At 34.0% G+C, this 57671-nt stretch carries 55 protein-coding genes, 1 tRNA gene and 1 pseudogene (1 of these 57 running past the window's edge); 20 read left to right on the top strand and 37 right to left on the bottom strand.

The features are described 5' to 3' along the window. The 9 genes from A9G37_RS10525 to A9G37_RS10485 all read right to left on the bottom strand — a co-directional run. A protein-coding gene (locus tag A9G37_RS10525) for a ChaB family protein (protein ID WP_065575472.1) crosses the window boundary here: on the bottom strand, positions 1–114 show its 5' portion. Its footprint begins 114 nt before the window's first position; 114 of the gene's 228 nt are visible here — the first part of the coding sequence; it begins with the start codon at positions 112–114; its stop codon lies beyond the left edge, outside the window. Positions 115–850: 736 nt separating this feature from the next. After that, positions 851–1756 carry a GTPase Era gene (gene era, locus A9G37_RS10520; protein WP_034909964.1) on the bottom strand — a complete coding sequence of 302 codons (906 nt, stop codon included), beginning with the start codon at positions 1754–1756 and terminating at the stop codon, positions 851–853. Next, entirely contained in the window at positions 1753–2430 is a 678-nt protein-coding gene (rnc, locus tag A9G37_RS10515) for a ribonuclease III (RefSeq protein WP_442902857.1), read from the bottom strand. The genes era and rnc overlap by 4 nt, the downstream gene beginning before the upstream one ends. Before the next feature lie 8 nt (positions 2431–2438). Further along, a complete protein-coding gene (gene lepB, locus A9G37_RS10510; protein ID WP_034909970.1) occupies positions 2439–3440 on the bottom strand; it encodes a signal peptidase I in 1002 nt (333 codons plus the stop codon). A gap of 48 nt (positions 3441–3488) precedes the next feature. After that, positions 3489–5285 carry a translation elongation factor 4 gene (lepA, locus tag A9G37_RS10505; RefSeq protein WP_034909972.1) on the bottom strand — a complete coding sequence of 599 codons (1797 nt, stop codon included), beginning with the start codon at positions 5283–5285 and terminating at the stop codon, positions 3489–3491. Positions 5286–5440: 155 nt separating this feature from the next. Next, positions 5441–6424 (bottom strand): MucB/RseB C-terminal domain-containing protein, encoded by a 984-nt coding sequence (locus A9G37_RS10500; RefSeq protein WP_080702282.1) that lies wholly within the window; start codon positions 6422–6424, stop codon positions 5441–5443. Positions 6425–6430: 6 nt separating this feature from the next. Continuing rightward, entirely contained in the window at positions 6431–7009 is a 579-nt protein-coding gene (locus A9G37_RS10495; RefSeq protein ID WP_034909977.1) for an RseA family anti-sigma factor, read from the bottom strand. Between the two features lie 49 nt (positions 7010–7058). Then, positions 7059–7631 (bottom strand): RNA polymerase sigma factor RpoE, encoded by a 573-nt coding sequence (rpoE, locus tag A9G37_RS10490; protein WP_034909980.1) that lies wholly within the window; start codon positions 7629–7631, stop codon positions 7059–7061. 219 nt (positions 7632–7850) lie between these two features. Beyond that, the gene (locus tag A9G37_RS10485; RefSeq protein WP_141671184.1) at positions 7851–10355 is read right to left on the bottom strand and encodes a class I adenylate cyclase; all 2505 of its coding nucleotides are present in this window, start codon (positions 10353–10355) and stop codon (positions 7851–7853) included. 92 nt (positions 10356–10447) lie between these two features. Here A9G37_RS10485 and A9G37_RS10480 point away from each other — a divergent pair, with 92 nt between their 5' ends. The 12 genes from A9G37_RS10480 to A9G37_RS10420 all read left to right on the top strand — a co-directional run bounded on the left by A9G37_RS10480 (position 10448) and on the right by A9G37_RS10420 (position 20181). Beyond that, positions 10448–11014, top strand: a complete 567-nt coding sequence (locus A9G37_RS10480) for an NUDIX hydrolase (RefSeq protein WP_065575471.1) — start codon at positions 10448–10450, stop codon at positions 11012–11014. A 401-nt stretch (positions 11015–11415) separates the two neighbouring features. After that, entirely contained in the window at positions 11416–12216 is an 801-nt protein-coding gene (locus A9G37_RS10475; protein ID WP_034909984.1) for a YdgH/BhsA/McbA-like domain containing protein, read from the top strand. Between the two features lie 353 nt (positions 12217–12569). After that, positions 12570–12944: a hypothetical protein gene (locus A9G37_RS10465; RefSeq protein ID WP_034909987.1), complete on the top strand. Its 375-nt coding sequence runs from the start codon at positions 12570–12572 to the stop codon at positions 12942–12944. Between the two features lie 87 nt (positions 12945–13031). Continuing rightward, entirely contained in the window at positions 13032–13349 is a 318-nt protein-coding gene (gene rsfS, locus A9G37_RS10460) for a ribosome silencing factor (RefSeq protein ID WP_034909992.1), read from the top strand. Between the two features lie 4 nt (positions 13350–13353). Next, positions 13354–13824: a 23S rRNA (pseudouridine(1915)-N(3))-methyltransferase RlmH gene (gene rlmH / locus A9G37_RS10455; RefSeq protein WP_034909993.1), complete on the top strand. Its 471-nt coding sequence runs from the start codon at positions 13354–13356 to the stop codon at positions 13822–13824. Between the two features lie 18 nt (positions 13825–13842). After that, positions 13843–14310 carry an rRNA maturation RNase YbeY gene (gene ybeY / locus A9G37_RS10450; RefSeq protein ID WP_065575469.1) on the top strand — a complete coding sequence of 156 codons (468 nt, stop codon included), beginning with the start codon at positions 13843–13845 and terminating at the stop codon, positions 14308–14310. A 101-nt stretch (positions 14311–14411) separates the two neighbouring features. Then, positions 14412–15284, top strand: a complete 873-nt coding sequence (corC, locus tag A9G37_RS10445) for a CNNM family magnesium/cobalt transport protein CorC (RefSeq protein ID WP_065575468.1) — start codon at positions 14412–14414, stop codon at positions 15282–15284. Next, the gene (lnt, locus tag A9G37_RS10440) at positions 15277–16818 is read left to right on the top strand and encodes an apolipoprotein N-acyltransferase (protein ID WP_065575467.1); all 1542 of its coding nucleotides are present in this window, start codon (positions 15277–15279) and stop codon (positions 16816–16818) included. Before corC ends, lnt begins: the two co-directional genes overlap by 8 nt. A 226-nt stretch (positions 16819–17044) precedes the next feature. Further along, positions 17045–17953, top strand: a complete 909-nt coding sequence (locus tag A9G37_RS10435; protein WP_034910003.1) for a glutamate/aspartate ABC transporter substrate-binding protein — start codon at positions 17045–17047, stop codon at positions 17951–17953. 88 nt (positions 17954–18041) lie between these two features. Then, positions 18042–18782 carry an amino acid ABC transporter permease gene (locus A9G37_RS10430; protein ID WP_034910007.1) on the top strand — a complete coding sequence of 247 codons (741 nt, stop codon included), beginning with the start codon at positions 18042–18044 and terminating at the stop codon, positions 18780–18782. Continuing rightward, positions 18779–19459, top strand: coding sequence for a glutamate/aspartate ABC transporter permease GltK (gene gltK / locus A9G37_RS10425; protein ID WP_065575466.1), 681 nt, complete (start codon positions 18779–18781; stop codon positions 19457–19459). Before A9G37_RS10430 ends, gltK begins: the two co-directional genes overlap by 4 nt. Next, positions 19456–20181, top strand: a complete 726-nt coding sequence (locus A9G37_RS10420; RefSeq protein WP_034910011.1) for an amino acid ABC transporter ATP-binding protein — start codon at positions 19456–19458, stop codon at positions 20179–20181. Before gltK ends, A9G37_RS10420 begins: the two co-directional genes overlap by 4 nt. Positions 20182–20281: 100 nt before the next feature. Here the strand turns inward: A9G37_RS10420 and recD are convergent, their stop codons facing one another. Both recD and A9G37_RS10410 read right to left on the bottom strand, forming a co-directional pair. Beyond that, positions 20282–22132, bottom strand: a complete 1851-nt coding sequence (gene recD / locus A9G37_RS10415; RefSeq protein WP_065575465.1) for an exodeoxyribonuclease V subunit alpha — start codon at positions 22130–22132, stop codon at positions 20282–20284. A 24-nt stretch (positions 22133–22156) separates the two neighbouring features. Then, a complete protein-coding gene (locus A9G37_RS10410; protein ID WP_065575464.1) occupies positions 22157–23743 on the bottom strand; it encodes a DUF4139 domain-containing protein in 1587 nt (528 codons plus the stop codon). 235 nt (positions 23744–23978) lie between these two features. Here A9G37_RS10410 and nadR point away from each other — a divergent pair, with 235 nt between their 5' ends. Continuing rightward, positions 23979–25211, top strand: coding sequence for a multifunctional transcriptional regulator/nicotinamide-nucleotide adenylyltransferase/ribosylnicotinamide kinase NadR (gene nadR, locus A9G37_RS10405; protein WP_034910013.1), 1233 nt, complete (start codon positions 23979–23981; stop codon positions 25209–25211). Between the two features lie 6 nt (positions 25212–25217). Beyond that, positions 25218–25907, top strand: coding sequence for a nicotinamide riboside transporter PnuC (gene pnuC, locus A9G37_RS10400; protein WP_034910015.1), 690 nt, complete (start codon positions 25218–25220; stop codon positions 25905–25907). 102 nt (positions 25908–26009) lie between these two features. On the opposite strand, the gene A9G37_RS10395 is transcribed toward pnuC, so the two are convergent. From A9G37_RS10395 to A9G37_RS10370, 6 genes are read right to left on the bottom strand one after another with little or no spacing between them, the layout of a single operon-like run. Beyond that, positions 26010–26636 (bottom strand): protein-L-isoaspartate(D-aspartate) O-methyltransferase, encoded by a 627-nt coding sequence (locus A9G37_RS10395; protein WP_034910017.1) that lies wholly within the window; start codon positions 26634–26636, stop codon positions 26010–26012. A 5-nt stretch (positions 26637–26641) separates the two neighbouring features. Next, on the bottom strand, positions 26642–27667 hold the full coding sequence (gene truD, locus A9G37_RS10390; RefSeq protein ID WP_034910020.1) for a tRNA pseudouridine(13) synthase TruD: 1026 nt from the start codon (positions 27665–27667) through the stop codon (positions 26642–26644). Between the two features lie 18 nt (positions 27668–27685). After that, a complete protein-coding gene (gene ispF, locus A9G37_RS10385; protein ID WP_034910022.1) occupies positions 27686–28171 on the bottom strand; it encodes a 2-C-methyl-D-erythritol 2,4-cyclodiphosphate synthase in 486 nt (161 codons plus the stop codon). Positions 28172–28179: 8 nt separating this feature from the next. Further along, a complete protein-coding gene (gene ispD / locus A9G37_RS10380) occupies positions 28180–28890 on the bottom strand; it encodes a 2-C-methyl-D-erythritol 4-phosphate cytidylyltransferase (RefSeq protein WP_065575463.1) in 711 nt (236 codons plus the stop codon). Next, positions 28890–29186, bottom strand: coding sequence for a cell division protein FtsB (ftsB, locus tag A9G37_RS10375; RefSeq protein ID WP_034910028.1), 297 nt, complete (start codon positions 29184–29186; stop codon positions 28890–28892). The genes ispD and ftsB overlap by 1 nt, the downstream gene beginning before the upstream one ends. Before the next feature lie 21 nt (positions 29187–29207). Next, positions 29208–29525 (bottom strand): TusE/DsrC/DsvC family sulfur relay protein, encoded by a 318-nt coding sequence (locus A9G37_RS10370; RefSeq protein ID WP_065560941.1) that lies wholly within the window; start codon positions 29523–29525, stop codon positions 29208–29210. 194 nt (positions 29526–29719) lie between these two features. On the opposite strand from A9G37_RS10370, the gene A9G37_RS10365 reads away from it, so the two are divergent. The 4 genes from A9G37_RS10365 (at position 29720) to A9G37_RS10355 (ending at position 31903) form a co-directional block, all read left to right on the top strand. Further along, positions 29720–29807, top strand: a tRNA-Ser gene (locus A9G37_RS10365). A 671-nt stretch (positions 29808–30478) separates the two neighbouring features. Beyond that, a complete protein-coding gene (locus A9G37_RS10360; RefSeq protein ID WP_065575462.1) occupies positions 30479–30802 on the top strand; it encodes an AMP-binding protein in 324 nt (107 codons plus the stop codon). Between the two features lie 89 nt (positions 30803–30891). Further along, complete coding sequence (locus tag A9G37_RS13260; RefSeq protein WP_255306897.1) at positions 30892–31026, top strand: hypothetical protein; 135 nt, start codon at positions 30892–30894, stop codon at positions 31024–31026. A 172-nt stretch (positions 31027–31198) separates the two neighbouring features. After that, entirely contained in the window at positions 31199–31903 is a 705-nt protein-coding gene (locus A9G37_RS10355; RefSeq protein WP_081297734.1) for a DUF3829 domain-containing protein, read from the top strand. Between the two features lie 177 nt (positions 31904–32080). Here the strand turns inward: A9G37_RS10355 and acuI are convergent, their stop codons facing one another. The 20 genes and pseudogenes from acuI to A9G37_RS10250 all read right to left on the bottom strand — a co-directional run bounded on the left by acuI (position 32081) and on the right by A9G37_RS10250 (position 55309). Further along, positions 32081–33076, bottom strand: a complete 996-nt coding sequence (acuI, locus tag A9G37_RS10350) for an acrylyl-CoA reductase (NADPH) (RefSeq protein WP_065575460.1) — start codon at positions 33074–33076, stop codon at positions 32081–32083. A gap of 206 nt (positions 33077–33282) precedes the next feature. Then, positions 33283–34184 (bottom strand): annotated as a pseudogene (gene sstT / locus A9G37_RS13690) (serine/threonine transporter SstT); the annotation flags it as partial. A gap of 112 nt (positions 34185–34296) precedes the next feature. Further along, positions 34297–35646 (bottom strand): SWIM zinc finger family protein, encoded by a 1350-nt coding sequence (locus A9G37_RS10335; protein ID WP_218059372.1) that lies wholly within the window; start codon positions 35644–35646, stop codon positions 34297–34299. A gap of 133 nt (positions 35647–35779) precedes the next feature. Further along, on the bottom strand, positions 35780–37528 hold the full coding sequence (locus A9G37_RS10330; protein ID WP_065575456.1) for an acetyl/propionyl/methylcrotonyl-CoA carboxylase subunit alpha: 1749 nt from the start codon (positions 37526–37528) through the stop codon (positions 35780–35782). Then, on the bottom strand, positions 37521–39131 hold the full coding sequence (locus A9G37_RS10325; protein ID WP_065575455.1) for an urea amidolyase family protein: 1611 nt from the start codon (positions 39129–39131) through the stop codon (positions 37521–37523). The genes A9G37_RS10330 and A9G37_RS10325 overlap by 8 nt, the downstream gene beginning before the upstream one ends. A 163-nt stretch (positions 39132–39294) precedes the next feature. Beyond that, on the bottom strand, positions 39295–40071 hold the full coding sequence (locus tag A9G37_RS10320) for a LamB/YcsF family protein (RefSeq protein WP_034913909.1): 777 nt from the start codon (positions 40069–40071) through the stop codon (positions 39295–39297). 14 nt (positions 40072–40085) lie between these two features. Further along, complete coding sequence (locus A9G37_RS10315; RefSeq protein WP_034913894.1) at positions 40086–41321, bottom strand: NRAMP family divalent metal transporter; 1236 nt, start codon at positions 41319–41321, stop codon at positions 40086–40088. 449 nt (positions 41322–41770) lie between these two features. Beyond that, entirely contained in the window at positions 41771–42220 is a 450-nt protein-coding gene (locus A9G37_RS10310; protein WP_034913891.1) for an A24 family peptidase, read from the bottom strand. A gap of 8 nt (positions 42221–42228) precedes the next feature. Then, entirely contained in the window at positions 42229–43584 is a 1356-nt protein-coding gene (locus tag A9G37_RS10305; protein WP_065575454.1) for an RCC1 domain-containing protein, read from the bottom strand. A 20-nt stretch (positions 43585–43604) separates the two neighbouring features. After that, on the bottom strand, positions 43605–45467 hold the full coding sequence (locus A9G37_RS10300; protein WP_176701903.1) for a hypothetical protein: 1863 nt from the start codon (positions 45465–45467) through the stop codon (positions 43605–43607). A 135-nt stretch (positions 45468–45602) separates the two neighbouring features. Next, on the bottom strand, positions 45603–46373 hold the full coding sequence (tadF, locus tag A9G37_RS10295) for a tight adherence pilus pseudopilin TadF (RefSeq protein ID WP_065575452.1): 771 nt from the start codon (positions 46371–46373) through the stop codon (positions 45603–45605). A gap of 32 nt (positions 46374–46405) precedes the next feature. Further along, positions 46406–46870 (bottom strand): TadE/TadG family type IV pilus assembly protein, encoded by a 465-nt coding sequence (locus A9G37_RS10290; protein ID WP_065575451.1) that lies wholly within the window; start codon positions 46868–46870, stop codon positions 46406–46408. 30 nt (positions 46871–46900) lie between these two features. Further along, positions 46901–48064, bottom strand: a complete 1164-nt coding sequence (locus A9G37_RS10285) for a hypothetical protein (RefSeq protein WP_065575450.1) — start codon at positions 48062–48064, stop codon at positions 46901–46903. An 18-nt stretch (positions 48065–48082) separates the two neighbouring features. Then, entirely contained in the window at positions 48083–49516 is a 1434-nt protein-coding gene (locus tag A9G37_RS10280) for a type II and III secretion system protein family protein (protein WP_065575449.1), read from the bottom strand. 2 nt (positions 49517–49518) lie between these two features. After that, a complete protein-coding gene (locus A9G37_RS10275) occupies positions 49519–50382 on the bottom strand; it encodes a hypothetical protein (RefSeq protein ID WP_065575448.1) in 864 nt (287 codons plus the stop codon). A gap of 47 nt (positions 50383–50429) precedes the next feature. Further along, on the bottom strand, positions 50430–51842 hold the full coding sequence (locus A9G37_RS10270; protein WP_065575447.1) for a tetratricopeptide repeat protein: 1413 nt from the start codon (positions 51840–51842) through the stop codon (positions 50430–50432). Positions 51843–51855: 13 nt separating this feature from the next. Next, a complete protein-coding gene (locus A9G37_RS10265; RefSeq protein WP_081297733.1) occupies positions 51856–52734 on the bottom strand; it encodes a type II secretion system F family protein in 879 nt (292 codons plus the stop codon). A 3-nt stretch (positions 52735–52737) separates the two neighbouring features. Further along, positions 52738–53664: a type II secretion system F family protein gene (locus A9G37_RS10260; protein ID WP_065575445.1), complete on the bottom strand. Its 927-nt coding sequence runs from the start codon at positions 53662–53664 to the stop codon at positions 52738–52740. Continuing rightward, the gene (locus tag A9G37_RS10255) at positions 53661–54968 is read right to left on the bottom strand and encodes a CpaF family protein (protein ID WP_065575444.1); all 1308 of its coding nucleotides are present in this window, start codon (positions 54966–54968) and stop codon (positions 53661–53663) included. Before A9G37_RS10255 ends, A9G37_RS10260 begins: the two co-directional genes overlap by 4 nt. 107 nt (positions 54969–55075) lie before the next feature. Beyond that, positions 55076–55309, bottom strand: coding sequence for a Flp family type IVb pilin (locus tag A9G37_RS10250; protein WP_065575443.1), 234 nt, complete (start codon positions 55307–55309; stop codon positions 55076–55078). A 309-nt stretch (positions 55310–55618) separates the two neighbouring features. On the opposite strand from A9G37_RS10250, the gene A9G37_RS10245 reads away from it, so the two are divergent. Further along, positions 55619–57220, top strand: a complete 1602-nt coding sequence (locus A9G37_RS10245) for a phosphoethanolamine transferase (protein ID WP_141671181.1) — start codon at positions 55619–55621, stop codon at positions 57218–57220. Positions 57221–57502: 282 nt separating this feature from the next. Further along, positions 57503–57671 (top strand): helix-turn-helix domain-containing protein (locus A9G37_RS13685; RefSeq protein WP_141671180.1); only part of this gene is annotated, 169 nt, incomplete at its 3' end.

The raw sequence follows: 57671 nt of genomic DNA, 5'->3' as shown, positions 1-57671 counted from the left end.
ATCTTGATATTCCTTAATTGCACTATTAAACGCTTCTTTAAAAATATCTTGCGCATGTTCAGGCAAGACATGGCGTACTGAATCAGGTAAATCTTCACGTGTTTTATATGGCATATCACATCCCCTCATAAATTAATTTTGATGGCTGAAAATTTAAAATGGTAATAGTAAGATAGCACATTCATCGAATATATTATCATCTATAAAATAATATAATTACTAATTGATTTAAAGATTCACTGATGTAAACTATTTATTATAAATTGTATTCAAAATATCCTTTGCTAAGAATAAAAAATAACATGTAAGAAAACGCTAAGTTGTTTACACTTCATGATTAGAATAATCCTCTAAAACTCATAAGACGTTTTCACTTAAATTACTTTATAAAATTCAACTATACTATAAACGATTAATAAATCGTTAAAGATTTTGCTCTTTATCTTTTTAATCACTAAATATTTGTTGATTCTTACACGTCATTTAAAGCCCGTCTCACTTTGTCATTCGTTTGTAGGCTAACTAGTTTCGGGTATTTTGATTAATACGATGGTTATTGCACATTTTAATAAATTGGTGTTTGCCTGTGCCTTGATATTCTCATCAATTACCAGAATAAATACATTCAATGCTATAAGGATATTAGGCTAACAAATCGTTTTGTAAAATTAGGATTGATCCAAATTAGGGGCTATCTAGATAAATACCCGCATAAAGATCATATGAAAAGTTTTCAATGCGATAAATAAATATTCTTAAGTCTTTTGTTTACAACATCGAAAAGAAGGAAATAAAATAAAAAAATCAGGCATATTTATGCCTGATGAATAACTAAAATCAAGTAGGATCTTTAATCATCACTATAACCCAAACTCCGCAATGCTCGTTCGTCATCTGCCCAGCCGGCTTTGACTTTTACCCAAAGCTCTAGATGGACTTTATTGTCGAAAAATGATTGCATGTCTTTGCGCGCTTCAATACCAATTTTTTTGATTTTTTCACCTTTGTTGCCGATGACCATTTTCTTTTGTCCATCGCGTTCAACTAAGATTAATCCATTAATTCGGTACATTCCGTTACGTTCATCAACTTTGAATTGTTCGATCTCAACTGTTACCGAATAAGGTAATTCATCACCTAAAAAGCGCATGAGTTTTTCGCGGATGATTTCCGATGCCATAAAACGTTGCGAGCGGTCGGTAATATAATCTTCAGGGAAATGGTGTTCGCCTTCTGGTAAGTGTTTTTTGACGATATCTTTTATAATATCTACACCTTCTCCTTTTTCAGCGCTAATTGGCACAACATCAAGGAAGTTAATTTTTTGGCTTATCGCTTGAATATGTGGTAATAATTGTGTTTTGTCGGTGACGTTGTCAATTTTATTAATCACTAACAGAACTAGGCTTTTGCAATCTTTGAGTTTGTTGGCGACCATTTCGTCGTCGTCATTCCAATGTGTGCCTTCAACCACAAAAATAACGAGTTCAACATCCCCTATTGAGCTGCTTGCAGCACGATTCATTAAGCGGTTTATGGCTCTTTTTTCTTCAATATGAAGTCCGGGGGTGTCGATATAGATAATTTGGTCATTATCCTGCGTGTCAATACCCACAATTCGGTGACGGGTCGTTTGCGCTTTGCGTGATGTAATCGAAATTTTTTGACCAAGCAATTGGTTTAGTAGCGTTGATTTACCTACATTTGGTCGCCCGACAATGGCGACAAATCCACAATGTTGTGTTGTTTCTGTCATTTTATACCTAATTGGTTAAGTGCTTCTTGTGCGGCAGCTTGTTCTGCTTTTCGGCGACTTAAGCCACGACCTAAATATTCATGGCTATCATTGTCAATTTTACATTGAATTAAGAATTCTTGTTCGTGGTTATCGCCAGTTACTTCAAGAATTAAATAACATGGGCGCGGACGATGAATTCCTTGTAAGTATTCTTGTAATCTTGTTTTGGCATCTTTTTGTTTAATACCTGGTTGAATTTGAGTCAAGCGGCTTTGGTACCATGATAAGATAAGTGAACGAACTGTGTCTAGGTTGCTATCTAGATAAATGGCACCGATTATGGCTTCTACAGCATCAGAAATAATCGATTCGCGACGAAAACCACCACTTTTGAGTTCACCCTGTCCTAAAATAAGGTGATCGCCCAATTTAAAATCCTTACCAATTTCGGCAAGTGTTTGCCCGCAAACAAGTGTTGCGCGCATTTGGCTTAGATCGCCTTCATCTTGTTTGACAAAACGGTGATAAAGTTCATCGGCTATGACAAGACTTAAAATAGAATCCCCTAAAAACTCTAAACGTTCGTTATGCAGTTTATTAGCACTTCGATGAGTAAGGGCTAATTCAAGTAGAGATGTATCTTGAAATATATAGCCGATTGATTGTTGAATTTGACTAAATTTTTTCATAATTATAGCTATTAGTGTATACCGCCAATACGACTAAAGCGGATTCCTGTTGGCCATTCGTTTGGTTGTTTTTCAAAGCTAATCCAAATTGCGGTTGCTTTACCAACAAAATTGGTTTCAGGAACAAAACCAAAGTATCGACTGTCACCACTGTTATCGCGGTTGTCACCCATCATAAAATAATGACCTTGTGGTACAACCCAAGTGGCTATCGGTTGTCCATCCTGATGATAAAAATAGCTAGGATTTTCTTGTGAACCTTGAGTGGTTAGAATATTATGCGGTGTGTCACCAAGAGTTTCTTGTTGAATATTCATATTTAATGTCATGATAGACTGAGAATCGACAATACCTTTATCCGCATATTGTTCTAGCGTGTAAAAATTAGGGTTTGGCTTGAACTGTTCATGCACCTCTTTCCAATTACTTGGCCTTGGTTCGCTGTAATGCAAATTGAGCGGCTGTGATTGTTGCCCTTCGCAATTTGCATCTGTTGCTTGGCAAGCAGGATAGATTAAAATTTGCTTTTCTTTTACCAGATAGACGATTTTGTCACCTGGTAAGCCGACAACACGCTTTATAAGATCCATTTGAGGAACATTTGGGTGTTTAAATACGGCAACATCACCACGTTGTGGTTGTCCTGTTGGAATGATGACGGTGTTAGTAATAGGATCTCGCATGCCATAAGAAAATTTTTCAACCGCAATAAAGTCGCCAATGAGTAATGTCTGCATCATTGATCCTGATGGAATTTGAAACGGTTCATAGATGAATGAACGAATAACAAACACAACAAACAATACCGGAAAAAACGATGCCAAATTTTCAACCCAAACTTTGGGTTTACCAACTTCGGCAAGTATCTTTCCATCAACTTCGCCATTGCTTTGAGTACGGATTTCTTCAACTTTACGTTGTCTTGCTGGTTTCCATTTGAATTTTTCTAAAAACCAAAAGATACCAGTAATAAGTGTTGCTAGCGTTAATATGATGGCAAATGTTCCAGCCATTTTTTTCCCTCTTTAAATAAATCTTTTTATTGATTTGTTTTTACTTGGTTAATCTTTTCCTACATGCAAAATGGCTAAAAAGGCTTCTTGCGGTAATTCGACATTACCTATTTGTTTCATGCGCTTTTTACCTTCTTTTTGCTTCTGTAAAAGTTTCTTTTTACGACTCACATCGCCACCATAGCATTTGGCTAATACATTTTTGCGTAGTTGTTTGACCGTTGATCTTGCTATGACATGATTGCCGATAGCAGCTTGTATGGCAATATCAAATAGTTGACGAGGAATAAGATCTTTCATTTTTTCAACTAATTCTCGTCCACGATATGGTGCATTGTCTTTGTGGGTAATTAAGGCTAATGCGTCAACACGTTCACCATTAATTAATACATCTAACCTTACCATGTCGGCAGCTTGGAATCGTTTAAAACTGTAATCTAATGATGCATACCCACGCGAAGTCGATTTTAGTTTGTCAAAAAAGTCTAATACAACTTCGGTCATTGGGATTTCGTACGTTAAAGCAACTTGATTGCCATGATAAACCATATTGGTTTGCACACCACGTTTTTCGACACAAAGTGTGATGACGTTGCCTAAATAAGTTTGCGGAACTAATATGTTACATTCTGCTATTGGTTCGCGTAATTCTTGAATGTTATTTACTGCTGGTAACTTGGCAGGGCTATCAACGTAGATAATGTCATTTGATGTAGTTAGTACTTCATAAACAACCGTTGGTGCTGTGGTTATCAAATCAAGGTTGTATTCACGCTCTAAGCGTTCTTGAATAATTTCCATATGTAATAAGCCAAGGAAACCACAACGGAATCCAAACCCTAAAGCTCCAGAATTTTCTGGCTCATAAAACAATGAGGCATCATTTAGGCTTAATTTGCCAAGGGCATCACGAAAAGCTTCGTAATCGTCAGAACTGGTTGGGAATAATCCAGCATAAACTTGTGGTTTGACCTTTTTGAAACCAGGTAATGGATTTTGTGCAGGTGCTTTTGCTAAAGTTAAGGTGTCGCCCACTGGCGCGCCTAGTATATCTTTGATCGCACAAACAACCCAACCCACTTCACCACAATGCAAGCACTGCTTGTCAATCTGCTTAGGGGTAAAAATACCAAGTCGATCAACGTTATAAGTCATACCTGTGCTCATTACTTTGATCTTATCACCTTTGTTTAATTCACCATTTTTAATGCGAATTAATGAAACTACACCTAAATAATTATCAAACCATGAATCGATAATAAGTGCTTGCAATGGTGCTGTCGAGTCACCTTCTGGTGGTGGAATATCGCTGACCAATTGCTCAAGTACATCAACAACGCCAACGCCAGTTTTTGCCGAGCAACGCACTGCGTTGCTAGCATCAATACCTACAATATCTTCGATTTCGGCTGCAACGCGCTCAGGTTCAGCCGCAGGTAAGTCAATTTTGTTTAGAACAGGGACAACTTCAAGATCCATATCTAACGCGGTGTAGCAGTTTGCTAGCGTTTGTGCTTCAACACCTTGCCCCGCATCCACAACTAATAACGCACCTTCACAAGCAGCTAGCGAGCGCGACACTTCATAAGAAAAGTCAACATGACCTGGTGTGTCAATAAAATTGAGCTGATATGTTTCGCCATTTTTAGCATGATAATCAAGGGTTACACTTTGTGCTTTGATTGTGATGCCACGTTCACGCTCAAGATCCATTGAATCAAGTACTTGAGCTTCCATTTCACGATCTGAAAGCCCACCACAAATTTGTATTATGCGGTCTGAAAGCGTTGATTTACCATGGTCAATATGGGCAATAATTGAAAAATTGCGGATATTTTTATTCATATTAATAAATTATAATTAGTATCTTGGTTATTAACGGTTAACTATCTAAAATGCCTTTTGGTTATGACCAATATTGCTAATAATTACATAGTCAGAAAGAGAAACATTTTACACTTTTATCGCTACTAAGCATAGCGTTATCGAGAAGTTTGCGTTTATTTCTGAACAATATTTTGTGCAATACGTTCAACTGTAGTACGCGGTAAATTACCTATGATGATAATATTTTTATGACCTAAGTTGGTTGAAAAAATAGTCCTTCCACCTTGTTGAATAATCTGATTAGATTGTTTAGCTTGTTCAGATGAGATATTGACCGTAAATGAAAATACACCATCTGAAAACAATTTAGTAGCAATATCAGAACTATAAAAATTCAAATTATAAGCAGCCACTTCTTTAAATCCTTTAGGTAACCAAGCTAGTCGCCATTGGTCAAAGGCATTATTTTGTTTTTCAATCGATAATAAGATTGGGTAATTTCGGCTGTTGATATAATCTAGCTGTTCTTTCTTATCAAAATTTTTATCTAGTTGTATTACTTTAATCTGATTAATGATATCGCTATTTTGATCTAATAAATCGATCCTAATGGGTAAAAAGGTTTCATCATCAATCCAAATTACATAGCTATAACGGTCCTGTTCTTTCGCTATGATTTTGACTAGTTTTGCGCTTCGATTAGCTGTTCTTGCTTTTCCTAAAAAAATAAAGTCGTAAACATCCTTAAGGTCATTAAAATTATTATAAACAACGTCAGGGAAAGCTTCGATAATTCGTGAGCTAGTGATAGAAAATGATGAACTATTAGGCTGAAAGTAACTGGTTATCCCTTTATGTAAGATGATCTCTTTATCAGAGCCTTCTAGATAGCGCAAGTAGGCATTAATATCTTCTTTTACAGGCGCACCCATATGGCTATATTCGAATGTGGTTACATATTGATTTTTATCTTGAGATACGAAGTAAATGCGGTAATCTTGCGTTTGTACAGCGTGATTCATTTTGTTTAATAACGCAAAGGCATCCTCTGTATCGTTGGCATAAATCGATACTGAAAAAAATGTAAAAAACAGAGCGAATATTATTTTTCGTCTCTGTTTTATAAAATATTTGATGAAATAATTTAGCGATTTCATTTAAAATTAGTGTGCATTTAATCTTTTTTGCAATTCATAATCTTGTACAAGCAATCTAATTTTGTCGTATTGTCGTTTTTCAAGTAATTGCTGATCGTTTTGTTGATGAATGCCACCTACAGGAGCCACACTTACACCAACTGGTACTGTATTTAATGTAGGGCTTGCACTGGTACTATTTGTTTGTCCTTGATTATATTGTACACCTGCAATAATTCCAAGAGTTACACACGCTGCAAGTCCAACTTGGCTTACTTTGCCAATAAAGTCTTTAACGTGAATCCAAATTAGGTTTTCAGCTTTTGGTGGCGTAGTTGTGTCAATATTAGGTTGATCAATTGGTTGATTGTATAAATCTTCAGTTGCTATCGCTTGTGCAATTTGACTAGAGATATCTAAATTTAGTGAACTACTATGATTTAATAAACTACTATGTAATTCACCTCGCATTGTGTCTCTGATAATATGGTAACGATGCCAGCATGATTGCAAACTTTCATCATTTAATACTTCATCAACAATATGGTCGTTTGTAAACTCACCATCCATAAGTAATGAAAGTTGCTCTTTCTGTTCTATTTGCATAGTAAACACCTTAAATTTATGACTACTCTTTATTATTTGTTTGTAGCCATTAACTGAGTAATGGTTTAATTTTTTCATCAATTGCATCACGAGCTCTAAAAATACGTGATCTCACTGTGCCAACTGGTACATCCATGATTTGAGCGATTTCTTCGTAGCTTAACCCTTCGATTTCGCGCAATGTAATTGCGGTTTTTAAATCATCTGGTAATGCTTCGATCGTTGCAAATACTGTTTTTTTTACTTCGTCTGAAAGCGCTAAATTTTCAGGATTATCAAGATCTCTTAATGAATCTGCACCTTCATAACTTTCGGCTTCACTAGCATCTATATCTGATGATGGTGGCCGTCGTCCTTGAGACGTTAAGTAGTTTTTTGCTGTATTAACTGCAATTCGATACAGCCATGTGTAAAAAACACTTTCACCTTTAAAAAGACTTAATGATCGATATGCCTTAATAAAAGTCTCTTGCACAACATCAGGAACTTCGGACGCTAATACATAACGAGAAACCAAATGAGCCAGTTTATTTTGATAACGAACAACAAGTAAATTAAATGCGTTTTTGTCTCCATTAAGAACGCGATCTACTAATACTTGGTCTGTTACTTGCTCCCCCATTAAAGGCCTTTCCTTATTTTGTTAATAACTGTCAATCGGCCCAAAGTTGTGCAGACATACAGTTAGATTCTTAAATTAGAAAAAAGTTCCCATTATTTTAATAGAAATTTAATTATTTTACTTATTAATTGTAAACTTTTATTATTTTTATACTAAAACACATAGTTACCTGAAACTTTTTGACATGATTACATTCAAGTAAGATCGTTTGCCGATCTTTTAATTAAGCGGGATAATCTGTCTTTCATCTCGCTCATTATAGGTGATTTGATAAAATTGAGGTAGATTAAAATTAACTGAGCTACTGGTAGTAAATGAAAAACGATCGTCAGATAAGATATAAAATTCGTTAATATCTTTAACCATATTATCTATTGAACCGTTGCAATTACGGTATATTTCAACTTGGTTATGTTCATTTAGAATGTAAAGATCAAAACCTGAATCAGTATTTTCAAAAAAGAATTGTATGATCCCGGCATAAGCCACGCTATCAATTTCTTTTGGTAGTTCATTTGTTTCGTCTAAAATGTTTAGTGGTCTACCTTGTATTTTGTTATTTGATACCGCACCATAAAAATCAATCGCATTTTCAAATTGATGACATGATACCCCTAATCGCTCAAAAAATAGATACCATGAAGCTCCACCGATCCTTAATGGTTTTACTTGCGTTGAGTTATTTTGAGTGGTAGTTAAACGTAAATCAATACATTCATCCATTAACTTTTTCATTTGTTGTTTGATTTCATCACTCTGGTACTCGCTATAACAAAATATTTCTAGCGAATTGGGTAAATCAGCATCTTTATGCATTCGATTTAGTAACTCCTTAATCGCCTGCAGTACCGATAACGCACCGCTGAAATGGAGAACACGAATTTCGTTCCACGAATTACGATAAAGAAGATCAATTGATCCCACTAAGCTGAGTTCGTTTTTACCATAATTAAGTACACTATTGGTCACTTCATCGTCTAATTCAATATTAGCCGTCGGATCGTCTTCTAAATTTAAAATAATAGCTAAGTGACGAATTTCGCATGGTCCATATAACTGTTCTTCAGTTGCTGCTGGCACATCAGTAGGAAAGTAATTTTTTAGATCTGCGATCAATTTATTAATTTTCAAATTATTTCGGTTTTCACCATCATGATAATAAAAGTGAGTGCTATCAGCAATTAATCCGTTAAAATAACACCAGCCTACTAGTTTTACTAAGTATTTGCTATATTCAAGATATTGATGGCCAATAATTGAGTGCAACATGGGTTTTTGATTGTAAACATACCATCCTGCTCGATTGATGCGATCTTCTGCAACATGAATAAAAGTTAATGCTTCCTCTTGTAAATTATCAGATATATTGAGCTTTAACGTTGTAATCTTTCCCGGTAATACTTCAAAAGCAGCATAGAGCTTACGTGTTAATATTGCCAGATCTTGAGGACTAATTAATGAGTCTAAATTATTACGACGACCAAAATTGAGTAAATTTCGATAGCCAGACATCATAGTGTGTAATAAGATTTCGTGTATTTCTCGGACTTGCCCTATTTTCCAAGATTGACTCGCATCTAATTTTGCAATTTGTTGCTCATCCCATCCCCAACTTTTAACTAACTCACTTAAAATAGAGCGTCGCCATGACGACAATTGTGTTGGGATAGAAAGTTTTTCGTTCACTTTCAAATAAAAGCAATTACGAATTAATTCAAGTCGTTCATAATCATTAATTTCAATGAGGTATTTACTAATTCTGTCCAACAACATGTAATAAGAATCTAGGTACATCCCATTATGAATTTCGCCTTTTTGAATCAGTTCCCTCATTTGATAAGCAACTGGTTTATTTTGTGGGTAAATCCATGAGTACGCTTCTAATAATAGGGTTTTGAGTACGGCTTTAAAAGGTGAATCAATACTTTTGTAAAGTTGCCATAAACTTGCGCCAAAATACTCTTGAGCTGATAATCCAGTTAGTGGACCAAAATCAATCCATTGTTCTCGCTCGATTAAATTAAGATCAACCATCGCTTGAACGCACTTCTCATAAGTAGGGTAAGTAACGTTATTCACGGTGAAATTATAAGGTATTACAAACCACAGTAAATATTTGCCAGCCAACAAATTTGCAGAACGGTAAAACTCCTCAAGTAACAAAATATGCTGCGCAGTTCCGCAATTTTCGCCCATTAGACATTCATGATGTTTATTAATAAAACGATCAGCATCTACCACAAATAACGTTAATTTGACTTGCAAATTTGCCGCCCAACCTTCGAGCAAACGGCATTTTTGTTGTAAAGCTTCTTTTTGTTGATCTGTTAAATTGTTTTCAATGCATATCCAGATATCAAGATCAGATTGAATTGACTGTCCAATAGAACAAGTACTTCCCATTGTATATAAAGCGGATATTGCTGGGATATTAATTATTTTATTTTCGTTAGTGGATGGAATAAAATCGAATTCGGTTTTAAGCCGTTTACTTACATCATCAGACAATTGATAGCAAGCAATACCTGAAGGTATATCCCCTTCCATATATCCTGGTAATTTAGGTGCGTGATAATGAAAAAGCGCAGGAAGTAATAAAAATACCTGCTGAAATTCAGGAGACATACCAATGATAGCACGCTCACGTTTCAATTTGGCAAGATCTTCAAGCTCTTTTTTTATGTTATTGATATAATATTGCATGGCTTCAATTAGATAAAACACGCGTATTAATTTAACGCTACTATTAAATCTAGCATGTTATTTGTGTAAGGTAAATAGAACAAAAATTTAAACCCTAAATAAAATGAATAATTATGATAACAATTGAAAATATTGCTAAACAGATGCAAAAAAAAGAAAACACAAAATTTATCGATAATAAAGCTGCAGTATTATTGCCGATTATTGATATTGATCATCAATTGCATCTTTTATTTCAAATTAGATCTAGAAAATTAAAATGGCAACCTGGAGATATTTGTTTTCCTGGTGGGCGTGTGGAATTATCTGATACCAACCCCGAATACACAGCTAAACGAGAAACAGTTGAAGAATTGGGCATACCCTTTAACCAAATAACAATTTTAGGAGCATTACCCAAGTTTATTGCAACATTAGGTATGGCTATTTATCCATTTGTTGGCACAATCAATTCATTTGATGATTTGCAACTAAATCATGATGAAGTCGAACAGATTTTTACCGTTCCTATTGAGTGGTTTATTCAAAATCCCCCTCAGCGTGCAACAATGTTTGTCGGGCATAAACCTTCTGATGATTTCCCTTTTGATATCATTTTAAACCGATCACCTAAATGGCAAAAAGAGCTGAGTATTCTGTCTATTATTATCAGTATCACAATCGGGTTATTTGGGGATTAACTGCACAAATCCTTAAATTCTTTATTGAAAGAATTAGAGAATAATCTGTAGGAAAAATATAATTTAGAAAATATTAACATTCTTAATTAGCTCAAATTAACTCTTTTTTTGACAATTCATTTCATTTTAAACAATTAATGCTAGGCACCCTTCTATTTGATTAAAAGAACTTGAGGATTATTACTGAACGTCTTATAACAATAACAAGTTGTTTTACTATTTTTCCCTACCAAAACAACTATTAATGTCTTAACGCTTTTTACAAGTAGACAAGGACAACACATCAGGAGCTCTGCCAGTTCGAATACTTTCGAAGTAATATCAATAAATGTATTTGCAAATAAAATAAGCGTTAAACAACGATTTTCTATTTTAATAATTCAAAAATGAAGGAATATATTATGAAACGTTTTACCAAATCCTCTATTGCATTAGCCGTATTGTTATCATTACCTGTTGCTAGTCTTTATGCTGCTGAGCCATTAACTGCTAAAGAAAGTAGTCATTTAGTACCATTAAAAGAAATTTCAGTAACTGGAAGTTATTTACAAGCCGAAAATGCTGCTAAAGATATTTCTCGCGCTGCCGATGAAGCAGGTGCTAAATATTACTATATTACTGCAATGGAAAGTCCAGCTAATGGAACTTCTTCAGATCGTGCGATTGTTTATGCCAATATTTACAAATCTAACGCACCAATAGCCGTACAGAAAAATGAAACTATTTATAATGGCGTGGTTTCTTATGAACGTTCAAAAGCTCTTTACTATTTACCATTTGATGTTGTTAAATTTAAAGGTAATTACAATAACACTTCCGAAATTACCGAAGCTGCAAGTAAATTAGCCGCTGAAAAAAATGCCTATGCGTTTTATATCGATTCAATTTCATCTGATGATATTAGAAACCAAGCAGAAAATATCGAAGTTGCTTTATACAAACAAGACGCACCCGTTAGGGATTATATCGTCACAACAGCAATAGCAGGTCAAGATGCCTACGAAATTAGTAGCGAAGCATTTAAACACATGACGCCATTTAGTACTATTAGCTTCCATGGTGTATTTAACAATACAGCAGAAATCAGTGCCGCCGCACAAAAACATGCAGTTGCTAATGGTGCGCACTTTTATTATGTAAAAGAAGTATCATCTAACCCCGCAAGCACTGCACAAACTGTTTTTATAAATCTATATAAATAAGATTGTACGTAACTGAAATAAACCCACGTGAGCAATTTTACTTGCCCGTGGGCTTTGACTAAAAACACCTCAGATTTAGAATTAATTTTATTAAAGTTTTTATTTGTTTACTCCTAGATTATTCCACATCTCAATTCAAATTTCGTATTATTATTTTCATTTTTTAATCTCAAGACGGTATAGAATCCTGAATATTTTTACAAAAATTGGATCAGCAACACTAATTTTTTGTTTGAAAATGTGTGCCATTGAAATATAAAACTTTGCTTTTTTATTGTTCAAATTTCCTTTAACATCTATATATTTGTATAAGATAAAATACGTGGAAATTATTCCATTAAATTGCATATATTATGAAAGCGATATTTTTCTTACTTTTTTTATTTAGTACCAATTTTGTAGAAGCAGCAACGGTTAGAATCCTTCCGCGCGTGGGTCACGATTACAACCCAATATATCCATCTTTATTAGGTTTATTTTTAGGACTTTTATTCTTGTTGGGTATATCGTCGTTAACAGAGGTGCTAGAGGAATTTAGCATAAATAGAGAAAAAATGCGAAAAGCAAAAGATACAATAAAAGATACTCTAAATAAAGAGGAACGTTTAGCTATAAATAATCAAAAAAAATTGAAAAGAGACCAAATAAAGAAAAACAGAAAAGAACAAATAAAAAAAATGCGTGAAGATAAACTAGCAAAAAAGAAAAGAAAAAAGCAATCCCAATAATCAATAAAAATATGTGTAAGTTATCATCACCGTTATTTTTAAAATATATGCTATAATGGCGCTTTATTTTTAATAAAAAGAGAGATTATTTTGCAGCAGTCGTTACAAGATTTTATTATTGATAAGATTGATGATCTAAAAGGAAAAGACATTGTTACCCTTGATGTTCGTGGCAAATCAAGTATTACCGATTATATGATTATTTGTACTGGCACTTCAAACCGTCATGTTTCCTCTATTGCTAACCATTTACTTGATGAAGCAAAAAAACAAGGCCATTTGGTGTTAGGTAGCGAAGGTAAAAGTGATGCCGATTGGGTCGTAGTTGATATGGATGCGGTCATTGTACATATAATGCAAGAAGAAAGCCGTCAGCTTTACGAACTTGAGAAGCTTTGGAGTTAATCACGTGAAGATACAGCTTATTGCTGTTGGCAATAAAATGCCAAACTGGGTTACCACTGCTTTTAATGATTATCAATCACGATTTCCTAAAGATATGCCTTTAGAGCTTATTGAAATCCCCGCTGGAAAACGTACCAAAAATGCAGATATTGTACGGATCTTAGATAAAGAGGGCGAAGCAATGTTAAGTGCCTGTGGTAAAGGCAATCGCATTGTGACTCTTGATATTCCAGGTAAACCTTACACAACGCATAATTTAGCTGAACAATTAGAACGTTGGAAAGTAGATGGCCGTGATGTGAGTTTATTGATTGGTGGACCTGAGGGGTTATCTCCTGCTTGCAAAGCGGCGGCGGAACAGAGTTGGTCACTGTCGCCACTTACCCTTCCTCATCCTTTAGTGCGGGTTATTGTAGCTGAAAGCCTTTACCGTGCATGGAGTTTAACCACTAATCATCCTTATCATCGTGAATAATAAAGTAAGGTAAATATGATGAGCGCAATTATTTTAGATTTGCAAATTGCTACAGAAGATAACAAAAATTTGCCTACCGAAGCGCAAATTATGCAATGGTTAGAGGTTATTTTACCTCAGTTTATGGATAACGCCGAGCTCACTATCCGTATTGTTGATAAACAAGAAAGTCAGCAATTAAATTGTACCTATCGTCATAAAGATAAACCAACTAACGTTTTATCTTTTCCGTTTGAATCCCCAATCGAGATCGATGTTCCTTTATTGGGTGATCTAATTATTTGTAAGCAAGTGGTTGAAGCTGAAGCTGAGCAACAACATAAATCATTAACTTCGCACTGGGCACATATGATTGTGCATGGTTGTTTACATTTACTCGGTTATGATCATATTCTTGACGAAGAAGCTGAAGAAATGGAAAATATCGAAATTGATATTATGCAACAATTGGGATTTGAAGATCCTTATCAACCCGTTGATGAATAAAAATACTCAATGGTCAGCTTAGTTCGATGGCAATTTAGCTAACTAAACAAAATATATAAAATAATTTAAATTAATAACAAAGTAAGAAAGGAAAAGAGCAAATGAGTGATGATCATCACTGGAGACCTAAAAAAGGGTTTGCATTATGGTTAAGTCAATTATTTAATTCGGAACCCAAAGATAAAGAAGAATTGATCGAAGTAATTCGCGAAGCCGAAGAAAACGAACTTATCGATCCTGATACCTTAGATATGATTGAAGGGGTAATGGATATAGCAGAACAACGCGTTCGCGATATTATGATTCCTCGCTCTCAAATTGTTACCATAAAAGACAATTATTCACTTGATGAGTGTCTAGATATTATTTCTGAACATGGGCATTCTCGTTATCCTGTTATTAGTGAAGATAGAGATCACATAGAAGGCATTTTATTGGCTAAAGATCTTTTGATTTTTATTCGCCAAGGTATTGATAATTTTGATCTCAAAAAAATTCTCAGACCAACCGTTGTTGTTCCCGAAAGTAAACGTGTCGATCATATGTTAAAAGAGTTTCGTATGCAGCGCTATCATATGGCAATGGCTATTGATGAATTTGGTGGTGTTTCGGGGCTTGTGACTATTGAAGATATTTTAGAACTCATCGTGGGCGATATTGAAGATGAGTATGATGAAGTTGAAGATCGCGATATTCGTCGCTTAACGCAATCGGTTTATACTGTGCGAGCCCTCACTCCTGTGGAAGATTTTAATGAAATATTTTCAACTGATTTTAGTGATGATGAGATGGATACCATTGGAGGGCTGGTAATGCAACATTTTGGACGCTTACCCTTACGCGGAGAAACCATTACCATTGACGGCTATCAATTTAAAGTTACCATTGCAGATCGAAGACGAATCATTCAATTGCATGTGACTATTCCTGATGGGGCTACCGCGCCTAATTTAGAGTTACCTGAAAATGCTTAAAAAGATATTATTAAGCCTAATTTTTGGTGGTATAGCAGTTTTTAGTTATGCTCCATTTCATATTTGGCCTCTAGCTTTTGTATCGTTTACTGGTCTTTTATGGCTTACTGCTGATAGATCTAAAAAACAAGCTATGTTATTAGGATTAAGTTGGGGCATTGGCTATTTTGCCGCAGGGATTCATTGGGTTTATATCAGTATTAAGCAGTATGGAGAGTTACCCGCTCTCATTGCTATTATCATTTTAGGTTTTTTAATCCTATATTTGTCGATCTATCCTATGCTATTTGCTTTTCTATTAAGGATAGCAAATCGTTTTGCTGGACAATTTTCATTTAAACAACTTGTACTTCTTGCTCCTGTGCTTTGGCAATTAACTGAATTCTTACGAGGGTATATTTTAACAGGATTTGCTTGGTTACAACTCGGTTATAGCCAACTTGATAGTCCGTTAAAAGGCTATTTTCCTGTATTGGGGATTGATGGTGTTAATTTACTGCTAACAATTTTGTGTGGATTATTTGTTTATTGCATAAAGACAATAAATAGCAAAACGCCAAAAATGCACACGCTTAGTGCATTTATTGCACTACTTGTGATCTTATTTGCACCAATTTTATTCAATAATATTAATTGGACTAAAGCTAATGATACTCGTTCAGCTAATTTTGTTTTAATTCAAGGAAATATTTCACAGTCAATACGTTGGACAAAAGAACAACTTAACAAAACATTACAAACCTATACAAAATTGACTAAACAAAACTTTGGTAAAGATAAAATTATCATTTGGTCAGAGGCCAGCATCACCGATTACGAAATAAATCAACAATCTTTTTTACAATATCTGGATAACGAAGCCCGAGCCCATGATTCTGAAATAGCTGTTGGTATTATTGATTATCGTTTTGGCGAAAATGGCTATCAATCTAATGGATATATCTACAATACTTTATTAGTATTAGGAGAAAAAGAGTCTTATCAATATCCAACTATCAACCGTTATAAAAAACACCATCTAGTGCCCTTTGGGGAGTTTACACCGTTAGAATCAGTACTTGAACCAATTGCTGAACTGCTCAATATTCCTATGTCCTCAATGAAATCTGGCGAAGCAAAACAACCTCAATTACAAATAAAAGGCTTTAAATTTACCCCAGCAATTTGTTATGAAGTGATTTTATCGAATTTAATGTGGCAAAATTTTACCCCAGATACTGATTTTTTACTTACTGTTTCAAACGATGCTTGGTTTGGTGATAGTATTGGACCTAAACAGCATTTACAAATGGCGCAAGCTAGAGCGCTTGAATTTGGTAGACCTTTAATTCGTAGTACTAATACAGGGATTACAGCAATTATTGATCCACATGGTAATATTGTTAAAAAATTACCGCAATTTGAAACAGGCGCATTATCTGCATCTGTATCACCAACAACCGGACTAACGCCTTATGCTATATGGGGGAATTGGCCTTATTTAGTTGTGATGGCATTAATGTTTATCTCACTTTTTATAAAAAAACGTTTATAGTTCACGATACTGGCATAATTATTGCTTAAATATAATTGGGTTTTAATAAGTCTTGATGTAATCAATAATCTAATATTGCGTTAATTGCTGGTTACATCTAGCTCCAATGATAGATAAATAAACAGTAAAAAGTACTTTTATGCTAAAAAATAAGTTATAATATATGCCCTTTGTAAAAATGTTAAAATTATTTAATATGATACAAAATAAACTGTAGGAGATGAGTATGAACAAAAAGACAAAATTAACCAAACTAGTGTTATCATTTGCAATGTTAGGTCTAGTGAGTAGTACCGCATTTGCCGATGAATTAACTGGTACACTAGCTAAAGTAAAAGAAAATGGTGTGATTGTCGTAGGACATAGAGAATCATCAGTCCCGTTCTCATATTATGGTGATAACCAAACAGTTGTTGGTTATTCTCAAGATTACTCAGATCTTATTATTAATGCGGTAAAAAAAGAGTTAAACATGCCTAACTTACAAGTTAAATACTTACCGCTGACTTCTCAAAACCGTATTCCACTTTTACAAAATGGTTCTTACGATTTTGAATGTGGTTCAACAACCAATAATCTTTCTCGTCAACAACAAGTTGATTTTTCAAATACAATCTTTATTGTTGGCACTCGCTTTTTAGTTAAAACTAATAGCAATATTAAAGATATTGACGATCTGAAAGGTAAAAATGTGGTCGTAACTTCAGGTACAACATCCGAAGTTATGCTCAACAAAATCAATACTGAAAAAGGGTTAAATATTCGTATTATTGCGACCAAAGATCATGGTGATGCATTTCGCACACTTGAAAGTGGACGAGCAGCAGCATTTCTTATCGATGATGCATTATTAGCAGGTGAGCGATCCAAAGCAAAAAAACCTGAACAATGGGAAATTGTAGGTACACCATTATCTTATGAAGCCTATGGTTGTATGTTGCGTAAACAAGACCCACAATTTAAAGCTTTAGTCGATAAAACTATTTCAGAAGCACAAACATCAGGTGTCGCCGAAAAGTCATATAACCGCTGGTTTAAACAACCTATTCCACCAAAAGGGTTAAATATGAACTTTGATATGTCTTCTGAGATGAAAGAACTTTTCGCTCATCCTAATGATAAAGCATTAGATTAATACACAGATATTTTCCCATAAGGACGTAGGCAACTGCGTCCATCATCTTATTTAGTACTATTACATTTTTTTACGTGTTGGAGTATTTATGACAACAAGTTGGAATTGGGGAATTTTTCTTCAACCAGCACCATTTGGGGATACAACGTATCTTGGCTGGTTGTGGTTAGGTTTCCAAATGACCATATTGCTAGTTATTACATCAGGAACTGTTGCCTTTTTGGTTGGTTCGCTATTTGGTGTGCTGAGAACATTACCTAACCGCTTTTTATCTGGCTTAGGTACATGTTATGTTGAGGTTTTTAGGAATATCCCGTTAATCATTCACTTATTCTTTTGGATTGAAGTTGTACCAGCGTTGGTACCAGAATCTATCCGTGACTGGTTATATAGTCTTGACCCTATGATATTTACTTTATTAATGTCAACCATAGGATTAGGATTATTCACAGGTGCACGTATATGTGAACAAGTGAGAGCTGCTATTCAGTCAATCCCTACAGGTCAGAAAAGTGCAGGAATTGCATTAGGATTAACCTTAAAACAAACTTATTTATATATTTTATTGCCAAACGCTTATCGACGTGTTCTACCACCGTTAACATCTGAAATATTAAATATGGTTAAAAACTCAGCTGTTGCCTCAACTGTTGGTTATATCGAATTAACCAAACAAGCAAACCAATTGCTTGAACACGCTGGCCAACCTTATGAATCATTCATAGCTATTACATTCGGGTATGTACTTATCAATGTAGTCATAATGTTTACTATGCAATATATTGAGAAAAAAGTACGACTTCCTGGCATATTGGGAGGTAAATCATGATGGATTTAGAATGGGGACAAATCCTACCTAATTTACCTTATATCATGAGAGGTATGTTATTAACTTTAGAGATAACACTTACCGCGGTGATTTTTGGTATTGTTTGGGGAACGCTACTTGCCATTATGCGACTTTCTTCGATTAAAGTGCTACATTGGTTTGCTTTATGCTATGTAAATATATTCCGTTCAATTCCATTAATGATGGTTTTGCTTTGGTTTTATTTACTTGTTCCTCAATTATTAGAAAAGATTTTAAATCTTCCGCCTACAACAGATATACGTTTCGTGTCGGCATTAATCGCTTTTGCTTTATTTGAGGCAGCTTACTATTCGGAAATTATTCGAGCTGGTATTCAAAGTGTGTCTAAAGGTCAAATCAGTGCATCATTAGCGCTAGGTATGACCAAAAGCCAAGCATTAAGAATGGTGATTTTACCGCAAGCATTTCGTATTATGGCGCCATTATTATTAACGCAAGGAATTATATTATTCCAAGATACAACACTTATTTATACATTAAATTTAGCTGATTTCTTCTATCGTGCGGTTAATATTGTAGGCAATAGAGATGGTTTAATCGTCGAAATGGTATTATTTACAGGAGCTGTTTATTTTGTTATTTGCTTCACCGTTTCACGTCTAGTTAATTATTTTAAGAAAAGGATTACTCGATGATCTCCTTAGAAAATATTTCAAAATGGTATGGACAATTTCAGGTATTAAAAAACTGCACCACTCGGGTTGGTAAAGGCGAAGTTGTTGTTGTTTGTGGCCCTTCAGGTTCAGGAAAATCAACCCTGATAAAAACTGTAAATTGTTTAGAGCCTGTACAAAAAGGCAAAATTATTATTGATGGAACAGAAGTTACAAATAAAGCGACTAACTTAGCTAAATTACGATCCAAAGTAGGTATGGTATTTCAACACTTTGAACTGTTTCCACATTTAACTATTTTAAAAAATCTAACACTTGCACAAATTAAAGTTTTAGGTCGAACAGACGAAGAAGCTCGAGAAAAAGCGCTTAATCTTTTAGAGCGTGTTGGTTTACTTGCCCATGCAGATAAATACCCTGCTCAGCTCTCTGGTGGTCAACAACAACGTGTAGCGATCGCTCGTGCGTTATGTATGGATCCTATTGTTATGTTGTTTGATGAACCAACCTCAGCACTAGATCCTGAAATGGTAAACGAGGTGCTAGATGTTATGGTTGAACTGGCTTATGAAGGTATGACTATGATGGTGGTTACTCATGAAATGGGCTTTGCGCGTAAGGTAGCCCACCGAGTTATCTTTATGGATGCTGGTGAAATTATTGAAGATACCTCAAAAGAGCAGTTTTTTACTAATCCACAATCAGATCGTGCTAAAGACTTCTTAGCTAAAATTATCCATTAATTTAATTATTACAGGGCTTTTAGCCCTGTTTTATTATTTCTTCCTCGAATTACACATCATCTTTCAAAAAATAAACTCAAATATGCTTATCAAAACAGAATCAGCTATTATTTTGCAATAAACTGACTAAACCACTATGTCTTTGCGTTTGTGATTTAATTGCTTGTAACAAGATAGCTTCAGTCGCATAAATTGAAACCGTTTTTTTAGCACGGGTAATAGCAGTATAAAGTAAAGAACGATTAAGTAACGGCGAATTATCAGTTGGTAAGATAATATTTACATCATCGAATTCTGAACCTTGTGATTTATGAATTGTCATGGCATAAGCCGTTTCATGTTCGGGTAATCGAAATGGAGAAAACCCTTTAATAGATCCATCAGCAAAAGGGAAATAAACACGCAATTTTGAACTATTATGCTCAGCTTTTAATGTAATGCCAATATCACCATTATATAGCCCTAATGAAGCACTATTACGTAATATCATGATGGGTCGACCAACATACCATGCTTCTTTATTTTTCAAATAAATTAATTTGTTTTTGGCTAAAAGTAATTCAATTTGTTTATTTAAACCTTCGACACCAAAATGTCCTTCTCTGACAGCACAAAGTAAGCGATATTCAGCAAATTTAGATAAAACCAACGCTATATCATTAGTTCCATTCTGCTTAATCACATTTAAATAATGTTTATAATGATTAATACTATCGTGTAAAATATCTTCATAAGCCTGTTGTGAAGAAAGAGCATGATACTGAATATCACTCAGTGATTCATCTAATAATAATTTTTTAACAGAAGTTGAGCTCCCAGCTTTGACTGCATTAGCCAACAAGCCAATACCAGATGATTCGTTAAAACGATAACTTTTTTGTAATAAACAAATGCTATCAGTAATTTTTGCTGTTTGCTGGCAAGCTGGTACATCATAACCAGTCAATTGACTTAGCTCTTTTGCCCGTGCTTCACTATAACCATGCGAAATAAAGGTACAAAGGTCACCAAACACGGCTCCGGCTTCAACTGATGAGAGTTGATCTTTATCACCTAACAAAATTAAACGAGCAGAATTAGGTAATGCTTCAATTACTCTTGCCATCATATTTAAATCAACCATAGATGCTTCATCAATGACTAACACATCGACATGCAATGGATTATTCTTATCATGCTTAAATGAACGATTATCTGCTTTTGCACCTAATAAACGATGTAAAGTGATTGCTTCTGCTTTTATATTTAGTGATGCAAAATCGAGTTGCTCGATTGTGCGACTCAGTGATTCGGTTAACCTTGATGCCGCTTTTCCTGTAGGTGCCGATGTAATAATTCGAGCATGCGGATTGGTTAACAAAATTCCGGCTAAAATTTTGGCAACAGTGGTTGTTTTACCTGTACCTGGTCCACCAGAAATAATAGCAACTTTGCGAGTTAACGCAGCAGCAACTGCTACTTTTTGCCAATCGATTTCGGTTTGATTCTGAATAAAAAGTTGATTAAGTACAGTGGTTAAATCAGTATTGTAGCTAAGTTCTTTATCTAAAGCTGTATGATTGAAATATTGAGCTACATTTTGTTCATCTGACCACATTCTTTGAAAATAAAGTTTATTTTCAATAAAAATAAGCGGAGACAAATTTGTTCCATCACTCACAACCTGACTATCATAAGCTTGTTCAAGAGCAATTTTCCAATCTTGCACATTTGGCGAATCTAATTGTAACCAAAGCTGTGATTCCATCGTTGATGCATCTAAATAAGCAAGATCTAGACAAACATGTCCCGATCTAACCTCTTTACTTAGTGATAGAACCAAAAAACTAAAACGTTTGATAGTAATATCATCATTTAACATTGCTTTATTCGTCAAAAACGTTGCCAAATGAATATCAAGCAAACTACTTTGGCTATCTTGTTTAAATTGGTTTAACCACTCGTTTAACATATTCTATTTCAGTTATTAACTTATTTATAAACCAATTATATCGTTAACTTTATCTTTTGGATAAGTCAGTTTAAAACTTAAGTTAAGATTTTTATTTTCACTTGGATTTAACTTAAATTTCCATGCTAATTCGCCAGTTTCTTTATTGTAGTTTGCGCCATCATATTTTGCATCATCAAGTGAAACTGATTTATTGACTATCGTCGGTAGTTGATCATAAACAACAATATCAATAGGTAGTATTTTGGTATTTTTTACATCAATGGTATAAGCATATTTTTGTGAAATGTCATTACCAAATAACGAAGGTTTTGATGTTTCATTAACATTACGGTTACGTGAAATAAAAATATTTTTATCTTTTCCTAAAGATATATCGAGGGTTTCTTTTAGATCTTTAGTGGTAATAAAGCTTTCGCCAACATAATTACCATTAAAAAAGACTGTCGACCTTCCTGGTAAAAGATTAAGCTTATCCCAATCAATAATTTGTGCTTGTAAGTACACACTGTTATCTAATTTAGGAATAGCAATATAATGATATTCTGCTTGAACTTCTTTATTTTGTAATGTAAGGATATTATTCTTACTATTAGATTTAATAGTATAAGGTAATTTAACCTCAAAGCGAGTATTAATACCCAATGTATTGGTTAATGTATTATCATCATTAGCGTAAACTGATCTTGACTTTCTTGCACTGATTTCATCGTAATCTTTCTCACTCTTAGTGAAAAAGAACCCACCTTTTTCAGTATACATGTCAATATACCAAGGAGCTAAATCTGGAGCAGTTATGCCTTCACTTGGCTTAGAAGTTGATAAACTGAAATCAACATTTTGCCAATCTAAACCACTATTTTGATAAATATCGGCTTTATATGTTAGTTGTAACGGAGCACTGACATCAGCAACACGCACATCATAAATCGGCGCCCAACCAGCTTTATTCGTAACATAGGACAAGGTAACTGGTAGTGTAACATCTTTATCAGAATAAATTTTCACGATAATTGCATTGGTTGTGTTTTTTATCAAAGCTTTCTGTTTATCGATCTTATCTTGACATTGTGCTATTTGTTCTTCTATTTGATTGACTTCTTTTTGGAGTCTGTTTTGTTCGTTTAATGTCGAAACTAAATTGCTCTTAACAAAATCCAAAGTATTTTTCATCTCATTAAAATTATCATTTGCATTTTTAACTAATTGCTCCAAACGATTGCCTTGTAAAAGGTTAACTTGTTCAGATACGGCTTTTAATTGCACTTCAGTGGTATCAAATTTTTCTTGTAACTGTTTTAACTCATTAAGTAAAGGCTTAATATCTTCACTTTCTTTATTATCACCTTCATAACTATCATCTAATGACGTTGACAATACTTTTACATTAGCATTATTACCAAATCCCACATTAATTGAATTAGTTTTGACACCATCAGCAATTCCTGTCAATAAAATTTCATTTTCCCCTTTGGTTAACGACACCGTTGATTGCCCTTGTAATTCTGCACCTTGCAAAAAAAGCGTGACTTTATTAAGTGTTACATTATTGTTTGCAAAAACACTGCTAGAAGCAAATGCAATTAAAAAAGCTAATTTCTGAATTTTCATATATTTCCTTTGAAGTAAAAACTAATTATAACTATTTAAATATAATTATGTTATAAGTTAAACGGCACATAATTCTCTTTAACAATGGTAAAAGAGTCGTTATTTTATCTGTTTAATTGCTATTAATTTTAACATAGTTGTAAAAAAAATAAATTATTTTACGTTTAATATATTGAACAAAAAATAAAAATGATTTATATTTTGTTTAAAATAAAAAACAAAATAAGGGGACTATATGAGTAACTTCAGTTATCTAAAAAAAGCAATCAAACGTAAGAATATATCTTTACAGACTGTAGCCGATGCTTGCCAAATGACTAAAGGTTATCTTAGTCAACTCATTAATGATAAAATTAAAAATCCAAGTGCACAAAAATTACAATCACTCCATCAATATTTACAAATTGAAGAACCAACCAAAAATAAAAAAGTGGGTGTGATTTTTGGCAAATTTTATCCTTTACATACTGGGCATATTTATCTTATTCAACGAGCAATTAGTCAGGTTGATGAGTTATATGTTATTCTTTGTTCTGATACTCAACGCGACGAAGCGCTTTTTAAACAAAGTGCTATGTCTCGCCAACCAACTATTAATGATAGAATTCGTTGGCTACTGCAAACTTTTAAATATCAAAAAAATATCCACATTGAATTATTAGAAGAAGACGGCATTCCAGCTTACCCAAATGGCTGGCATGAGTGGAGTGAACGAGTAAAGAAACTATTTCAAGAAAAAGGCATAAAACCAGATTATGTTTACTCAAGTGAACCGCAAGATGTCGCTATGTATAAAGATTTGTTTGATCTAGAAACTGTCTTAATTGATCCAAAACGACAATTTATGCAAATAAGTGGTACTCAAATCCGTCAAGCACCGCTGAAAAACTGGCAATACATTCCAACCGAAGTTAGACCTTTTTTTGTTAGAACCATTGCCATTTTAGGGGGAGAATCTAGTGGTAAATCAACTTTAGTTAATAAACTAGCAAACGTATTTAACACAACCAGTGCATGGGAATATGGTAGGGATTATGTATTTTCTCAACTTGGCGGGGACGAACGCGCATTACAGTATGCTGACTACGATAAAATCGCATTAGGGCATGCACAATATATCGATTTTGCCATAAAACATGCCAATAAAGTTTCGTTTATTGATACCGATTTTGTGACAACTCAAGCTTTTTGTAAAAAATATGAAGGTAAAGAACATCCATTTTTACAAGCTATGATCAATAACTATCGTTTTGATTTAGTGATTTTACTCGGTAATAACACGCCATGGGTCGCTGATGGTTTACGTCATTTAGGCAGTCCAAAACAACGTAAAGATTTTCAAAAACTATTAATAACGTTATTAGAAAAAAATAATATCAAATATATAGAAATAGAATCTCCCGATTACGAAGAACGTTATTTACGCTGCATTGAACTAGTTAATCAACTTATTAATGATGAAGAGTAATAAATTATGAATAAATTAAGCAATCTTGCCATTTTAATTGGACGTAATAAATTCTATCCATTTTTTTGTATATTATGTGTAACACTAGCATTTTTATACACTGACCCATTTACTGAATTTGATTTACGCTACGCTACTTCTTACATAGGCGCTTTTTGCGGTCTGCTATGCGTTATCTTATTAGCAAAACGTAAAAACATGGGAAATGTATTAGGTATGTTTGCCGTTGTTGCAGAATGTTGTGCTAATATTCTTGGCGGCAATATTGGTGCAGGACTACCGCCAATCTACTATTTTTGTTCACACATCTATGGTTTATTCACTTGGCAAAAGAACCTTGATAATAATAAAAACGTTAAAGTTCGCTCACTCAATGAAACCACATTTTTATATACAATCATATTTCTTATTATTGCCGCTTTTATTAATATTTATTTAACGGATAAAATTGGTGCAACTAATACAACCTACCAACTAATAACTAACTGTTTTATATTTGGTCTAGGCATTGTTGCTCAATTATTATTGATGATGCGATATGCGTTTAACTGGTATTTATGGGTTATATTAAATGTACTGGTAATTGGTTTAAATATCTATACCGACAATATCATTATCGCAACACAATATTTAATCTATCTGTTTAATGCCATTTATGGAATTTGTGAATGGAAACGCTCTGAGCAGCCAGAGTAAATATTCCAATTTTGTTAAAAAGTTTCAGGAAAGACTGTGTTTAAGTATAAAAATAGAAAATAAGTGCTTTATTTTCTATTTTTTATTTGAGATGCAGTCTAATTATTCAACATCCCCTTTAACCAAAGGCACGAATATAACCTCGCCCATATTTTTAGCTACAAAATTATCTCCATCACGCTCAATTAATTGTAAAACCTGTTTATTTTCGCCAACAGGAATAACTAAACGTCCTTTATCGGCTAACTGTCCTAGTAAGCTTTGTGGCACTTCAGATGCGGCGGCTGTAACAATGATGCCATCAAATGGTCCACGTTCAGGCCAACCTAACCAACCATCACCATGGCGTGTTGCAATGTTATGAATATCAAGTTGCTTTAAACGGCGTTTGGTATTCCATTGTAGACTTTTTATTCGTTCTACCGAGCAGACATTTTCGACTAACTTTGCTAAAACAGCCGTTTGATATCCCGACCCTGTTCCAATTTCAAGTACTTTTGAATTAGGCTCTAATTTTAATAGTTCAGTCATCTTTGCTACGATATAAGGCTGAGAAATAGTTTGACCGTTTCCTATTGGCAATGGACGATTATCGTAAGCTTGATGCGAAAGCGCCTCATCAACAAAATGTTCACGAGGAATTGACGCAATAGCATCTAAAACGCGCTCGTCTTTTATTCCTTGTTGCCGTAAGAATTCAATTAGGGATTGCATTTTTAGATTTTGCATTTGGGCTACTCATTTTCTATTATTAGTTCACGTATCACACTTGTTGCATAACAACCTGATGGCAAATAAAAATTGAGTTCGAGACTATGCTCATCTAACCATTGCCAATTAAGCTGCTCTGCTCGTAACAATATTGACCGTCTTGCTGTTTCTACTCGCTCTTTTTTAAATAGATCATTAAATTCAGACCAACTTTCTAAACATTTTTGCTCAAACTCCAGCGCATCAAATAATGTACCTAGTGGTGAATCCCCCACCATTGGTGCAGTAATATTGATCTCGCCTTGTTCTAAACGCATTTGTAACTGAACTAATTCGCCTGCTTGAGCAATAAACCAGCTACCACGGTGCGCTAATTGTAATATATCGCCATTGAGCACGGTTTGATGCAAACTTTGGGTAATGCGTTGACTGACAATATTATTAAAAATCGCACTTCGCGCCGCAGAAAGATAAAAGCTACGTTTTTTTCGATCCTTAACCGAAATTTCGCCATTGGCCCATTTTATAGCCTGAGTAATATTATTTTCATCACGACCAAAACGCTGCTCACCAAAATAATTAGGCACACCATGCTGTTTGATTAATGCTAGTTTAGATTCAATTTCAGATTGACTATTTAACGATTTTAAAATTATTTTAAAATAATTACCTTTTAATGCGCCAATTTTTAATTTTTTATTATGCCGTGTGACTTTTAATATTTTACAACCCGCCAAATTAAATGCAGAAAAGTCTGGTGTTTGTTGACCTGGCATATGTAAACTGAACCACTGCTCAGTCACCGCTTGGCGATCTTTCAAACCGGCATAACTTACTAGCTTGGTTGAAATTTCCACATATTTAGCCAACTGCTCAGCCACGAAAATGGTATTACAATCACGTTTTTGCAAAAAAACTAAAACATGTTCGCCTTCACCAGTCAACTCAAAGCCAAGATCTTCTGTCACATTAAAATCTTCGTATTGTTGCTTGTATTGTCCTTTAGTGGTCGGTTTGCCATATAAATAATTAAGTTGTGCTAACACTATTATTGCCTATTGTATAATTTAAACTGTTTCGGATTTTTTACTTAATAACACTACCGCTTGGCAAGCAATGCCTTCTTTACGCCCAGTAAAGCCTAATTGTTCAGTTGTTGTTGCTTTTACACTAATTTGTTCAAAATGAACTTTCAGATCTTCTGCTATATTAACTCGCATTTGATCAACATGCGGTCGCATTTTAGGTTCTTGGGCAATAATAGTAGTATCTAAATTAACTAATTCATAACCTTTAGCTTGAACAAGGGTATACACCTCTTTCAATAATATTCGACTATCTATACCTTTATATTTAGGATCTGTATCAGGAAATAGCTTACCGATGTCACCTAATGCCAATGCGCCAATTAAAGCATCGGTTATTGCATGTAACACAACATCACCATCAGAGTGAGCAACAAGGCCATATTGATAAGGAATTTTTACCCCAGCAAGAGTTATAGGACCCTCTCCACCAAACTTATGAACATCAAATCCATGACCTATTCTCATACTTTTACCTATTTGGAATCTGTTTTAGTTAAATAAAAAGTAGCCAATGCTAAATCTTCAGGACGGGTTATTTTTATATTATCCCCACGACACTCAATTAATAAAGGATGCCCACCACAATACTCAATGGCTGAAGCTTCGTCAGTGATGGCAACATGATCATTTAGAGCTTGTTGCAAACATGATTTTAGTTCGCCAGCATTAAACAGTTGAGGAGTAGCAGCGCCCCATAAATAAGTCCGATCTTCAGAATAATCAATAATGGTATCATTATTTTGACAAGCTCGCTTAATCGTATCACTAACACGAGTGGCTAATATACCGCCTTGTTTTTTAGTTGTTACTGTTTCAATCAGCCGAGTAATATCACAATGAGTCACACAAGGTCTTGCCGCATCATGAACTAAAGCCCACTGTTCATCATTTAGCAATTTTAATCCGGCTAAAACAGAATCAGCTCGAGTTTTGCCACCTAAAGCAACTTTAATCTTATCGTGCTGAGCAATTGAAAGGGTATTAAATATATTATCTTCTGAGCTAATCACAACAATAACTTGAGCGATTTGAGGATGCGTTAATAATTTATTTAGAGTATGTTCTAAAACGGTCTTCGAACCAACTTTTAGATATTGTTTAGGGATTTGACTATTCATACGGCAACCAACTCCTGCTGCCGGTACAATAGCAATGATATCATTAAGATTATTCAAGTTATGCATTATCGTTTTTTAGTATCCGAATCAATTATAATTCGATAAAAATATTCATCAGGTTTAACCATACCCAAATGACTACGAGCACGCTCTTCTATTGCCTCATAGCCACGTTGCAAATCGTTAATTTCAGCAAACATCTGTTCGTTACGAGTCTTTAACTTCTCATTATCGGCACGCAAACTGACTAACATTTCTACATTATCTTGATAATCGTACACATTATTTTTGCCATACCATAAAGAATATTGCAGATAACCCAGTACAGCTAATAACAATAAAGGTAGCTTCCATCTTCTCATGAATTTAGTATTATCCTTTATCTATATGCATTTAACTGGTTTTGGTAAGCCTGCAAGTTTAGTTGCTTGTTTAGCAGGACCGTCTGGAAATAATTTATACAAATAACGACTATTACCCTTTTCTGCACCAAACTTTTTTTCCATTGCTTTGACTAAAGCTCGAATAGCTGGTGAGGTTTTATATTCTAAGTAAAAATCACGAACAAATAAAATAACCTCCCAATGGGCATCGGTTAATTCAATGGACTCTTTGGCTGCCAATTCTGGAACTAAATCAACAGTCCAATCCTGCCAATTTTTTAAATAGCCTTTCTCATCAGTTTCTATCTGCTCTAACATTTTTTCAAAGTACGTTATTTTATTTGTGTTGTATTATACTCAATTAATCAAAATCCAACACTAATTTTGCAGGCAAATACGTTATTGTTTGTTTAATTCCTTTAAAATTTGATGAAATTTAAAGCAAACGATAAAAAAAATTAAAATAGCTATTTACAAATAAGCAAGTCTACTTTATTATTCACAGCCATTGCGGAAGTGTGGCTGAGCGGTTGAAAGCACCGGTCTTGAAAACCGGCGAGGGGCGACCCTCCCAGAGTTCGAATCTCTGCGCTTCCGCCATCTTCTTATTGTGGCAGATTCCACAGTTGCCCATAGAAGTACACTTAAATCTGCTCTTTAAACGTCCACCGAAATATACTCGAACCATTTTATATTTTTCATCAAATACTGTGACTATCCCCTAAAATAATACAGCAAAAAAGTAGAAGATTCTCTCTGATAAAAAAAAGGAATTTAATTATGAAAAATTAGTTCCGTTGCCAATATCTTTTGACTATGGTTTATATCAGATCGTTCTCTCATTCTTTGTTAAAGGAACGTTCTTCTTCAAAAAGAAGATGCTTTAGTTTCTTTGATTCTTAAAAATATTTAGAAATATCAGTACACTGTGTTACCCTGAATCTCTTCACTATATTCTATGCTATATCAATTTTACACCAGAGGGGTTTTTTAACTTACTTTCCATAAGGTTAATATCAAATACTGGAATGTCATTTACAAGAAGGCGTTTGAAATTGGTAAAGGAAATGTTTCCGAATGCTGACGTTTTCTCTATGTATGGTTTAAGTGAATGTAAAAGGTGTTCTTACATCCCTCCTGATAGATTAGAAGAGAAAATTGATAGCGTAAGTATTGCAATTCCTAATTTAGAAATAGGAATTTTTGATGAAAATAACCAGTTGTGTTAATTTGGGAAAACAGGACAAATTGTTATTAGGAGCTTAACTGTCATGGAAGGTTATTTAAATAATAGCGATACAACAATAAAAAGAATAAAACCACATCCAATATATGGAAGTAAAAGCCTATATACAGGTGATTATGGCTGGCTCGATTCTGAAGGTTTTTTATATTTGGAAGGAAGGGAAGATGATATTTATAAAATGAGAGGGAAAAAAATAATTCTAAGTGAAATTGAAAAAGCATTCTTACAAATTAGTGAAGTTAACGAATGTACAATTATGGCTTTAAAAAGAATAAATATAGATGATCTCATTCTTATTGCTTATGTAGTTGTTAATAATAAATTGATTCGTCTTGAATATGTTAGATAATAAAGTATTAATTCAATGAATTTAGAACACAAAAATGAAGGGATAAACAATGAAAAAAATTTTTAACCGTATTGATTGCTGGATTTTTAATGATTGGCTGTGATGACAAACCAACTGAAAACAAAACGCAACAACCAACAGCAGCTTCAGAAGTTAAATCTTCTGATTCTAAAAAGACTGAAGATGTTTCACGGCAATTTGCACTGAAAGCACGTAATGGCTAGAGGTTTTTAATGCTAATGTCTCCCAAGCTGCTGATGAATTAAGAGGGCGAGGCAATATGACTTCTTCTCTTTATCATCTTGATAGCAGTGTTAAGGATTTTTTAAGAGGTCTCAGTGATAAAAACGGTAAAATTGATGTCAATTATGTAAAAAAAATCCAACGAAACTTTTTATCGGCTATCACCCAGAACCAAAGGAGCTTAATGAATATAAACAATTGATTACTGAGTTATTAGCATTTAAACCGGAGTTACCCGAACTTGATGCCGCAGGCAAATCATTAAGTGATAAATATATTGAAATAGGATTAGCTTATGACCAGATAGCTAAATATTATTTAAATAATGAGTACAAATTGGATGACTTTGCCAAATTACCTAAACTGTTAAATAATCTGAACACGCTTTATAACCAGTATGTTGAAGCAAAAAGTGTGGCTTTAGCGGCTTACGGAAAATTATACGAAGAAACCCACGCATTTCAAAAATCAGAAATAAAAAACAAAAGGTTAACACTTAACTATAATTGCATGGAAATCATGGATTTATCTGAAGATATTGTTGCGTTAATCAATGAAAACTTTACCGAAGACAACCAGTTTAAAAATCTCGATAAATCAGCCCTTGAACAAAAAATTCAACAAATAGAATCCATAGCCAATGAATTAATGACGAATAAAGGCAAAAATAAATTAATTAAGCAACAAGGTTTAAATGATATGTATTATGACCGTTTTGTTGATCGTTTACCTGGATTGATTAATCAAATGAAAGTAGTTCTAAAAAATTTACAGACCAATACTATAGAAAGAGAAGTTGATTCTTTGAATAGGGAACTTAAAAGTATAATTAACGACTATAATCAAATAATCAATTAAAAATAGGTAAAGATCGTTTCATTGCTAATATTCTCGTCATTATCAATGACAATAAATAGTGGTATAAATAAAAGCGGTGTAAATATTACATCGCTGTTTTTTTAACTTTATAGTAAATGAGAAGGACAAGTAATTAACAGTAATTATCAAAATACTACTGTTTAGTCAAACCTGGATTCATTTGTTTACATCAACAACAAATCGCCCTTTTATTTGCCCTGCAATCATTTTATTTGCCACCTCAACACAATCATTTAGTGTGATTGTATTACTAATATGAGATAACACTTTCTCATCCAGATTGTGTGCCAATAAATTCCATGCTGCCACACGTTTATCATAATTTGCCATCACACTATCCACCCCAGCTAACGAAACACCTCTTAAAATAAACGGCGCGACCGTTGCTGGTAAGTCCATGCCTTGAGCAAGACCACAACACGTCACAATGCCGCCATATTGAGTTTGGGCACAAGCATTTGCTAAAGTGTGCGAACCAACCGCATCGACAACAGCTGACCACAGTTCTTTTTGTAATGGTTTACCTGTTTCTTTTAAGGTTTGACCATCAATAATATTTACTGCGCCAAGTTGTCGTAAATAATGATCTTCTTCAATTTTACTCGTTGATGCGGTGACTTGATAACCAAGTTTAGTAAGTAATGCAACGGCAATTGAGCCAACTCCACCACTAGCACCTGTTACCAAAACCATACCATCTTGTGGTTTTACATCGAAATCAACAATACGTTGGACACAAAGGCCTGCTGTATAACCTGCTGTACCAATTGCCATTGCTTGATAATCTGTAAATTTGTTGGGCAAGGGTATTAGCCAATCAGATTTTAAATAAGCATATTGTGACAAACATCCCCAATGAGTCTCGCCACACCCCCATCCATTTAATACAACTATATCGCCTTTTTGATAACGACCACTACGACACTCTAGCACAATACCAACACCATCAATACCTGGTACCATTGGCCACTGTCTAACAACAGGACTTTTATTAGTTAAAGCTAGCGCATCTTTATAGTTAATACTTGAATAGGTTATTTGGATCAAGGTATCACCTTCTTGCGCTAATAACTGCTGTTTACTAATACTCTTTAAGGAGCATGAAAACCCCGTTTTTTCTTCTTTCGATAAAACAATGGCATTAAATGGCATAGTGTCTCCTCATCACATATAGTATCGGAACATCTAAATAATATAAGAAACCGCTTAAATATTAGATGTTTTTTTAATAATAAAGAACCATTCAAGAAAAAGCAATGTGATATGTTTGGTTGTGAGGAATAAATAAAAACTGAGCTGATAATAACAAATTACCATGCTCAGTTATAAATCAGAGTTACCAATTAAGGCTTGAATACTTAATTTTTAGTCGTATCATTTTGCTTTTTCTGCGCGGCTGATGAAACCGCGCCAATAAACACAACATCACTTGATGAGTTCAATGCGGTTTCAACCGAATCTTGAATAACGCCAATTGCAATTCCAATGCCAATCACTTTGGCTGAAATTTCGTTAGGTATACCAAACATACTACAAGCGACAGGAATAAGCAGTAACGATCCACCCGCAATCCCTGATGCACCACAAGCACATACTGAAGTTACAATACAAAGTAATACCGCAGAATAGATGTCAACATGTATACCAGCACTAGCTGGCATTGAGTTGACGGTGGCTAGAGTTAAAACTGTTATAGTAACGGCAGCGCCCGACATATTAATTGCGGCGCCTAACGGTACTGCAACAGTATAGGTATCTTCATCCATGTTATATTTTTACAGATTTCAATATTCACTGGAATATTAGCCGCAGAGCTACGCGTAAAGAAAGCAGGTATAGCACTTTCTTTTAAAGAGGTAAACACAAGCTGATAAGGGTTTTTTCGCATAACTAAATAGGCAAGTAATGGATTGATAACTAATGCAACAATTAACATACAAGAAACTAATACAACCAATAAATGGGCATACTTGTACAGTTCATCAAAACCTGTTTCGGCTAATATTGAAGCGACAAGTCCAAATATACCCAAAGGGGCAAATCGGATAATAACTCTTACAATAAAAGAAATAGCATAAGACAGATCATTCATCATTGTTTTAGTACTTTGGCTAGCGTGTCTTAATGCCAAACCGATACCCCCCCAAAAAATGATAAGCCCAATATAATTTGCATTAATTAGTGCATTTATCGGATTGTCGATCATTTTTTCTAATAAGGTTTTTAAAACAGCAGCAATACCACTAGGCGGTGTAAGTTCAAGGTTATTTAACGTATGCTGCTCTTTGCTACCTAACGATTGTTGTAAAATATTATCGGCTGTGACATTGTTCCAATTCAAAGAAGTAAAAATCACTTCGGCTTTCGCTAAGTTAGCATTCATAAATATTTTCCTTAATTTGTACTGCCAAAATATGTTTACACGGCCATTTTTTGAGTTGATGATTCAGATACCATGAGCAAGTACATTGTGCTGTTAATTTACTATTCTTCCTAACAAAACGGACACGATAGTCCTCGTTATTTGAGCAAACCATCCATGTGTTTTCATCAATTCGATCAATATATTCAATCAATTTATAGGCCGATTTTAAACGCGGATTATCTTTGATAAGTCGATTAGGATCTTCTGGCAATTGACGATGAAAATAGCCATTCTGGTGTACATCAAAACCCAGCTTACCTGAAATAGCCAGATACGCCAGTGAACTATTAATGCACTGAGTATTTAACCCTGTTTTTATCGCTAGCTGAGTCAGATCAATCAGTGAATCAAATTGTAAAATAGATTGAACAAGTTGAGCATTTTGTAATTGCTGTTTTGGTGCAAGCAGCTCAAGTAAGGCACCTTCGCCAGAATAGCCTTGCCATGGCTGTGCAGTTAAGCTCAAAGTAAGTCTTGCACCGTCGAGTTCAACTTCAACCATGCAGGGTCCTTGTTCACCACTTGCTAGCTGATAAAAAGTTAAACGCTTAATATTGGTCATTAATCGCTTAAGTGCACTTAACCGGTGTAGCCCCGAAATATACACACTATCGAGACCGCCTTGAGCCATCAATTTAATACCAGTATTAGATGGCACTAGCCAGCTTGATTGATGTTTACTAGTCACGGTTGGCAATCCTGCAATAAAGGTTTGTGCTTGTATTCCCGTTACCGTAAAAACAGCGGCCATTTTGGTATGAATTTCAGCTACATTACCTAGTGCTCTAATCCACCTATCCGGCATTGCAACAGGGCGCTCAATAATGGCCTTTATTCCAATTACATCTTTATCTTGTTTTTGGATATGGCGCATAGCCAAACCTTGATTACCAATATTGAGATGAAGTTTGTCTCTATTATTAACCTGAGTTAGCGCTTGCCTTAAGCTAATACCTATATCTACATTGGTTGTACCTCGTAATATTTGTCCATCAAACCCTTGTTGTAACAAATCTAAACGGGCATAAACACTATTGCAGGCAGAAAAAACCTCTGCTCTTAATTGATTTTTTTGTGCAGATAAAATTGGATCACGCAAAGACACCGGCACTGGTTTAAAATATCGGGTCGAGGTAATATCAGCTAAAACCAGTAGAGATCTAGCAAGAATCTGTGGGTAAAGTGCATAACCAGCAAAAAATTGAGGGTTTTCAATAATTCCATCCGGTGTTAAAGCAGACGATAACGCTAAGGCTAATGTGCCATCAGTAAGTTTTGATTGCTGAGAAAACCTCAATATAAATCATCCTAACACATTAAAATAGACAAAATATCATGCTAATGAGTATAAAATAAGCAAAATATATTGTCTATATTTGATGTTTTTTGCTAATTGTTGATGAAAAATTTTATTGTTTTACCAACGCTATCTAAATGATTTCTGCAACCGGTGATCCTGCGTTAACATAATTGCCTTCTTTGAGTATTTGTTTTAACACACCATTTCGATGTGCAATAACTTGAACTTCCATTTTCATGGCTTCCATAATAGCAATGACATCGCCTGCGTTTACGCTTTGATTATCATTGATCACCCATTTAAAAAGACTACCAGAAACAGGTGACTGGACAATTAATTCAGATAATTCTTCTTTCACGTTTGAAGATGTATCTAAATTAGCTTCCGTTTGCAAGGATAACCCTGTAAATAGTTGTGCAGGTAAACCGAGTTTACAACGTTTACCGTCAATCTCAATAAATGTGTGTGTCAACGCTGCTTCTTTTTGTGGTATTTGCCTTTTGGCTGGTGCTATTGTTGTAGTAAATTCAGTTTCAATCCAACGTGTATGTAATTTAAAATCATCACAAAAATCGGAATGTTCAATAACCGCACGATCAAATGGCAACACACTAGCTACCCCTTCAATAGCAAACTCAGCCAAAGCACGGCGAGCTCTAGCAATGGCATGTTGTCGATTATTACCAACAATAATCAATTTTGCCATAAGGGAATCAAACGTTGCTGGAATTGTTGAACCAGCCATCACCCCACTGTCTATGCGTACACCAGGACCAGTTGGTACATCAAAACGTGTAATAGTGCCAGCTACAGGTAAAAAACCGTTAGCTGCGTCTTCGGCATTGATACGAAATTCAATGGCATGAGCTCTAGGTGCAGGTGTTTCATCTATACTCAGAGGTAAACCTTGGGCAATGCGCAGTTGCTCAATAACAAGATCGACGCCTGTAGTTTCTTCTGTTACTGGGTGTTCAACTTGTAATCTTGTATTAACTTCTAAAAAAGATAACTTACCATCTTGGCTAAGTAAAAACTCAACTGTCCCTACGCCTACATAGTTTGCTTTAGCGCAAATATCAATCGAAGATTGAATAATTTGCTGTTCTAATTGATCTGTTATAAAAGGTGCTGGAGACTCTTCAATTAATTTTTGATTACGTCGTTGTAATGAACAGTCACGTGTACCAACGACAACAATATTACCTAATGTATCAGCAATAACTTGTGCTTCAACATGCCGAGGATTATGCAAAAATTGTTCAATAAAACACTCACCACGCCCAAAAGCCGTTGTAGCTTCACGAACTGCGGAATGATAAAGTTCTTCTACTTCGTCCATTTGCCAAGCTACTTTTAAACCTCGACCACCGCCACCAAATGCGGCTTTAATAGCAATTGGTAAACCATGGGCATGCGCAAACTCAATAACCTCTTTGGCATTTTTTACAGGCTCTTTTGTACCAACAACCAAAGGAGCTCCCACTTGCAACGCAAGCTGTCTTGCTTTGACTTTATCACCCAATATTTCAATCGTTTCAGGCTTGGGGCCTACCCAAATTAAACCTGCATCTTGTACTGCTCTAGCAAATTCAACACGTTCAGATAAAAAACCATAACCTGGATGAACCATGGTGGCTCCTGATTTTTTAGCTATTGCGATAATTTTATCAATATCTAAATATGTATCGCTAGGTACATTGCCTGTTAATCCATAAGCTTCATCAGCCATTTGTACATGAAGTGCATCAATATCAGCATCGGCATAAATTGCAACAGATAACAAGCCTATATCACGGCAAGCGCGAATAATACGTACAGCAATTTCACCTCGATTAGCTATCAATACTTTATGTGTTGTATTTTTATTATTTTCAGACATGATCAACATCACTCCCTTCAAATTCTTTAAACATCCCTATAGGATTAAACTTTATTTTAGCATTGACTGGAATTTGACCTGCTAAATCTAAATGATAATTACATACTGCACCAATAACAGGATAACCTCCTGTTAAAGGGTGATCATTCAAAAATAATACAGGTTGTCCATTAGCTGGTATTTGTATTGATCCAATACAGGTACCTTCACTAGGTAATTCTTGTTGTTTTTCACGAATTAACGATTCCTTGCCAGATAAACGCAAGCCAATACGGTTAGAAGCTGGAGTAACCAACCACAACTGTGAAGTAAGAAGCGCTATCGATTGCTGAGTAAACCAATCGGTACGTGGTCCAAGCACAATATCTAACACTACTATATCATCACTAGTTGGGTAATTAATCATAGGAGTTTCTGATAATGATACTGGATTTAACGTTTTTGCTTGCTTAATCGCCAACATTTGACCCGATTTTAGTGGTAAGGGCCCAACTTGTGCAAGCGTATCAAAAGCACAACTGGTTAAAATAGGTGTTACTTGAAAACCGCCACGCACTGCTAAATAACTACGAACACCACATTTTACATTACCTAAACGGATAATATCACCTGCTTCTAATTGAATTGCCCGATACATAGGAGAAGTATAGGTTTCAGCTTGGATGGTGGTTATTGTGATCTCACATATAGCACCCGTCACAGCAACTAACATTGGTCTATTTATTTGGGCGCTAAAACCACCTTGGGTAATTTCTAACACTGGTTCATTAATTGAATTACCTAACACGCGGTTAGCACTGTGTAATGCGTTTTTATCCATCGCTCCCGATTCAGAAATGCCCAATACAGCTTGTCCAATTCGACCATTGTCTTGAAACAATGTTTGCAATCCTGTCGTTAATACTGTTATATCTTGTTGCTGTTCAACAAGGTTATCTTGTTTTTTAGTTGCTGATAAATGCGCAGGTAAATGATAAGTTGTTTTCGATTGGCTCACATCAATAAAATTAACCCGAGTACCAGGTTTGAACAGCGCTGGCTCATCACGATAAATATCCCAAACTGCCGTATCTGTAATGCCAATCAATTGCCAACCACCAGGGCTTGCTTGTGGGTAAACACTACTAAATTCCCCTGCTACAGCAACTGATCCTGCTGGAATGCGGACTCGTGGCGAGTTTCGACGTGGTACATTAAGCTGAGCTGCTTTTGATACCATATAAGCAAACCCTGGTGCAAAGCCACAAAAAGCCACTTGATACTCGTTATCAGTGTGCCTTGCAATGACTTCGGCAACCGTTATGCCTAGATAGTCTGCCACTTGAGGTAAATCTTCACCATTATAGCGAACTGGTATTGTTACCAATTCGCCAGATTGCATAACACTTGCCGAAATATCTAATTGAGCAATCTGCTCAGCAAGTATATTAGCATTGGTTACAATGGGGTTATAACGGATTAATAGGGTTCGTGCCGCTGGGATTATTTCTTTGATATGCCAATCAGCAATAACACCTTGAAGCACATCAGTAAGTGCCATGGTTTGCTCAAGGCTGTTTAATTCTACGATAAACGCATCGATATTAACGGGTAAAAATCGCATTAAGTACCTCGAAATATGATCAACATCCAATCACTAACAATACATATTTTATATTGTTTGGTCATATTAAAGACCAAGTTTATAGCCCACTTGGTAAAGTGTTGTCTAATCATATTTTTATTTTTTTATTAATTTAATTAAATTTTTCAAAACATTAACTAATTTAGTTATTATTACTTTTAGCAAACGAAGCAATATTAATGCCATTTTGTTGTAGTTTTTGTCGCACTTTTTGTGCCATCGCTAAAGCGCCAGCACTATCGCCATGGACACAAATTGATCCTGCCTCAATACGCACAAATTGCTCTTCGATAGACATCACGCCACCATCATTAACCAATTGCAACATACGGTCGGCAACTAGCTCAGGATCGTGCAATACAGCCCCAACCTCTTTACGAGAAACTAAAGTACCATCAGCATGATAAGCTCTATCGGCAAACGCTTCAGCAACGACGCTTAAGCCACTTTCTTTAGCCCATTCAATCAGTTTTGAGCCAGCAAGAGCAACCAAAGTCAATGTCGAATCAACCGCACAAAGCGCATCAATCACCGCCATTGCTTGACGTTTATCGTGTGCAATAGTGTTATATAATGCGCCATGTGGTTTAACGTAAGTCACTTTGGTACCAATTGATGTGGCTAACCCTTTAATTGCCCCAATCTGATAAATTACATCAGCGGTTAACTCATCGGTTGCAACATCCATATTACGACGACCAAATCCCACTAAATCAGGGTAACTTACATGAGCACCCACTTGGACATTATTGGCTTTGGCCGCTTTTAATGTTTTTAAAATACCTGCTGGCGAACCAGCATGAAATCCACAAGCAATATTCGCACTGCTAACAACATTTAGCATTGCTTCATCATTACCCATTTGCCATTGACCAAAGCTCTCGCCAAGGTCACTATTTAAATCAATACATTTAGTGATTGCCATATTGTCCTCTATTTTAAATAGTTAAAAATAGTCGCAACCGACATTATGCCCATATACCAAGTAATTGCGCACACAACTAAACCTGACAACAATAACCATCTTGGATAATGATACCCTGACATAAGATCAGCACGTCGCCAACCAATATAAACAAAAATAGTTAACCCAAGCGGTAAAACTAAACCATTAAAACCACCAGCAAAGACTAATAATGATACAGGTGCAGTCCCCATAATTAAATAAATCGCAAGCGAAACAACAATAAAAATAATGGTAGCAAACTGACGTTGTCTGTCTGTAATAGTACGTTTAAACGGAGTAATAAACGTCATTGAAGTATAAGCTGCCCCAATAACACTAGTGATGGCTGCTGCCCATAAAATCAAGCCAAAAAGGCGCAATCCAAACTCGCCCAAAGCTGCTTGAAATGCTTGCGATGCAGGGTTAGCAGCATAACTTGAAATATCAATTGTCACACCACTTGCCACCACGCCTAAAATGGCTAAAAATAAGATATAACGCATCAAGCCAACAACCATAATTCCTTTAGTTGCAGCGCCTGAAACATAATCAATATGCTCAGCACCAACCATACCCTTATCAAGTAAACGGTGAGCACCTGCGTAAGAAATATAACCGCCAACTGTCCCACCAACTATGGTCGTAATTGAAGCAAAATCAACATGGCTTGGAAGCACTGTCTCTTTTAAAGCTTGACCAATCGGTGGATGCGATGCGAACACCACAAACAGTGTCAAAAAAATCATCAATAAACCAAAACCGATCATCAAACGATCTATAAAATGACTCGCTTTACGGGAAGAAAATATGTAAACCGCTAAAAGTGCACTAATTGCCCCTCCCCATTTAGGATCAAGGCCAACAAGTGCATTTAAACCTAAACCTGCACCAGCTATATTACCAATATTAAACACTAATCCACCAAATATAATTAGCACTGCCAGCAAATAACCACTAAATGGAATGGTTGCATTAGCTATATCTGAAGAGTTCATTTTGGTTAATGCCACAATTCGCCAAATATTTTGCTGAACAACAAAATCGATAATAATAGAGGTTAAAATACCAAATCCAAAAGCAGTACCAAGCGTAACGGTGAAGGTAGCGGTTTGAGTAATGAAGCCTGGGCCAATTGCTGATGTTGCCATTAAAAAAATAGCACTTATTAATGAAGCACGCCGATTTTTAACAAAAGCAACAGTACTACTGCTATGATTTTCCATACCGATGTTCCCTCTAAATATTTATAATTACAAATCTATCCAATGTTATTTATAAGCAATAACTATGCCATAACTTAAACAAAGTTTGATAAATGTTAGTTAATATAATTACTGTTTTTTAAGCAAAAAACTAATTAAAAATAATTATAATGATTCATCATTAAAAAGTAATAAACTTATAATACTCTAATAAAGAGCTGATATGCACCAAAATGGTATATATACATATTCTTAAAATAAGGGGATAAATTTTTTATTAAAAGTGACTAAAACATAATAATGTTTATATAGTTGTGTGTAAGATTATTTTAAATATTTTTAAGGAATAACAGTTATTAAGTGCTTGCAGGTTAAAAAAGAGTTTCCCACCCGCCTTCTTGGGGATGGAAAACATTGATATTTATTATAAAAATGCCATTATATTTGAGAAGTTAACTACAAGTAAGTTATTACATTATAACCTCAAATAAGGTTATTGATGTTAAAAAATAGCTACCACTAATGGCAAGCCCATAAGGCAATGTAACAGATTTTTTTTTGAAGGATCTGTATATTATTGCAATGATTGCCATTGGTAACCCCAAAAAGGTGATAACGACTAAGAAAAACGGAACACTATTTATTGGAATAGAGCTCAAAAGAACAGTAATTAATTTTATATCTCCAGCACCAACAAGTCGGCAATAAAACATGAATAGACCGCAAATTAAAAATATAGCTGATGCAATATAATCTAGATGCCCTTTGCCAAGGGCAAAATTCAAAATAACTAAAATGAATATTATTATAACAATTTTATTTGAGATAGTTCGATATTTTAAATCCGTATAACATGAAAATAACAAACATGCCCAAATAGCTAAAATAATAATATCATTGATTAATTCTTGGCTAATCATTATAGTCTTTATCCTTGACCAGGAACAAAATCTTTACCATAAACTTCTTTCATCGCTTTTGGCAATTCTTTTATTTCTACTCCTGGCCACTTAATAGGGTTCACTGATGAATAATATTTATTCCATAAATTCCAGCCTACTCCAAAAGCTTGTCCTTCATCATTCCAATAAATCAGATTCTCTTTACCTCCATCGATTTTAGTCAAATTACCAATAATATCCCTTTTTATTGGTATATAACCATACATTATCTGCCAATTGTGTTCATCATTAGCCGCAACCGTTATACCCCATGTGTATACTTCCCCATCATTAGTGATGGCAGAACATCCTGCATATCGGCAATAAAGCGTATTAACATTATTCATAACAAACTGAGGATCGGCTACATCTAGCTCGTTATCTACTTTATATTCATTGCCATTCTTATCAACTTGATACATCAGACGTGTTTTTTTTTCACCTCCTAGATAACCAAATCCTATACCCAAATGATTGGCAGCCCCCATAGCCCACACTTCACCTTCCGAAGTTAAAAATGCAGTATAGCGATTCCCTCCCGTAATAGTTACTATATCTCCACCACTAATACCAGGGGGAAGATTAGTAATTTGCACTGGGTATGTCCGGTAAACATGTCCTGTTATTCCTCGTGCACTATTTCTAAACCCATATTGACTTGACTCCTCATCTCCCCAAGCAAAAACCTCACCACGTTTATTTATAGCCCAGGCAGATTCATAACCCGCCCCAATCAATACAATTGGACTATCATTAAAATACGATTGAGGAATACGATGAAGTTTTGTTGGCCCAATAACTAACGAACCATTCGCCATTTGGCCGTAAGCTGAAGTTCCCCAAGCATAAACTTCCCCACTTCTGGTTAAAGCAAAAGAAGTATATTCCCCTGCATTTGTCATGATGACATCTTTACCTTCTAAAACTAAGGTTGGTATAGTTTGAAAACCTCCTACATTTCCGGCCTTAATAGCTGATGCTTGCCAAGCTCGATTGTCACCCCATGTCCAAACATCACCATGATCATCAAGAGCAATTAGGTGATATGCTCCTGCCGTTATTTGCGTAATATTAATCCCTTTATTGACAAAAAATTCTACTCTGTAAGGAGGCATCGAAGAACTATAACCCAAAGGACCACTACCTGATATACCAGCATCCCTGTAACCTGTAAGCCAAACATCTCCATTTTCTATCGTAATTCCTGTATCAATAGAGTTAGTTGAAGTAGGGTTTTTTACAAATGACTTTGTTGTCAACACGACGGTATCACTTTTTTCGTTTGCAAATAATGAAAAGCATAAACATGATGTAAATAATACTATTAACTTAATTAGTTTCATTTAGAGTAACCTCTATTTCATTATTGATTAGATTCATCTTTATTAACAAAATTACCTGTCTCTGTCTGAATAATTTTTACCATAGTATCAAATAAACTCTGATAATCTTGAACCTCGTGTAAATATTCTCTATTGCCATTCATACAGTTAGTAAACCATTTTCCGTATACTTGTTTATATTGTTCATCGGTTGTTAGATTGGTTGCATTAGGATCAAGTTTTATATAATGGATCGTCGCCGTATTAGCTACTTTTTTAATATAGCCGTTATTTTTATTAGTTGCTGAAGTTAATCCAGTTGTTATTGCTTGGCAAACACCTTTTTCCAAAAAATCATCTCTGAGAATATCTGCTCCAGCATCGTCTTTACCGTCTGTAATAATAATCATCATTTTATTATTGGCAGAACCATTTGCTATTACTGGGACTGTTCTTAACAAGGCAGTTATAGTGTCTGTTCCTCCGCCAGGTTGCCAATTTTCATTCTGAATATCATTTAGTAAATCCAAATTATGATTTTTATTTTCACTAAAAGGAACTAAATGAGGAGACGCCTTAAATTTTTCAATATGCTTTGATGCTTCTAAAAACCTTCGATTGTTAGTTGACAAATTGATCACTTTTTCGCTCATTATGTTATTACTATATAAAGGTGATTGGCACATTCCAAAAAATGGCGAAAAATCACTAACAGTAGGCGAAATAAGTCGATTAAATGTTATTGTATTACTGGTTATGCCACTGAACAATGTATCAATTGTACCTTGTACATCAACTGTTTTAGTGTTAGCAAATGAATAATGCACATCAGAATATTTTCCCGAAAACATGTAATCATATAGTTGAACAACCTTACCATATTGCCTTTCAATAGTTTTCTTATTTTCATCACGCAATGGATAATCAGGATTATTTTCACCACAAGCATACCTTGCTTTTCCCATATTAAGTACTTCAGCTTGATGCCTATTACGACACAATCCACTGCGCTCTAAGGCACTATCATTATCTAATTCTTTCGCTGGTCCAATTATTTTTGAATAATAACGATAATTAAAATAATCTAAATAATAAGTAACCGTGTTAGCATATTTACCTAAATAGTCATAATCTAAATAACTCTCTCTCATTTCTCCGTTATCTTTTAAATTACTCCATCTAGCATATGCAATGTTTTTATTTGCCCAAAAGTTATAATCAACTTTATCATAGGGGCTTTTCAATTTGTACATAACTGAACAACCATAACTATCACCACCAGCTAGATTTTTAGTGTTTTGCTGAACAGGAACACCAATATCATAAGGAACTAATGCAAATTTAATATCTGGGTACTTTTGAAATTTCTTAATAATATCAGCTATTGCTTTTTTCATATATTGAAGGCGTTGTTGATCACTATTTCTATTTTGAGGAGAGTAGTCATTACAATTTGGATCGCTATATTGGCATGTTGCTGAACCTGAAAAATCAGTAATAAAAGCAATATCATATGCGTCATATCTATTAAATTTCTTTGTATTACCATAACTTTCAGTTTTATTGCTAACGATCATGGATTGATTTAATTCACCAACTTTTCCTTTGTCTTTACTACTCGTTAACAAATCAACTTTCTGTTTATAGGCAATACTATATACCTTTGTGTTTTTATTATACTCTATATTAATAGAGGCATCGGCATCTTCTACTAAATCATCACTAATTTTTTGAGAAACAAAATAATTAATATAGTTCAATGCCATCTTACGATTTTGTTCAATTGCTGTTTTATCAGCATTTTCATTGTTTAATGCAATAATCGCCAATGAAGCTTCGTTAGTCGCTTCAGAGATCCTTGCACGGTCACGCATTGTTTGAGTATGATTTATTGAAATTAACATACAAGTTAGCATTGCAGGAAACATCAGGGCAAAACTTATAGCAGCACTCCCTGAAGAACACTTAAAAAAAGATTTCTTATGATCAATTTGTTTATGTCTATTATGGCTCATATAATATTCTCAAAAGTGTGTTAGTTACCGATAATAAATTGGACAATTTCCATTAGAGCTTGAAATATCATTACAACGTGATAACACTACAATATTGCTACATAAATTTGGTAAAGTATCAGTAGCTTTTCTGCTTGAACTAAACCATTTTAAATAAAGGCTTTCTTCGTTAACTATACACATACTAACTCGATATAAAGGAATCCAACGTCCTGCTAATCCTGTTGTCGGATCAACAACGCGTTCAACATACGGAACAAGTTTGGAATAGTCAGTAAGTGAGTTATTTGAATTATCAGTCATACTGGGTAATGAATTAAAATAGTCCCCAACACCCCCATCATTACATACACCTGAGGAGCAAGATCCAACGCTTAGATTAACAAGTTGCGCATGAGCCAAGCTTTTAGGGTTAGCAACATCTTGAAAAATAAATAAACTATCAACTTTTAAAGTAACATTACGTCCATTTAGTAATGAACTTGCTAGTCGACTGAGTTCTTCCACTTGAGTACCATCAAATAACTCATGAGAATTAAAACAGGTGTTAGAATCAGCACATAATGCAGCCACCTCTTGAACTGTCGAGCCTTTTATAACTGGATAAATTGCTGATCTTTCACGAAAAATAGAAGCTACAGTATAATTTGCCCGCTCTAATCTATTTTGTAACATGATACTGCTGTAAGTATCATAGATAATAAATACTAAAAGTGAAAACAAACAAAAACATGCTGCAAACTCTATTGAAATTATACCGTCTTTATTACGAAAAAAATTATCAGAATATCTCATTTGCTATTTCATTCCTTTAATTATCAATTATTTTAATAAAACTCACGGTAAACAATAGTCTTCTTTTCCAGAGAACTGTCAAGTATACGACCAAACAGCTTGGAGAATATAGCATTGTAGTCATACTTCAATTCAAATAATAGTATTGGAGCATCGCTAACTGGAGTATTTAGGCAATTATTATTAATTGCCTCATCAATTTTTTTACAATATTTCACAGTTATTTCAAATTTTTGTGGATCTGCTATATAAGGCCATAAAGGCACTTCAGAATTAATCAATTCCTGTAACTGTTGATTATAGTTTGCATTTTGAGAAATCGCCGTTTTTCTAGTTATTTCTGTAGTCACCAGATCTAAAGCCGAACCAATAATCATAATTCGACTAAATTCTAGTACAAATAAAAATAGAACAATTAAATAAGGAAAAACAATTGCAAACTCTATCGAAACACTTGCATTTTTTTGACCGAAGAATAATTTCCAATATTTAAACATAATTTTTGCTCTACTCTATTATATGAACGATTAATCTTTCTTTTTCTTTAATATTGAAAAAGACATCTTTTGTTTATTTTTTTTGACTTTTTTATTACCAATAATAGCCGCAGCCATTTCATTTATTTCACTGCTAGTATGTGCTTTTTTAAATTTATCTAATCTAGGAATAAATTTACGTATAAAATCGATATTTCTACCTAAGAATTCTTCAATATCCTCATTTTGCAAAGCATTTTTTTTATCATAAGGAAGGTTTTCATTTAAACAAACCAAAAAACGTTTATTTAATAAATCCGTATTTTGTGTACTAATACGTGCAATTTCTTCCAAAACTCTCTTAGCAACTTTGATTGAAAAGGGATCTCTATTTATTACAATAAACACAATGTTTGAAAGCTTTATGATTTCATCAAAATGCTTAAACGAAGATTGCAATCCCATATTTTGATCAATAACAGTAATATTGAATTGACCTGAATTTAGATCATCATATTTCCAAGCCTTATCAGCAAGTTCAACTTTTACTCGTAAAGACATTTCAATATCAACAATTGAACCATCTTGAGGAATTGGTGTTTCAAATAAAAAGTCTGCATTAGGACTTGTAGTTGCACCTTGGATATAAAGAAGCGGATAATTTGTTAATGAGCTAATTTTTTTTAGTGTATGAACTGCTAATGATGAAGTGCCAATTCCACCTTTACAACCTAAAAATGTAATAACGCTACCTACTCTTTGGCTTGAACCTGGTGGAGTAATACTCCTTGAGTGTAAGATATCAGGAATTTTCTCTAATTGTGTATTTTCTAATAAAAAATGAATTCCTTTTTTTAATAAAAATTCAGAAAACTGGATTGAATCATAGCTACCAACAAGTATTGTTGATGCTTGAATTGGAAAAAAACGATTGATATTTTCTGATAATAGCTCGGCATCACCTTCATCTTTAATATCTAAAATAATAGCATCATATTTATTCCAACGTGGGTCTTCTTTTAATTCAGATAATTCTAATGAGAAGATCTCCATGGCTAACACATTATAAAGGAAAAGCACCGAACGAATATTTTCAATCAATTCAGCTCTTTTGCTTAAAATAGCGATCTGAAAACCAGAAATGCGTCCAACTACAAATTCTTGTGATGGTTCTTTTGATATATCTTTATCTTTTTTATTACCAAATAATTGCATAAGAATCTCACTAATTGTTTATTCAATAAAACCCATATCGTTAATAAACTTTTCACTTTCATTAGATATTGGTACTGTGTTTCGTCGTTGTTTATTCATATTATTCTTGATATTAAAGAAACTATTTACTGCATCTGTTCGCTCTAAAATTGGTAATTCTACACCATCAAAACTATTATTAGGTGTAACTAAATTAACTGTTGCAAATACGACCATTTCAGTCTTTTCACGACCTGTTGTAGTACTACGAGCCAATGCTCCTAAAATAGGAATCTCACTAACAAAAGGAATACGAGATAATGTTTCTGAGTCCTGTTCACTAATTAATCCAGCAATAACAAAGCTGTCACCATCAGATAAATCAATGGTAGAACTTGTTTTTCGAGTTTGTAAAGTCGGTATATTATAGTTATTAAAAGCATATGAACCTGCAACCGAACTCACTTCGTTATTAATAAATAATCTGATACGTTTGTCATTGTTTACTTTAGTACTGATATTTAATTTAATACCATACTCTTTATAGGTAACTTCAGAATCACCATCTTTACCTTTAGTCACAATGGGAATCTCACCACCAACAAGAAACGCTGCACTTTCGCCAGATAATACAGATAAATTAGGTTGTGCTAAAATTTTAGCTAAACGATCATTTTTTATAGCACGAATCATTGTAGTAATGTTATGAATATTAAATCCTTTTTTTAGACCTAATAGAGTAAACTCACCAATATTGTTCATCTTAAAATCTTGACCTTTGGCCATACTATCTAATGTTAAACTTTGCCACTCAATACCCAATGAATCAGTAAAAGTTTTGCTAACTTCAACAAAAGTCAATCTGACATTAACTTGATACTCTTCAATTACCCTAATATTATCGATAATATTGTTATATACATAGTAATCTTGAAATGTAAGTTCTTGGTTGACAAAATCTTCACCCGTTACTTTATTCCGTATTCGCTCTGCATTTTGTCCAACAAGTGTACCTACAAGCGCCATGATTTTTCCTTTTGTTGTAGTATCGGGGGCAGTACCATTTAGTACATAAACAAATCTACCACTTGGGTCACCGTTATCGTAACGATCTATTGTTACGCTACTATTTGGAAAGTTTTGCGCTAGTCTATGTGTAATCTGAGATAAAAGTGGATCGACATTAATGGTGTCATTAATGATAATATTATTTGCATCATCATAAACAAGTAAACTAGTTCTACCATTTTGTTTACCATATATAATTAGCGATTTACCATCAACAACTTCATAATTTGCCACGCTGTCTTGGCTAATAAAAACTGTACCTACATTCTCAGGTAAAACAATTGTTTTACTTTGCCCTATCTGTAAATTGTGAGTATTAGCAAAAACCAACGGAGAGAAGCTAATTGATAATAAACAAGCTAGCAGTTTGATTTTGTTCATAATTGGTTTAACTTTTATTAGCATTCTTAATTCCCTTTTAGCAAATTAATCTGTTTTTTCTTTGAGAAAATAGCTTTATCAGTTAATGGCCATTTCTTTTCTTTATCACTTAACAAACGTAATCCATCATCAACATTTTGTTTATAAGTACTTGGATACATCATAACTGTGGAATTAGTCATTAGTGTTCTTAATAATTTAATTTCTTGATTTGAAAGTTCTAATTGAACTTGCCCTACCTCTCTTCTCTGAAATTTTTGATCTATTGTATCTCCTAGATCAATATAGAGAATCTTTTTACCAACAATAATTGGTTTTATGCGATTTTTAACAAAATCATCACTAGGTGAAACTAATCTATTAGTATTAGACTTAGCTATTTCATCATCACTGTAAAATATATAAAGATCAACAAGATCGCCACTCTTTAGATTTTTTACCAAGTATGAATCAATTTGATCCAATTTGAATGGAAACACATAATTTCCTTCTTTTATCGCTGACATTAAGTATTCCTCTGAATTAGGTGCAGCAATAAAACTTCTTTCTATAAATGCATCTTTTGCAATATTATTTTTAGCAACATAAGCATCGATTTCTGTTGCATCGCCTATATATTTGGATTTGTCATTAGACCCAATTTTGACTTCTATCGATTTAAAATAATAGTCATCCTTAGTCAAAATTTTACTTTTACTAATACTACGTTTAGCAGCTGCTACGGTTATGATTTCTGTTTTAGGTTCTTCTTTTTTAGGTTCTTCTTTAACTTGAACTGGTTGCTGAACTATAGGCTCTGCAACAGGCTCAGGCGATGATTTAGTAAATAGTAATGCCAGTCCCACAACTAACATTAATATATATAGAATAATTATTTTTTTTTGTTTCATGCAAACTCCCTAAAATTTTATATCTATTGTTATTATTTTTTTTGCACTTATTTATTCTCTAAATAAAAATCGAATGCAAAGCAATGAGCTTTACCGTTAGAATTAGGGCCTGCATCGAAATCCTTCACTATTGAGTCCTGTTTTGTTTTTATTTGTAAAACTAATGTTTTTTCGGCAGTTAAAGTTCCTGTAACATTAGCAAAATCACGGTCACTACGAGAAATTTGGTTAATGATATAATTTATTCCTTTGCTAGGAAGGGTTACGTCATATAACGATAATTTGAACTCTGTTGGTGAAATTTTTTCAATTACATATTGATTTTTATTTAATGGACTAACTGTTTCAAAAGTTATTCTACTAAATTTTCGATGTTCACCAGATCGAACAGCTAAAATAGTCGATTGAGTCGTCGCCTGATTGATCTGATTATTTTGTTTAGAATCTGTTTTATTAACAACTGTTGAATTAGTTGCGGTAGCTTGAGAAGCTGTTTTGGATTCAGTTTCTGAATCTAATTTAGCCACACTCGATAATTTAGTACTAATTTCCGACTTATCAGTTGTTTGTGAATTAGTTACTTTTTCAGACTTAATAACTTTTTTGTCCGTTTTATTAACCTTTTGTGATGCCGTTTTTTCAATTGTATACTGCTTTTGATTATCACTTTGCGCTGGCACAATTTCATTAAATTTAATTGCTTTAATTGGCTCGATCTGTTTTAGTTCTTGAATTAATATTTCTGGCTCATTAGATAACCTATGCCCTAAACAAAATGACTTAGCTAATTGAATTTTATTTAATTTAACCAACGTGTAAAGCAAGTTATGAAGAATGGTTTGGTCACGATACCCTTTTGTATATAAAATATTTAAGTGCTTATAAGCCTCATTATAATCTTGATTCAAAATTGATAGCATAGCTAGATTATTTGTGACTTTGTTCTCATCATAAAAGTTTTCTCTAGCTAGATTGAATGAATATCGTGCAGCATCATATTGTTTCTTTTTCAACAAAACAATACCTTTTACATTATATGCTTCACCATTTTTAGGATTAATCGTGATTGCTTTGTCTAAATATTCTAATGCAGTATCATTATTCCTCATTTTTGATTCAACATGACCATACAAAACAAAAAGATTATCATTTTTGCTCTTATTCAAAACAGGAGTTAATGTCCTTTTTGCCGCTTCATAATCATTAGATAAGTAATAGACTTGAGCAAGTTTATATCTTGTATCTTCAGTATCAGATTTTTGTAAACGTTGTTTATAAAGCTCAATTAAACCGCCATAATTTTTTGTGGTTTCATGAATGAAAATTTTTTGTTGCTCATTTAAATCGTATCTTAAGGTACTATTTTGACATCCACTAGCAACAAACAATATTGAACATAACACAATAAATTTTGGGTTTATTAACATTTTTGGTTTACAGCATTTTAAAAAATCATTCATTATCTCTAGATCCCTAATTATTCATCTCACCTAATGTCGATATAATATTCATAATAACTGGCGCAACAACAACAACAAGAACAGGAACTAAAAAGAATACCATCATCGGCATTGTCATTTTAGCTGCAATAGCAGCAATTCTTTCTTCTATTGTTAATTTTTGTACTTCTCTGATTTCAGCTGATAATTCTAATAAAGCGTCATAAATCGAATTACCATAACTAATACTCCTTTTTAAAGTAATACAAAACATTCTGACTTCTTTACACGGTACTTCTTTCAAAATTAAATCAATAGCGAGCTCGATACCATTAACATCCATCATTAAACAAGCTCTTTCTAAAATAGTTGCCACATCCCCATTAATTGGTTTTACTTTTGTACTTAAATATCTAAAACCATTTTCGACTGTCATGCCTGATTTCACCATAATTGCCATCATATCAATGATCAATGGTAAATCTTGTGAAATTCTTTTAATTCTTTTTTCTGTCTGTTTTTTTACTAATCTATCAGGCAGAATAATGACTATAATAATAATAAGGAATAACACCATTAGTAATATATTTGAACTAAGTTCAATAAAAGAAAATACTTGATTCACAAGATAAAAAAATGAAAATCCGATAATAATAGCGTAAATCTTCCAACTATTTTGTTCTTGAAAACGGCGCAAAAAAGTTAAGCTTATACTATTTTTTGCAGCGAGTCTCTCAAAAGCAAGGTTTCTTTGGTTAATATGCTTTTTAGGTGCTCTCTTTTCTTCATTTTCATTATTTAATAACAAATTAAGTTTTTCTTTTCTTTGATGCAACAAATATAAGCAGACTAATTCTCTACTACTTATAAAAATTAAAATAATGGGAATTAATATATTTAATAAATTCATCATAATTTAAATGACCTTACTAACCATTCCTTTTATAATGAAAAGCCCAATAGCAACACTACCAAATATATAATATAAAACATAATGACCAACTGTTGTGCCAACCAATTGTTCATAATTTGCTGGTGAAGCAAATTTAAGAATAAATACAAAAGCAAAAGGCATACCGCCTAGTATTTTCATAGTCATTCTTAATTCAGCCGTTTTACCGTCTCTAGTTTTAGTTAAAATTCGATTGTTTATTAACATTTTTGTTAACCGACTAAGAACTTCTTTTAATTCTCCACCACTATCTAGATTAACCATTACTGTCAGAATAAAAAAATAATATTCTGGAAATGGAAGCCTTAAATAAGATCTTATCAACACATCCTCAATATTTTCACCAATTTCAATTCGGCTATCCACATCCTTCATTACTTCACCAACAATTCCACCAATAGAATTTCCACACGTTTTAAAACTTGTTGTTATTGCGCCACCAGATGACACAACACCTGTAATGGTGTTTAATGCTTCAGGAAATGTATCGTAAAACTCTTTTTTTAACTTTCTTTTTTTTATAAAAATAATTATAACAATTGTGATAATAATACTAGCTAAAGTAGCAAAATAGCTATTATAGTTAATATACTTTTCATTCAATATGATACCCGCAACTGTACCTGCAAAAATATAAACAAACAACCGACTTTTTGATTGCCCCATTACAAGAAAATTGTAATCAGATCTAATCATCATTTTAATATCAAAGCTGATGCGTTCCCAAAAGGATTGCTTTTTTTGAGATAATTGTCTTTCGACCAAACTTGATAACGAAGTATTTTTAGTTTCGACATTATAAAATACTTGTAATCGCCCACTACGGCGATGCAATGCAAAAATATTTATAACGGCAACAAAAATAAGTACAAGCGAAAGAAGTAAAATCATGTTTTTAAACCTACTGCATTTAACATTAGTTTTTCTAACACATCTGACATTTCATAATATTGAGCACTATCATAAAGTGCAGATCGCCTAACTAATCCATTACAGACAAATTCACCTTGAATCTTACCATTTCCATCTCTTTCGTCATGAATTTTAAACTTAAAAACGTCATGAGTAACAATATTATCGGATTCTAATCCCATAACTTCAGTAATACTCATTACTTTACGTTGTCCATCTGGAAGGCGTGAAGCCTGAATAATATAGTTAACGGAAGAAGCAATATAATGTCTAATTGCAACAATAGGTAATTCAGGTTGAGCCATAATGATCATACTTTCTAATCGAGATAAAGCATCTTTAGCAGTATTGGCGTGTAATGTCGACATTGAACCATTGTGCCCCGTATTCATAGCTTGAAGCATTTCAAAAGCTTCTTCACCACGGCACTCCCCTAAAATAATTCGATCTGGTCGCATACGCAATGCATTAACTAAGAGATTTTGCATAGTTACTCTTCCACGACCATCCTCACCACCTGATTTGGTTTCCATTCTAAGCACATGATCTTGCTGCAACTTTAATTCAGCGGCATCTTCAAGTGTAATAGTTCGCTCATGTTCACCAATAAATCCAGACAGTGCATTAAGCATTGTTGTTTTACCAGAACCTGTTCCACCTGAAACAATAATATTCATTCGACATCGAGCAGCGATAACTAAAAAATTAGCCATGTCCTCATTTAGTGAACCATAGTTGATCAAGTCATGAAATGTTCGACGGCCAGTACCAAATTTACGAATTGACATCGACGTTCCATCAATGGCAACTGGAGGAATAACAACATTAAGTCGGCTACCATCGGGCATCCGTGAATCGACTAAAGGATGTGCCTCATCAATATTTTTACCGACTTTATTGACTAAACGTCTTGCGATATCAAGTAGTTGACGTTCGTTTATAAAAAACTTATCCGTTTTGGCAAGGACCCCGCCCCGTTCAACATAAATACTATAAGGACCGTTGACTAAAATATCATTAACCGTTTCATCTTTCATTAATGAGTCAATTGGACCATAACCAATAATTTCATCGCAAATCATACCTGCCAATACACCAGATTCATCGGCAGTAATATAAGCATTACCAGAATTAACAATATCTCTGATTATTGTTTGAATTTCACGCAAAACTCGATTGGGTTCGTTTTTTAATTGCTCAATTAAATCAAGATCAAGTACTTGAAAAACTAAATCACGAACTCTACCCCATTCTTCAGAAAATTTAGATTGTGCATTAGCCATAACATTTATTATATTATTTTTTACATTACAAAAAAGTTACTAGCACTTTAACTCGTGCTAGTAACTTTGACTTAACAAAGATAATAATACATTATCTTCAAACTAAATTAACCAGCAGTAGATACCGCATTGATTGTAGTAGTTACTTTAGTTTTTAAAGTACTAAAAACTTCACTTAACATTGACGCTACTGGACCATCACCTTTAAAGACAACGAATACAACAGTAGCAACACCTGCTGCAACAATTGCATATTCAATTGCTGTTACGCCTTGCTCATTTTTAACAAATTTACCTAAGAAATTTCTTGCTTGAGAACGAATTGCTGATAAATACATCATTATTTTCTCCTTTCAAATATTTTTTAAAATTATTACTAAAAATTTATACTTCCTTATCAAGAAGTGTACATATTCTACACTAATAAAATTAAAATAACTAGCTATCAATCGAAAATTGTATTTTTATAATTTACATCATGGTTATCGTGTAAATATTGACCATCAACAAGATAATATTACTTCTTTTTTTTCAAAAACATGTATTTTTAAAAATACAATAATGCCCTCTATTTAATAAAATTTAATTGAAAAAATATAATTGATTATTATAATTTTTACAAAATAACGATAAGATAACTAAGATATACTATGAAATCATATGGAATTGAAAGAAGTTCCCGTTTAATTTTACTGTTAATCTATACTTTCATTAGTGCTATTTTTGCTTTTATTTACCTTACTAAGTCTGGTGCACAGCGGGATGGATTTTGTTTTGAAAATCCTTTTTTTTATCTAATTACAATAACAACTCTATGCTTTATTGTGTTAGTACATGCAAGCATTAGTAGTCGTCATAAACCCATTGTTGCCTTTGGCTCTTTATTTTTATTTCTTTTTTTATCTGAAATCAGTTTTTGCATTTTTTATGGGGAAATAATATCAGAAGGAGTACTTGATTCTATTATTGAGACTAATTCTCACGAAGTGATGTCAATGACTAAACAGGCCTTGCTCATAATAGGTCCTGCGTTTATTACAACCTTTCTTATTTTATTTGTTCTTAAAAAATTAATTTTCGTTAAATTTAGGATTTTTGTCCCCCTATCTTTGTATATACTTATACTATCCGTTGTTCTTTTATTCCTAGTAACTAAGTCATCACTAAAGTCTGACATTAAAAATGGTCATCTTAAAAGTAGTGTTAGTGTAATTCGAACAATATTCCCTGCTGTGCTTGGCGATTTATCCTATCTTTTGGCTAGTTATGCATCAACAGATATCTATTCAAATACCAATGAAATTGAGAAATTTAATCAAGCTGTGATTTTACCTCCTAATAAGTATGATAATGACTTAATCGTATTTATTATGGGCGAATCTTCTTTAGTTTCCCGCTATAGCGCTTATGGTCATCATCAGCAAACTACCCCTTTTATGACCAATATTTTTAGTCAAAATGGCGGATGTATTATCCCAAATAGCCACTCAGCAGCCGCTTTAACCCGGGATTCTATACCAATGACACTTTCATTCAATGTGCCCGAAAGCAATGATAATTTGTTCGATAATAAATCGATTATTGAAATGGCTAGGTTCAACCATTACAAAACCTATTGGTTAGCATCGGCTGCTCAATCAATTCAAGGTACATTTAATAGCAAATTTGGTTTTATTGCGCGTAAAAGCGATGTTATCACTTTTAGTGAAGATCTTTTGGATATTAATGTAAGTCAATTATTAGAAGACACCCTACAAAAAGATAATTTTCCAAAAAAATTTATTTTTGTGCATTTGCGCGGTAGCCATCAACCCTATAGCAAAGGTTATGATGAAGTTGATAAGTTGGCTTTACCTGATGTCGAAGAATATGATTTAACTATTCATCATACCGACCGTACAATCAAAGCATTATATGATGTTATCAATAAATATAGTAACAACTATACCATTATTTACACTTCGGATCATGGCGAAATTGTGAATGTTGGGCATGGTATAGGTGACAACGTTGACCAATTTCTAATCCCTTTTATGTTTATATCAACCAATCAACAATATAATTGCCAATTTATTGAATCATTTCGGGGACCAGATGGTTATTTAAGTGGACTTATGAATAAATATATTCTATCTAATCTTTTAGGCTATGAGATTGATCCGGCTATCCTTGACAAAGAAAAAAATAATGATCGAGTTTTTATGCCAAACAGTAGTGTCATGCCTTTTTTAGAAGTACTTAACAAGCATTAATTTGTGCTTACTACACGTTGAGGAATTGATAGAAATCGGCTATAAATTTTATACAAAATATTAAATGTACGTAAAAGTATAGCTCCTTTTTGTTATTACATACTAGAGGTTATCGATCTTTCAATAAAAAGAAAATAAAAAGACATTGTATATGATATAGTTTTGCCAAAAATTAACAACCTGGATTCAAACATGAAGTGCAATTTTAAACACGGTGGAGTGAAGAAAGTAGAAAGGTGATTTATACTAGCACCTTCGCACCACCACAGTTTGGAGATTGCTATGCATTATAATCACCTTTCTAGGAAGGAAAGATACCAGATTTTCGTATTATTACAAGCAGGAAAGAATAAAAAAGAGATAGCCCAGCTACTCAATAGACATCCTTCGACAATAAGTCGAGAGATAAAAAGAAACTCAAAACCTAATCAAACCTATCGAGCACATGAGG

The organism is Gilliamella sp. GillExp13 (assembly GCF_001690815.1).
Classification (GTDB): Bacteria; Pseudomonadota; Gammaproteobacteria; order Enterobacterales; family Orbaceae; genus Gilliamella; species Gilliamella bombi.
This window is presented reverse-complemented; position numbering and strand designations above follow the sequence as displayed.

Bases quoted from the DNA above. Each gene is read 5' to 3' on its own strand.
- A9G37_RS10420 (WP_034910011.1), top strand. From the start codon at position 19,456: ATGATCTCCTTAGAAAATATTTCAAAATGGTATGGACAATTTCAGGTA.
- A9G37_RS10500 (WP_080702282.1), bottom strand. From the start codon at position 6,424: ATGAAATCGCTAAATTATTTCATCAAATATTTTATAAAACAGAGACGA.
- A9G37_RS10315 (WP_034913894.1), bottom strand. From the start codon at position 41,321: ATGGAAAATCATAGCAGTAGTACTGTTGCTTTTGTTAAAAATCGGCGT.
- A9G37_RS10370 (WP_065560941.1), bottom strand. From the start codon at position 29,525: ATGTTAGAGCAGATAGAAACTGATGAGAAAGGCTATTTAAAAAATTGG.
- lepB (WP_034909970.1), bottom strand. From the start codon at position 3,440: ATGGCTGGAACATTTGCCATCATATTAACGCTAGCAACACTTATTACT.
- tadF (WP_065575452.1), bottom strand. From the start codon at position 46,373: ATGAGATATTCTGATAATTTTTTTCGTAATAAAGACGGTATAATTTCA.
- nadR (WP_034910013.1), top strand. From the start codon at position 23,979: ATGAGTAACTTCAGTTATCTAAAAAAAGCAATCAAACGTAAGAATATA.
- A9G37_RS10395 (WP_034910017.1), bottom strand. From the start codon at position 26,636: ATGCAAAATCTAAAAATGCAATCCCTAATTGAATTCTTACGGCAACAA.
- A9G37_RS10360 (WP_065575462.1), top strand. From the start codon at position 30,479: ATGGAAGGTTATTTAAATAATAGCGATACAACAATAAAAAGAATAAAA.
- pnuC (WP_034910015.1), top strand. From the start codon at position 25,218: ATGAATAAATTAAGCAATCTTGCCATTTTAATTGGACGTAATAAATTC.
- gltK (WP_065575466.1), top strand. From the start codon at position 18,779: ATGATGGATTTAGAATGGGGACAAATCCTACCTAATTTACCTTATATC.
- A9G37_RS10305 (WP_065575454.1), bottom strand. From the start codon at position 43,584: ATGAAACTAATTAAGTTAATAGTATTATTTACATCATGTTTATGCTTT.
- A9G37_RS10310 (WP_034913891.1), bottom strand. From the start codon at position 42,220: ATGATTAGCCAAGAATTAATCAATGATATTATTATTTTAGCTATTTGG.
- A9G37_RS10300 (WP_176701903.1), bottom strand. From the start codon at position 45,467: ATGTTAATTTCAATAAATCATACTCAAACAATGCGTGACCGTGCAAGG.
- ftsB (WP_034910028.1), bottom strand. From the start codon at position 29,186: ATGAGAAGATGGAAGCTACCTTTATTGTTATTAGCTGTACTGGGTTAT.
- A9G37_RS10245 (WP_141671181.1), top strand. From the start codon at position 55,619: ATGAAATCATATGGAATTGAAAGAAGTTCCCGTTTAATTTTACTGTTA.
- A9G37_RS10480 (WP_065575471.1), top strand. From the start codon at position 10,448: ATGATAACAATTGAAAATATTGCTAAACAGATGCAAAAAAAAGAAAAC.
- A9G37_RS10255 (WP_065575444.1), bottom strand. From the start codon at position 54,968: ATGGCTAATGCACAATCTAAATTTTCTGAAGAATGGGGTAGAGTTCGT.
- A9G37_RS10280 (WP_065575449.1), bottom strand. From the start codon at position 49,516: ATGCTAATAAAAGTTAAACCAATTATGAACAAAATCAAACTGCTAGCT.
- rpoE (WP_034909980.1), bottom strand. From the start codon at position 7,631: ATGGGGGAGCAAGTAACAGACCAAGTATTAGTAGATCGCGTTCTTAAT.
- A9G37_RS10430 (WP_034910007.1), top strand. From the start codon at position 18,042: ATGACAACAAGTTGGAATTGGGGAATTTTTCTTCAACCAGCACCATTT.
- era (WP_034909964.1), bottom strand. From the start codon at position 1,756: ATGACAGAAACAACACAACATTGTGGATTTGTCGCCATTGTCGGGCGA.
- A9G37_RS10250 (WP_065575443.1), bottom strand. From the start codon at position 55,309: ATGATGTATTTATCAGCAATTCGTTCTCAAGCAAGAAATTTCTTAGGT.
- acuI (WP_065575460.1), bottom strand. From the start codon at position 33,076: ATGCCATTTAATGCCATTGTTTTATCGAAAGAAGAAAAAACGGGGTTT.
- A9G37_RS13260 (WP_255306897.1), top strand. From the start codon at position 30,892: ATGATTGGCTGTGATGACAAACCAACTGAAAACAAAACGCAACAACCA.
- A9G37_RS10410 (WP_065575464.1), bottom strand. From the start codon at position 23,743: ATGAAAATTCAGAAATTAGCTTTTTTAATTGCATTTGCTTCTAGCAGT.
- A9G37_RS10275 (WP_065575448.1), bottom strand. From the start codon at position 50,382: ATGAAACAAAAAAAAATAATTATTCTATATATATTAATGTTAGTTGTG.
- A9G37_RS10465 (WP_034909987.1), top strand. From the start codon at position 12,570: ATGAAAGCGATATTTTTCTTACTTTTTTTATTTAGTACCAATTTTGTA.
- A9G37_RS10260 (WP_065575445.1), bottom strand. From the start codon at position 53,664: ATGATTTTACTTCTTTCGCTTGTACTTATTTTTGTTGCCGTTATAAAT.
- A9G37_RS10435 (WP_034910003.1), top strand. From the start codon at position 17,045: ATGAACAAAAAGACAAAATTAACCAAACTAGTGTTATCATTTGCAATG.
- A9G37_RS10325 (WP_065575455.1), bottom strand. From the start codon at position 39,131: ATGCGATTTTTACCCGTTAATATCGATGCGTTTATCGTAGAATTAAAC.
- ispF (WP_034910022.1), bottom strand. From the start codon at position 28,171: ATGAGAATAGGTCATGGATTTGATGTTCATAAGTTTGGTGGAGAGGGT.
- A9G37_RS10270 (WP_065575447.1), bottom strand. From the start codon at position 51,842: ATGAATGATTTTTTAAAATGCTGTAAACCAAAAATGTTAATAAACCCA.
- A9G37_RS10475 (WP_034909984.1), top strand. From the start codon at position 11,416: ATGAAACGTTTTACCAAATCCTCTATTGCATTAGCCGTATTGTTATCA.
- ispD (WP_065575463.1), bottom strand. From the start codon at position 28,890: ATGCATAACTTGAATAATCTTAATGATATCATTGCTATTGTACCGGCA.
- ybeY (WP_065575469.1), top strand. From the start codon at position 13,843: ATGAGCGCAATTATTTTAGATTTGCAAATTGCTACAGAAGATAACAAA.
- recD (WP_065575465.1), bottom strand. From the start codon at position 22,132: ATGTTAAACGAGTGGTTAAACCAATTTAAACAAGATAGCCAAAGTAGT.
- lepA (WP_034909972.1), bottom strand. From the start codon at position 5,285: ATGAATAAAAATATCCGCAATTTTTCAATTATTGCCCATATTGACCAT.
- A9G37_RS10265 (WP_081297733.1), bottom strand. From the start codon at position 52,734: ATGATGAATTTATTAAATATATTAATTCCCATTATTTTAATTTTTATA.
- A9G37_RS10330 (WP_065575456.1), bottom strand. From the start codon at position 37,528: ATGTCTGAAAATAATAAAAATACAACACATAAAGTATTGATAGCTAAT.
- A9G37_RS10290 (WP_065575451.1), bottom strand. From the start codon at position 46,870: ATGTTTAAATATTGGAAATTATTCTTCGGTCAAAAAAATGCAAGTGTT.
- lnt (WP_065575467.1), top strand. From the start codon at position 15,277: ATGCTTAAAAAGATATTATTAAGCCTAATTTTTGGTGGTATAGCAGTT.
- A9G37_RS10285 (WP_065575450.1), bottom strand. From the start codon at position 48,064: ATGCAATTATTTGGTAATAAAAAAGATAAAGATATATCAAAAGAACCA.
- A9G37_RS10495 (WP_034909977.1), bottom strand. From the start codon at position 7,009: ATGCAAATAGAACAGAAAGAGCAACTTTCATTACTTATGGATGGTGAG.
- corC (WP_065575468.1), top strand. From the start codon at position 14,412: ATGAGTGATGATCATCACTGGAGACCTAAAAAAGGGTTTGCATTATGG.